The sequence below is a fragment of the uncultured Nitrospira sp. genome, assembly GCA_902500695.1.
Lineage (GTDB): Bacteria > Nitrospirota > Nitrospiria > Nitrospirales > UBA8639 > Nitrospira_E.
Genome location: CABVRQ010000001.1, coordinates 45235 through 102905, shown reverse-complemented (window position 1 = coordinate 102905; position 57671 = coordinate 45235). Strand labels below are relative to the sequence as shown.

General features: G+C 52.5%; 37 protein-coding genes (1 of these 37 running past the window's edge). 19 read left to right on the top strand and 18 right to left on the bottom strand.

Features of this window, described 5'->3' with window-relative positions:
- From AAH187_RS00325 to AAH187_RS00300, 6 genes are all read left to right on the top strand, one after another.
- On the top strand, positions 1-397 hold the 3' portion of the coding sequence (locus AAH187_RS00325; RefSeq protein ID WP_342346436.1) for a hypothetical protein. 53 nt of this gene lie to the left of the window's left edge; only the last 397 of its 450 coding nucleotides appear in the window; its start codon lies off the left edge, out of view; the stop codon is at positions 395-397.
- A gap of 421 nt (positions 398-818) precedes the next feature.
- The gene (locus AAH187_RS00320; RefSeq protein ID WP_342346435.1) at positions 819-1253 is read left to right on the top strand and encodes a CBS domain-containing protein; all 435 of its coding nucleotides are present in this window, start codon (positions 819-821) and stop codon (positions 1251-1253) included.
- A gap of 166 nt (positions 1254-1419) precedes the next feature.
- Positions 1420-1980, top strand: a complete 561-nt coding sequence (locus tag AAH187_RS00315) for a Slp family lipoprotein (RefSeq protein ID WP_342346434.1) — start codon at positions 1420-1422, stop codon at positions 1978-1980.
- 324 nt (positions 1981-2304) lie between these two features.
- Positions 2305-2931, top strand: coding sequence for a pyridoxamine 5'-phosphate oxidase family protein (locus AAH187_RS00310; protein WP_342346433.1), 627 nt, complete (start codon positions 2305-2307; stop codon positions 2929-2931).
- Between the two features lie 112 nt (positions 2932-3043).
- The gene (locus AAH187_RS00305) at positions 3044-3814 is read left to right on the top strand and encodes a plastocyanin/azurin family copper-binding protein (RefSeq protein WP_342346432.1); all 771 of its coding nucleotides are present in this window, start codon (positions 3044-3046) and stop codon (positions 3812-3814) included.
- Between the two features lie 563 nt (positions 3815-4377).
- Positions 4378-7914 (top strand): DEAD/DEAH box helicase, encoded by a 3537-nt coding sequence (locus AAH187_RS00300; protein WP_342346431.1) that lies wholly within the window; start codon positions 4378-4380, stop codon positions 7912-7914.
- Positions 7915-8405: 491 nt separating this feature from the next.
- Here AAH187_RS00300 and AAH187_RS00295 read toward each other — a convergent pair whose 3' ends face one another.
- The 7 genes from AAH187_RS00295 to AAH187_RS00265 all read right to left on the bottom strand — a co-directional run bounded on the left by AAH187_RS00295 (position 8406) and on the right by AAH187_RS00265 (position 20540).
- Positions 8406-11474 carry an efflux RND transporter permease subunit gene (locus AAH187_RS00295; protein WP_342346430.1) on the bottom strand — a complete coding sequence of 1023 codons (3069 nt, stop codon included), beginning with the start codon at positions 11472-11474 and terminating at the stop codon, positions 8406-8408.
- A gap of 11 nt (positions 11475-11485) precedes the next feature.
- Positions 11486-12487 carry a hypothetical protein gene (locus tag AAH187_RS00290; protein WP_342346429.1) on the bottom strand — a complete coding sequence of 334 codons (1002 nt, stop codon included), beginning with the start codon at positions 12485-12487 and terminating at the stop codon, positions 11486-11488.
- 122 nt (positions 12488-12609) lie between these two features.
- Positions 12610-13896: a TolC family protein gene (locus AAH187_RS00285; RefSeq protein WP_342346428.1), complete on the bottom strand. Its 1287-nt coding sequence runs from the start codon at positions 13894-13896 to the stop codon at positions 12610-12612.
- A 148-nt stretch (positions 13897-14044) separates the two neighbouring features.
- Complete coding sequence (locus AAH187_RS00280) at positions 14045-15472, bottom strand: sigma-54 dependent transcriptional regulator (RefSeq protein ID WP_342346427.1); 1428 nt, start codon at positions 15470-15472, stop codon at positions 14045-14047.
- Positions 15466-16989: an ATP-binding protein gene (locus tag AAH187_RS00275; protein WP_342346426.1), complete on the bottom strand. Its 1524-nt coding sequence runs from the start codon at positions 16987-16989 to the stop codon at positions 15466-15468. Before AAH187_RS00275 ends, AAH187_RS00280 begins: the two co-directional genes overlap by 7 nt.
- 241 nt (positions 16990-17230) lie before the next feature.
- Positions 17231-17602 carry a PepSY domain-containing protein gene (locus AAH187_RS00270; protein WP_342346425.1) on the bottom strand — a complete coding sequence of 124 codons (372 nt, stop codon included), beginning with the start codon at positions 17600-17602 and terminating at the stop codon, positions 17231-17233.
- A 445-nt stretch (positions 17603-18047) separates the two neighbouring features.
- Positions 18048-20540 (bottom strand): heavy metal translocating P-type ATPase, encoded by a 2493-nt coding sequence (locus AAH187_RS00265; RefSeq protein WP_342346424.1) that lies wholly within the window; start codon positions 20538-20540, stop codon positions 18048-18050.
- Between the two features lie 498 nt (positions 20541-21038).
- On the opposite strand from AAH187_RS00265, the gene AAH187_RS00260 reads away from it, so the two are divergent.
- Positions 21039-29792, top strand: coding sequence for a glucoamylase family protein (locus tag AAH187_RS00260; RefSeq protein WP_342346423.1), 8754 nt, complete (start codon positions 21039-21041; stop codon positions 29790-29792).
- Positions 29793-30687: 895 nt separating this feature from the next.
- On the opposite strand, the gene AAH187_RS00255 is transcribed toward AAH187_RS00260, so the two are convergent.
- Both AAH187_RS00255 and AAH187_RS00250 read right to left on the bottom strand, forming a co-directional pair.
- Positions 30688-31596, bottom strand: a complete 909-nt coding sequence (locus AAH187_RS00255; protein ID WP_342346422.1) for a copper resistance protein B — start codon at positions 31594-31596, stop codon at positions 30688-30690.
- Positions 31593-33497, bottom strand: coding sequence for a copper resistance system multicopper oxidase (locus AAH187_RS00250; protein ID WP_342346421.1), 1905 nt, complete (start codon positions 33495-33497; stop codon positions 31593-31595). The genes AAH187_RS00255 and AAH187_RS00250 overlap by 4 nt, the downstream gene beginning before the upstream one ends.
- A 259-nt stretch (positions 33498-33756) precedes the next feature.
- Here AAH187_RS00250 and AAH187_RS00245 point away from each other — a divergent pair, with 259 nt between their 5' ends.
- Positions 33757-33882, top strand: a complete 126-nt coding sequence (locus AAH187_RS00245) for a hypothetical protein (protein WP_342346420.1) — start codon at positions 33757-33759, stop codon at positions 33880-33882.
- A 117-nt stretch (positions 33883-33999) separates the two neighbouring features.
- On the opposite strand, the gene AAH187_RS00240 is transcribed toward AAH187_RS00245, so the two are convergent.
- Together AAH187_RS00240 and AAH187_RS00235 are read right to left on the bottom strand one after the other, a co-directional pair.
- Complete coding sequence (locus AAH187_RS00240) at positions 34000-34359, bottom strand: hypothetical protein (protein ID WP_342346419.1); 360 nt, start codon at positions 34357-34359, stop codon at positions 34000-34002.
- A gap of 349 nt (positions 34360-34708) precedes the next feature.
- Positions 34709-35218 carry a hypothetical protein gene (locus AAH187_RS00235; RefSeq protein WP_342346463.1) on the bottom strand — a complete coding sequence of 170 codons (510 nt, stop codon included), beginning with the start codon at positions 35216-35218 and terminating at the stop codon, positions 34709-34711.
- A 236-nt stretch (positions 35219-35454) separates the two neighbouring features.
- Here AAH187_RS00235 and AAH187_RS00230 point away from each other — a divergent pair, with 236 nt between their 5' ends.
- Positions 35455-37077 (top strand): hypothetical protein, encoded by a 1623-nt coding sequence (locus AAH187_RS00230; protein WP_342346418.1) that lies wholly within the window; start codon positions 35455-35457, stop codon positions 37075-37077.
- A gap of 1224 nt (positions 37078-38301) precedes the next feature.
- Here AAH187_RS00230 and AAH187_RS00225 read toward each other — a convergent pair.
- A complete protein-coding gene (locus AAH187_RS00225; protein WP_342346417.1) occupies positions 38302-39306 on the bottom strand; it encodes a serine protease in 1005 nt (334 codons plus the stop codon).
- A 918-nt stretch (positions 39307-40224) separates the two neighbouring features.
- Positions 40225-42246 carry an FAD-dependent oxidoreductase gene (locus AAH187_RS00220; protein WP_342346416.1) on the bottom strand — a complete coding sequence of 674 codons (2022 nt, stop codon included), beginning with the start codon at positions 42244-42246 and terminating at the stop codon, positions 40225-40227.
- 347 nt (positions 42247-42593) lie between these two features.
- Here AAH187_RS00220 and AAH187_RS00215 point away from each other — a divergent pair, with 347 nt between their 5' ends.
- The gene (locus AAH187_RS00215; RefSeq protein WP_342346415.1) at positions 42594-42968 is read left to right on the top strand and encodes a VOC family protein; all 375 of its coding nucleotides are present in this window, start codon (positions 42594-42596) and stop codon (positions 42966-42968) included.
- A 35-nt stretch (positions 42969-43003) separates the two neighbouring features.
- Positions 43004-44392, top strand: a complete 1389-nt coding sequence (gene zwf, locus AAH187_RS00210) for a glucose-6-phosphate dehydrogenase (protein ID WP_342346414.1) — start codon at positions 43004-43006, stop codon at positions 44390-44392.
- 163 nt (positions 44393-44555) lie between these two features.
- Here the strand turns inward: zwf and AAH187_RS00205 are convergent, their stop codons facing one another.
- From AAH187_RS00205 to AAH187_RS00195, 3 genes are all read right to left on the bottom strand, one after another.
- Positions 44556-44753, bottom strand: coding sequence for a hypothetical protein (locus AAH187_RS00205; RefSeq protein WP_342346413.1), 198 nt, complete (start codon positions 44751-44753; stop codon positions 44556-44558).
- Positions 44754-45018: 265 nt separating this feature from the next.
- Positions 45019-46119 carry an AI-2E family transporter gene (locus tag AAH187_RS00200; protein WP_342346412.1) on the bottom strand — a complete coding sequence of 367 codons (1101 nt, stop codon included), beginning with the start codon at positions 46117-46119 and terminating at the stop codon, positions 45019-45021.
- A gap of 1283 nt (positions 46120-47402) precedes the next feature.
- On the bottom strand, positions 47403-48080 hold the full coding sequence (locus AAH187_RS00195) for a potassium channel family protein (protein ID WP_342346411.1): 678 nt from the start codon (positions 48078-48080) through the stop codon (positions 47403-47405).
- Between the two features lie 665 nt (positions 48081-48745).
- On the opposite strand from AAH187_RS00195, the gene AAH187_RS00190 reads away from it, so the two are divergent.
- From AAH187_RS00190 to AAH187_RS00155, 8 genes are all read left to right on the top strand, one after another.
- Positions 48746-49126, top strand: coding sequence for a hypothetical protein (locus tag AAH187_RS00190; RefSeq protein WP_342346410.1), 381 nt, complete (start codon positions 48746-48748; stop codon positions 49124-49126).
- 730 nt (positions 49127-49856) lie between these two features.
- On the top strand, positions 49857-50468 hold the full coding sequence (locus AAH187_RS00185; RefSeq protein ID WP_342346409.1) for a paraquat-inducible protein A: 612 nt from the start codon (positions 49857-49859) through the stop codon (positions 50466-50468).
- Positions 50465-51100, top strand: coding sequence for a paraquat-inducible protein A (locus tag AAH187_RS00180; protein WP_342346408.1), 636 nt, complete (start codon positions 50465-50467; stop codon positions 51098-51100). The genes AAH187_RS00185 and AAH187_RS00180 overlap by 4 nt, the downstream gene beginning before the upstream one ends.
- Entirely contained in the window at positions 51097-52758 is a 1662-nt protein-coding gene (locus tag AAH187_RS00175; protein ID WP_342346407.1) for an MlaD family protein, read from the top strand. The genes AAH187_RS00180 and AAH187_RS00175 overlap by 4 nt, the downstream gene beginning before the upstream one ends.
- Before the next feature lie 10 nt (positions 52759-52768).
- The gene (locus AAH187_RS00170) at positions 52769-53404 is read left to right on the top strand and encodes a PqiC family protein (RefSeq protein WP_342346406.1); all 636 of its coding nucleotides are present in this window, start codon (positions 52769-52771) and stop codon (positions 53402-53404) included.
- A gap of 351 nt (positions 53405-53755) precedes the next feature.
- Positions 53756-56017: a nitrate reductase gene (locus AAH187_RS00165; protein WP_342346405.1), complete on the top strand. Its 2262-nt coding sequence runs from the start codon at positions 53756-53758 to the stop codon at positions 56015-56017.
- 77 nt (positions 56018-56094) lie between these two features.
- Positions 56095-56760 (top strand): NapC/NirT family cytochrome c, encoded by a 666-nt coding sequence (locus AAH187_RS00160; RefSeq protein ID WP_342346404.1) that lies wholly within the window; start codon positions 56095-56097, stop codon positions 56758-56760.
- 178 nt (positions 56761-56938) lie between these two features.
- Positions 56939-57160, top strand: coding sequence for a hypothetical protein (locus tag AAH187_RS00155; protein ID WP_342346403.1), 222 nt, complete (start codon positions 56939-56941; stop codon positions 57158-57160).
- A 162-nt stretch (positions 57161-57322) separates the two neighbouring features.
- Here the strand turns inward: AAH187_RS00155 and AAH187_RS00150 are convergent, their stop codons facing one another.
- Positions 57323-57463 (bottom strand): hypothetical protein, encoded by a 141-nt coding sequence (locus tag AAH187_RS00150; protein WP_342346402.1) that lies wholly within the window; start codon positions 57461-57463, stop codon positions 57323-57325.
- Positions 57460-57671 (bottom strand): hypothetical protein (locus tag AAH187_RS00145; protein WP_342346401.1); only part of this gene is annotated, 212 nt, incomplete at its 5' end. The genes AAH187_RS00150 and AAH187_RS00145, both read right to left, overlap by 4 nt.

Below are 57671 nucleotides of genomic sequence, written 5' to 3'. Positions count from 1 at the left end.
TTTTGGTATCGTTCAAGGCTCTTTACCCAAAGTATTTGCGGAATCTAAACCTGATCTAGAGCTGATTGTAAAAGTGAACGAGAAGGGGTTCTTCGACGCGAAGAATAAGTTGCTTGGACCCAAAAATCCCTTGAAGGTATCGAAGGGCACAACCGTAAAAATAGTCTTCGTGTTTGATGAAGGGATGAAAAGTCTTGCTATGGGTGATTCGCATCAAATAGCCATCACTGCCGATGATGGCTTGACTATTGAGAGTGAGAAGATTTGGGTTTTTAATCAAAAATCCAGTGTGACGTTCGTGGCTGGAGAAAATGGAAGAACCCAATACCGAGGACACTGTATTATCGACTGCATCGGAATGGACCATCTGAACAATCTTGTGATCAAGGTGGTGTAGCGTTAGGTCATTCGTGATGAGGCAGGGATAGGCTATACCCGGGAAAATCGTGAAGTTATGAGGTTGGAGGTAAGTCATAAATGTTGAGGGGGGAGCTTACAGCCAGGCGTTTTTTGGAAATCGCATGGCATTGTATCTTTGAGGAGAGGTCATCCTTGATATCTGGAATCAGATACTCAGTGCTTCCATCACCGATCCTTGGCAAATCCTCATAGCGATTTTTCATTTTTGGTAGAAAACCACGCCTCAGTGTGGATGGCCCCGTCCAACTAAGGAGGGATGTGTAGACTACCCAGCGATGTCCTGACGGGCTAAATACATAGGCCTGTTCGTAGGGTTGAGAAGGAAGCGGAGAAAAACTTAGCAGTCATTTCTGTTACACGGAACTCTCAAGAAAAAAGGAAGGATTCTTATGCGACGAGTGGACTACATTGTGGGGGCAAGGGATTTCAACACGCTCGAGGCGGAGCAATTTATGCAAGATGTGGTGACATACTACCACGTTGAAGATACCGTCGATAAGTTGGCTGGAGCGATGAGTGAAGGCGGATTTGGAAGCGTCCCAATTTTGGCTGCAGATGGAAAGTTAGTGGGTATTGTAAGCGAGTATGACCTCCTGAAGGCCATTGAGGCGGGTAAGGATTTGGTTAAGGTGACGGCAGGGGAGATTATGGTCAAAAACCCTGTCACTGTATCCCCAAAGACTCTGGCTATGGAGATCATCCACTTGTTGCAAGAAAGACATTTCATCCGGACACCGGTTGTCGATGCAGAGGGCAAGCTGGTCGGTGTTGTCTCTCGCAGAGACATCATCCAGGGCTTTTTGAGGGTGACCAAGCCGTTAAGGGGTTTCTGAGTGACCGTATAGGATTCTCAAGCACTTTCTCGGCCGGGTCGATCCCATGAGCGGTAAAAAATTGGTCAGGTGTCTTTGGCCCTCATAATCTGGCCAATCGAGAATGGTGCTTTTGTGTTTAGGTACGAAATCCTTATTCATCTGGTGGCCAGGGTAGAGGGGATTTATGAAACGAAGAGATATTCTAGGGTGTGTGGTGTTAGGTCTAGTGTTGATGGGAGGATGCGCGTCCTCGCCCATGGAAATACCGGAAACTCTTCAGAATCAGATTGATCCTACGCTCACGTTTTCGCAAGTGCTGACCCATCCTGAGTCCTCTCAAGGGAAGATACTCGTGCTTGGAGGGGAGGTCCTGTCGGCCAGGCGTCTTGCGGAAGGCACCCGCCTTGAAGTGTTACAATTACCATTGGATGAGTACCAACGTCCCCTCGTGACCCGTACCGATTCACAAGGCCGGTTTATTGCCACGGAGAAAGCTTTTCTTGATCCCGCCATGTTTCCGCCGAATACTTTAATCACCATTGTGGGAGAGGTGACGGGGAGGGTCGCCGGCAAGCTTGATGAAATGGACTATCAGTTCCCCGCAGTGGTGATCAAAAACCTGTATGTGTGGAAAGACCCGTCGCTGACTCAGGAAAGCAACGCCGGTCCCTGGTACAGTATCTTTGGTGGTGGCAGCACAGGAGGCCGGGTTGGTGGCGGGGTCGGGGTGGGCATCGGTTTTTAGAGTCGATTCGCTCTTTCTGACGCAGCATGGGCTTCCCATTACCACATCGGGCTATGCGTTTGGTGATGAACCTTTATACTGATTACTCGAGTCATTGACTGAATTCCTCAGGCCCCTCCGCGAGCAGCTTTAGCTTTCCCATCAACTAATTGGTGGTGGTCCCCCTTCCTCCATTTTCTGAAATGTGATGGGGGATATGGTTCTTTCCTTAGGCAAGCCCGTGCGTCTAAGATAACGGGTGCACCTCCCTCTAGAGAATTTCAATAATTTACGAAGGCAGGACCGGCACAGGTTTGGTCTTGAGCCATAAACTGAAGGTGTAGGATGAAAAACGAGTCGGAAGAATCGACACCGTGCGTGGGCTCCGAAGGAGAGGGCCGAGCCCAAAATATGTTGGGGACAGGCCGGCGGGCCGCGGCTTTTTATCGGAATCAGATGGAGAGCGAATTAAACGCCAGCATGCAGTCGTTTATTGCCAGACAGGAAATGGTTTTTCTTTCGACCGCCAATGCCAAGGGCGAATGTGATTGTTCCTTTCGGGCGGGGACTGTCGGTTTCGTTCGAGTGCTCAATGCCAGGATGTTGGCCTTTCCCGAATATCGCGGAAACGGGGTCATGGCGAGTGTCGGCAATATACTTGAAAATTCCCAAATCGGCCTGATGTTCATTGATTTTTTGCAAACCACGGTTGGGCTGCATGTCAATGGAAAGGCAAAAGTCCTCACCAATGATGATATCATCGGTCTTCCCAACGTCACGGAGGCGATCCTCGAGGACGTGACTGTGAGCGGAGGACGTCATCCCGAATGCTGGACGTTGGTCGAGGTGGAGGAAGCTTTTATCCATTGCTCAAAACATATCCCACTGCTCAAAAAATTAGACAAACCTCTTCATTGGGGTACCGACGATGAATTCCTCAAAGGCAGTGGGTTTTTCAAGGAGATCCGCTGAGGGCCGGTATTGAATCTTAGACCAGGATCACCTGACGATATTTCCCAGGACGAGTGTTAGAGAACGCTGTGGAGTCCTCACAACATCACCCACGTCTGATTGAAGGGACCTTATGAAATCACTCGCACGAGCCTGGATCATCGCATTAGTGATCATATTGGGCTGTCCACTTCCACTGTTGGCTACGGTCGGCTGGGAAACGGGGGATATGGTGCTGGATTTCGGGCTGAATCTGGAATCTGGAGAACGTACGGTCCTGGTAGATAAAGTTGAAGTCGGAGAACCGTTCTTTGTTGAGCTGACCTGGAAACTTAATGCGCAAAATTGTCTTTTGCATGTACAAACCCCTGGGGAGGATGGCGTACCTTCCACCACTCTCGTTCTGGATGACGGCCTATTCAACGGAGTTGTTTCTCATGCGGTCTTTCACAAAGTAGATGAGGTGGTGGTGACGGCTCAGGAAGGGCAGAGGTGTGAAATTCACCCGTCTCACGATGAGTTTTTGGTGGTCGCGCGGGCTCCACGTGCTTCCGTAGCTTTTGAAAAGGGGTGGGCGAATACACCAATTGGTGCAGTGGTCGTGGTGTTTCGGGCCACCACATTCTTTTCTCCTCATGAAATCACCATCGAACCCGGACAAAAGGTGGTCTGGATCTATGCTGATGGTGCGCAAGAACCTCACAGTGTGACGAGTGGCGGGTGCCGGGTGAACGATTGCACCGGTGGCGGACAACATTTCCAGAGTGGTCTGAACATCAATAAGCCCGGGCATCGGTTTGAACACGTATTCAAACGTTCGGGCACATTTCCCTATCACTGTGATCTTCATTTAGGGTCAATGCAAGGCACGGTGATCGTCAAAGGGACTCTCCCGAGCCCTTAGCCAAACCCCTGTTCTTCTATGCCTGCACGAGTGAGAGCCTGAGGATCATCGGGGTCGATGGAAAACCTATTTATGACAGACCGATTATGGCACAGATGAATCTTGCCATGGTCGCGTCAGAAAACTTGGGGCATCTGCGTTGAATCCTCTCCATTTTGCAATACGGTATGGCTTGGCTTCAATATTTTGAGGCTCCTGGCCAAGAGGCGTTGCCCTCTTCAGAACGAAGGATTGATCTCTTTTTCACAAAACGTTTTTTGCGGGATTGAGACCGTCCGGCGATTTTTCGTATCTGTTCGGTCCAGACGGGCATACATCAGAGGATGAGTGGTGTATAATTAACGTTTTGGCCGAGACCCATCTGGAATGGGAAAACTCGTTAGATTCGTTACAACTACCGGGGATGTTTGGTCGACCCGTGCCTGTGTTTTATAGAACATCCATATGTCTTATCAGCGCTGCTGCCGAGTGATGCCTTGTCCATCACGACCGGGAATGTCCGGGTGTCTGAAGTCGAGCCTGTTTACTGTTCGGCCAGGGTCCCACAGAACGGGAGGGGGACGATGTCTGTAGAACCCTTTGGTGTCCTGGAACACCTGAAAATTCTCTCTCCTAATCATGTCTACTTTCTGGCTTCCAAGGCCTTTGTCCTGCGTGGGTATGAGTATTATTCCCAGGGAAGGCTCGAGTCGTATAGCTGGGATCGAACGCAGACGACTTTGGCCGCGATGGTGCGTGGAGCCAGTCCGTATCTCGTTCGATTTGGTGTTCAGAACGGGCAACTCACCTTTTCCTGCAACTGTCCGGTGTGGACGCCGGAGTCGCATTGCAAACATGTTATTTGTGCATTACTGACAACAGTCAATCTCCTGCTGCCCGATACGTTTCGTATGCCCTCATCTAATTCCACACAACGAGTCCAACTGATGCGACAACTCATGGCAGGGGCCGGGAGTCCTTTGACCCCGGGGCCGTCCAATCCTGGCATTCCTCCACGCTTCGAGATTACTCTTCGTAACCGTCATGGGGTGTCATCAATTAGCATTACCAACCATGGAAATATTTGCCAATCTTTTGCGGGGATGCCAACCGAGTTAGCCGTGCTTCTTCGTGCCACCCAGGATCCTGCATGGTCCGTCCAGGAAGGGCTGCGGGACTTCCTTAAACATCACGGTCAGAACCATGCCTTGTTCTTCGAGCATGCGGATGGGAGATACCCTGTGGAATGGGCGCCGGATTCGTTGTATACCACGAAGACCGAATTGGACATTCTCGGGTCGCACGTCTCGATTGCCGCCTGTTGTTTGCGTTTCGGAGAGGTGCAACCGGACACCCACGCCTGTCTGGGCTTTGCCGCTGATTTGGGTGCTAAAAAACTTGGACCACTCGAACATGAAGGTGGGTGGGCCGTGTATGATTTGTTGTATGAAAACAGCCAACGGGAACGGGTTATTGAGCCTGATGATCTTCTCAGCCGACCGTTGGCCCTGCCTTCGACGCCCCACCAGCGAGATGGCTGGCTTTCATCGGAACGCCCCACAGGAACGGACCGACCAACTTTTTCCATTCCGGTAGAACAGTTTATGGCCTTACAATTCGATATTCCCTTGCATGAACAAGATCGAATTTTTCGGTCGATGTTGCTCAAATGTGCCGGTCAAGAAGTCTCACGCACTGATCACCGTCATTCCGGAACGACGCCAACTTATCAGTATCGGCTCACATTCATTCCAGAGACTATTCCGATGGATGCCTCGGTGTTGGATTTGAGGACAGGGATCCTACGCGCAGAATGTTGGCTTGAGGAAAGCAAGGGGAAGCCCAGTGTCCCTATTTTCAGGATGTTTCCATTTTTGGAGCGTGCCAAAACCGTCTCGAGCGGGTTGAAGGCGAAGAAACGCCGTGCACTCCTCTATGACACCTTTTTCCAATTGATCGGACACCATAAGCCATCGGATGCCAGAAAACTTGTGAAGGCTTGCATTGCGCAGGATGAATTCCGTCCATTCAAACTTAAGGCGGAGGCCGAACAGATCCTTCAGCGATTTTCCTCGCCAGCACTAGAGTCCAGTGTCCGTTTGGTAGTGCACGACGGACATTGGTGCGTCGTGGTGAACGATTGGGCGAAAGAAGCTTTGCTGTATGCCATTCCTTATATGCTGTGGGGGCCATCGCTTTTTGATGGAATGGTGGAACATGATGAAATGAGCCTTCCGCTGGCAAACCTTTATCCCTTGTTTCCCGACCTTCATGCCAAACTGCAGGAAGCAGGAATCGGCCTGTTTTATCAAGACCAGCCCATTTCCACGTCGGAGTGGAATTGCTCGATCGATGCGCGACGCGCTTCGGGTATTGATTGGTTTGAACTACGACCGGAGTTGCTGTGTGACGGGGTGCGGATCGAAGCCAAGGATATCCAAAAAATTCTTGAGCGTGGTGGTATGATGGAGGCGGATGGGATCATCCGGATTGTGGACCAGAACACTCAAGCCATTTTGCGCGCGTTTGCCTTCCTCTCCAATAAACCCAGCCTGGAACACAAGGAACAAAAGTCCGTCGTTCGTGTGCCAAAATTGCAAATTCTGGATTGGGTGGCGTTAAGAAAGCAGGGAGTGACGGTCATCCTTCCTCCGGCGGATGAAGCGTTGATCAACCGGTTACTGCACTTTGAGCAGATTGAGCCCATTCCCCTTCCTCAAGCCTTAGAGGCCACGGTTCGCCCGTATCAACAAGAAGGGTATCGATGGCTGGGGTTTCTCTATCAACATCGCCTGGGTGCGTGCCTGGCGGATGACATGGGATTGGGAAAAACCCTGCAAGCTATTTGTTTATTCGCGGGAATCAAAGAAGGCATTATCCAACCACCGGAACCGATTCAAGGCCCGCATCTCGTGGTCCTTCCTCCCAGCCTTTTATTCAATTGGGAACATGAAATTTCCAGGTTTTACCCCACACTGACTGTTCAATCGTATACCGGAAAGGAACGCACGTCCTCATTTGCCGGAGCTGATGTCGTCCTCACGACCTACGGCCTCATCAGACGGGATATTGCGATCCTCGACCAGATCCGATTCAATGTCATTCTGTTCGATGAAGCCCAGGCGGTCAAAAATATTGTAGCCAGGACCACCGGTGCCGCGAGACGTCTCAAAGGGTATTTTAAATGCGTGATGACAGGAACCCCCCTGGAAAATCATGTGGGGGAATATTACGCCCTGATGGATTTGTGTGTGCCGGGCCTCCTGGGAGACTATGAAGAGGTCAGGGGAAAAATGAAAACGCCATCGCCGGCGTTGTTAGAGACCATTATGCAACGGAGCAGACCTTTTGTATTGCGCCGAACCAAAAGTCAAATCCTGAAAGAACTGCCACCAAAAATTGAGACGGATCTGTATCTGGAATTGACCGATCGCCAAAAGACCTTGTATCAACAGACGGTCACCAAAATTCGTTCAACCATTGCTGCCGCCTATAGAAGTCAAACGCCCGCGCAGGCCCGTATTATTGCGCTGACGGCGATTCTCAAGCTTCGGCAAATCTGCCTGTCGCCGCAATTGCTCAGTCCCGCTGATACCAATCTTTCCCCGAAGCTTGAATGTCTTCTTGATCGGCTGAAGGAACTCCTTGATGAGGGGCACAGTGCGCTCGTCTTCTCCCAATTTACGTCGTTTCTGGATATCGTCGAACAGGCCTTCGATGCGCATGGGATTTCCCATGTCCGATTGGATGGCTCCACACCGACGCCCACGCGAAAAAAACTGGTTCAGGAATTTCAGGAGGGATCGAACCCATCTATCTTTTTATTGAGTCTCAAAGCTGGCGGGCAAGGGCTGAATCTGACCAAAGCGTCCTATGTGTTTCACTTAGATCCCTGGTGGAATCCGGCCGTGGAAAATCAAGCGTCTGACCGTGCTCATCGCATCGGGCAAACCCAGAAAGTCTCTATCATGCGGTTACTCATGCGACATACCATCGAAGAGAAAATGATGGAACTGAAGCAGAAGAAATTAGATCTCTATCACGCCGTCCTGGAAGGGACGACCCCTCATGGCGGCGGGGCGTCTCTCTCACAAAAAGATTTTGATTTTCTTTTGGAATGAACCGTCATTGACCACGGGCATAAATATGTTTGACCTCATTTGTCACCACGCTGCTCGTAGCTTTGTCTGTCAAGGTTCATTATGAAGTCGGCTGCCGTATTTACATTCATCAACCTTTGATCCACGCGATCCCGATTGTTAGTTTTGATGACCCGGATCGCGCCCTGCATCTTCCTCCAAATGGAAGCCCTTCACCTGAGGAATTCTCAGCCGGGGCGAGGAACACGAGTCACTCCCATGATAGAGAGCCGTCTCTGTGGCTTGTGTTTTCCTGCCGAACCATCAGTTTTTGAAAAATGGAACTCGTAGTGTTTCGTCCTCTGGCCAGATCGATTCCGATGCCCATTGCCATCCCGACATGAGCCTGCGCTTGATTAATGCCAAGATTCTGTAGAACCGCAGGTGGGGTTTGTCTTTTTTTAACCTCAAGTCTAGTCGACATGGATGAATAGGACTTGATGCGGACTCCTTCTTTTTTGACGGGTTTGAATTTATTGTGTGGGTTGGACTTGCCCGAACGCCTTGTACAGGGATGGCAATAGAAAAAGATTCAGAACAGTCGAGGTTGTTAAACCACCAAGGATGACGATGGCCATGGGATATTCAATTTCATGACCAGGTTGGTTTCCTCCAATGACAAGAGGGATGAGGGCCAACCCCGCCGTACAGGCTGTCATAAGAATGGGAACCAACCGTTCTTCAGATCCCCGCATCACCAACTCGGATCCGAATTGCTCTCCTTCCCTTGTTTCAAGGTGCCGATAGTGGCTGATCAGCATGATGCCGTTCCTGGCCGCAATACCTAAGACGGTCACAAAGCCGACAAGCGACCCGAGTGAAAGGATGCCACCGCTCATGAAGACCGCCACCACGCCACCGATCAAGGCGAAAGGCAGGGTCATGGCCACCATGCTGACAAGTCTCACGTTTCCAAAATCCACATGCAGTAAGACAAGGATGCCGATGAATGAGAGAGCTGCCAGGGCATACAACCGGCTCTGTGATTCCTGTCGCGCCGCGTATTCTCCGAGAATTTCCGGATGATAACCCCGATCAAACGGGATGTGAGTGACCCGCGATTCAATGTCACGGGCGACGCTGCCAAGGTCTTGTCCGGCGACATTCGCGGTGACATCAATGCGGCGCGAAGAGGCTTCGCGCTTGATTTCATTCGGAGTGGGTACGATGGTCATTTCCGCAATATCGCCCAAGGGAACGAGGGTCCCTCCAGGAGTTTCAAGAGGGAGCTGCCTCAATGCCTGCACATCCGTTCGGAGAAAGGCTTCACCCCAAACCGCCACGGTATAAATCTCTTGATCCTGATAGACTTCTCCTGCTTTGAAACCTTGAAGAAGGGTGGACACCGCTGATCGGATCTGGCCGGGCCCCATTCCCAAATTTGCGGCGACGTCAGGTCGCAGACGAATTTGAACATGAGGCACCAAAACCTGCGATTCCACTTTCAGGTCAATAAGGCCATTGATGTCACTGAGCGATGCGTAGACCTCTTGAGCCTTTTCACGCAAAATGTCCAAATCCGGCCCGTAGATTCTTACGACGATGGCCGCGCTGGTACCCGTCAGCACTTCTTTAATCCGTTCTCGCAAATAGGTCAGGACATCACGATAGAGTCCTGGATAGCCGCCTACCACTTCCTGGATTTTTCTGACGGTGGCTGCATACTCGATGTGTGGATCGAGACTAATCCACAGTTCGCCAAAGTTAGAGCCGACGACCTCATCCGCGACTTCGGCCCGGCCAATGTGAGAACCAAAATTCCGAACTCCCGGGATAGCGCGTAATTCCTGGCTCACTCGAAGCGTGCTGCGTTGCATGGCCTCGAGAGACGTCCCGGGTTTTCCGACCCAGTGCATGAGAAAGTCGCGTTCCATAAAGTTCGGTAAAAATTCTTCCCCAAGGAACGGTAATGCCATGAAGGTTATGGACAGGGCGCCGATGAGCATCGTGACGGACCAACGAGGCCGATTAACGAGATGAGGCAGGAGGGCACGGTATCCTGTTTTCAGAATCCTGGCCAATGGTGCTTCCTGACGCCTCAGCGGCGCTTGGGGCAGCAACGTCAGGCTGAGTGCCGGAGTGACAGTGAGCGCAACCAATAAGGAAGCCATGATGGCCAGGATGTAGGACAACGCGAGGGGACGAAAGAACGCCCCAGATAACCCCGGTAAAAAGAATACCGGTAAGAAGACCAGACACACAATTAAACTGGCAAAGACCACCGCGCTCCGTACTTCCAGGGAAGCCCGGAGTACAATTTGGAAAGCCGGGGAAGGATTGGGTGATTTTCGATTGAGGCGGAGCCGACGCATAATATTTTCAACATCAATGATGGCATCATCGACAATCTCTCCAAGCGCAATGACCAAACCGGCCAGCACCATGGTATTGATCGTGCCTCCTCGAAAATGCAGGACTACTGCCGCAGCCATAAGTGAGAGGGGAATGGTCACGAGGCTGATAACTGCGGTTCGCCATTCAAACAAGAAGGCCACCAGGACCATGATGACCAGCACACTGCCGAGCAGCATCGCCTGTTGAAGATTTTCCAGTGACATTTCGATAAAGGTCGCCGGGCGAAAAATCGTCGAATCGATTTCCACTTCTGCCAGCCCCGGCCGCATGGAATCCAGAACCGCTTCCACTTTTTGTGTCACATCCAGGGTATTGCCCCAGGGCTGTTTTTCCACAATCAGGAGCAGTCCTGGAGCGCCGTTGATAATGGCATCACCGATAGGGGGTGGATGGCTCTCCACCACACGAGTGACATCCCCTAACCGGATAGGGACATTGTTTTTGAAACTCACGAGCGTTTGCGCCAGATCGTTTGGAGTGGTTATGGGAGAAATCTGGCGAATCGGCAACTGCTGGTTCGGCGTTTCAATAAACCCTCCGCCTGCCACGAGCGAGGCGTCACGTGCGGCTTGCATCACCGCATTCAGGGTGATTCCATTGGCCTGTAAGCGGCGTGGATCGACAAGCACTTGATATTGACGATCCCGCTGTCCCCAAATGGCCACATTGGCCACTCCCGGTATGGCTCTCAGTCGTGGACGGATTTTCCAAAGGGCCAGATCAGTGAGTTCCATGCGAGACAGGGTTTGTGATGAGATCCCAATTTTGAGCGCACGGCTGGTGGACGAAAGCGGTGACAGGATGACCGGGGGGCGAACCACGGCTGGAAGGGTGGGGGACACCAGGGCCAACCGCTCTTGAACCAGAGAGCGAACCCGTATGAGATCCGTGTCTTCCTGGAATATCAGCACGACTGAGGAAAGTCCCAGAACGGTTTTCGAGCGAATCGTCTCCATCCATGGTAATCCATTGAGCGCCTGTTCAATGGGAAGAGTGATCAAGTGTTCCACTTCCTCCGTGGAAAGGCCGGGGGCTTCAACCTGTACCTCTACGCGGGGAGAGGCGAATTCGGGAAACACATCCAACGGTGTCGACTGCAAGGTCCAGAATCCATACACCAGGAGAAAGCCGGCCAACGCCATGATCAGCACACGAAATCGCAATGATGTGGTGATGAGCCAAGCCATGGTGAAGCGCGTTATTGACTGAATCCGACTTCTGTCCCAAAAAGCTCTGCCGCCCCCTGGTCGACAATTGCCGAACCAGGAGTCGGGCCGGACGCTAACACGGCTTCCGATCCATGAATAAAACTGACCTGCACACGTTTCCGAACGAACGTGTGTGGAGCGCTCTGTTCGTACACCCACGTACCGCCATATATATCCAGGATGACCGCTGACCATGGCACGACCAGGCTTTCTCCTGTTTGCTGTAAAGGCACCAAGATTTGAACCTTTTGACCAAGTTGCCACTCCTTATTTGAATTGGCGACTTCGTAGAAGAGATCGACGGTTGCGGCGATTGGATTGGAGGAGGGAGGGGCTGGGACAGGGTTGGCCACAAACCCCGTCTGCCCGTTGAGATTGCCAAGAGGTTCCATGCGAGCAGATTGTTGGCGGTTTATCTCGTTGAGAACACCGACATACACCGGGACACGTATCCAGAATCGATCAGGAACCGCAATCGCGAGAAGTGGGGGGCCCAGTAACTGACGTCGAGCATGCGCTTCCGCTAGAGTCCCCTGCGCCAATCGATATTGAACCTTGGCCTCATCGACAGCACGTTGGCTCCCCGCATGGTCACGAAGGAGACGTTGCGTGCGGGCCAGGAGCACTTGAGCGGCTTGAACCTGGACCTTGGCGGCCTGAACCTGCCCGTCGGCATTCACTTGGGCTTCTGCAACGCGAATCTGATCCGCAGGAGTCATTAACGGCAGGATCGTGAAGACCGACTGTTTGTCGTTGGATGAGGACCGTTCCTCGCCGGCAGCCAACCGATTCAGCGGCAAAATAAGTTCGCCTCCATACAGGCGGGTTTGGTTAACGGCCCGACGTTCAATGGCCACGGTCGTGATCCCGAGCCGCGCTTCGGCCTCCGGCGTCAATCGAATCGTATTGAAGTCTGTTTCCTGGGCGAGATGGTCCACCTGAGCCTGGCTGAAAGGTTCACCAGACTCCACCGGCTTTGGAATGGTCAACACAGTCAGCAGGCTTATGAATACAATGCAGGCACACCTGGAAAGGTATGATCGATGGCATCTGAAAATCCCGAATGGTGTATTCGATTGTACGGGGGCCATAGGTGCTGTCGATGCCGTGTAGCTCACGATGGCGCCAGCCCGGTTTCCGGAGAATGATGAGGTTGGGAAAGAAGTGAATGACCAATGGCGCGCTCGAGTTCAGCAATAGCTTGGCGTTGGCCAGCGATCAGTTCGACTTCACGGATCCGGGCTTGAATCCAGCTTTGCTGAGCGGTCAATGGCAACAGGGCTGTGGCGTCCCCGGCCTCAAGGGCCTTTTGTGCCTGAAGGGTCGCCATCCGATGCGCCGGCAGCATTCGTTGCTGCCAGTTGCGGACACTGGATACGGTTTGAACCCATCGGGTGTGTGCCTGTCGGACTTCGAGGGCGATTTGATCCCGTATGGTCACATACCGGCGAGCGGCAATTTCCACTCCGGCTTCCGCCAGAGCAATTCCGCCCTGGTTTTGATTGAAAATTGGAAGGGTGAATTGAAGTCCTGGACGGGAATTAAAGGGTTCGGTGGTGGTTTGTTGGGCTCGATAAATTCCGGTCAGCACAAAAATTTCTTTACGTGCCAAACCGACCCGTTGACCGGCTGCTTCTAACTCCAACTCCGTTGCGCGCAGATCGGGACGGGTGGCGAGGGCATCAGTCAACAATTCCTCGGCACTCCGTTGTGTTGTGGGTAAGCTTGAGGAGTGTTGCAAGACGATGGAAGCGTCTTCAAAACCTAACCCGATCAGAGCCCGGAATTGTTCACGAACCAGAGTGACCTCATGCGTTAATTGATGGATCTGCTCCTCGGCCTGCAGGGCATTGATTCTGGACGTGCCGGCATCAAGTTCGCTGATTTCACCGGCTTGCCATCTGGATTCCGTGATTTGGGCGATGTGACGAAGGATTTCGGCATGTTTCACGGTCAGGCCCAGTCGCTGTTCAGCAAGCAGTGAATTGGCAAAGGCGACTTTGACATCGCGCACGAGGGTTAATCCATTTTGAATCAGTCCCTCCACGGCTTGCTCCAATTTACGTTGTGCGGCTGCCACTTTTTGGGGCCGGAGCCAGAGGGCTTCCAATGGAAAACGTATGGCAAATTCCAAGGGGGCCCCTGGGGGGCTTGGACCTGTTGGAAATAGTCCCCAGAACTGGGGGTTTTGCAACATATTGGCTTGAATGAGTTCAGCTTCCGATACACCTAATCCCGAAAAGGCTTCCTGAAATGCGGCGTTGTTCCACAAGGCGACCGTAATGGCTTCTTCCAGCGTGACACCATCCTGCAGGGAGACGTCAGGAGGAATCACCGTCTTCTCAGGTTCATCTTTCAGCCCGGATCCAAAACCGGTTCGCTCTTCGAGGCGGTCGCTCACGTGTGAATGATTCTTGGGAGTATTCGCACATCCAGGGATGAACAGAATCACTCCCATAAACAATATGAGCAGATGTGCTGACCTGGACTTTATTATGAGAAAGAATGGATCGAGCAACGCGACCTTTTCCCTTGAAAATCGATGGAATCTAAGGATGCTTTGGTTCATCAGGGAGTGAGGTCCCTTCTTCAGCAACGATCCCTAATTCTTTTAATTTGACATACAGGTGTTGACGGTGAATGCCCAAAAGACGAGCGGTCTCGGCTTTGTTTCCCTGTGTTCTGGCGAGCGTACGGGAGATCAGTACTCGCTGGACATGTCGAACGGCCTCTTCCAAGGGGAGCGTTAACAATTCCTGCCACACCGGATCGCTTTCGGTGTTCGTCGCGATAGGCATCATGCCCGGCAGATCGTCCTTGGTGATGAGAGAACTGTGGGCCAGCAGGACCGCCCGGTGGATGAGATGCTCCAGTTCCCTGATATTCCCTGGAAAATCGTAGAGTAACAGCAGACGCATGGCCTCATCCGTCACCCTCACGGGGCCATCGGATTTTTCGGTCCGATAGCGTTGCAAAAAGAATTCGACCAGCTCGGGAATATCGCTTCGCCGGGATCGAAGCGGAGGGAGGTGGATCTGGACAACATGTAATCGGTAAAACAAGTCCTCCCGAAACAATCCATTGGCCGTGAGTTGCTGCAGATTGCGATTGGTGGCCGCCAGAAGCCGGAAGTTCACTGGAACTGTTTGCAAACCACCCAACCGTTCTATGGTTCGCTCTTGTAAGACCCGAAGCAGTTTTGCCTGCAACTTCAACGATAGCTCCCCGATTTCATCTAGAAATACCGTTCCACCTTCAGCCAGTTCCAGTCGTCCGGGTTTAGTCTGAGTGGCTCCCGTAAAAGCCCCTCGTTCATGACCGAAGAGTTCACTTTCCAGAAGGTCTTCCGGGATGGCCGCGCAATTGATAGTCAGTAATGGAGACGCGGCCCGATGACTGTGGCGATGGATGGCATGGGCCACCAGCTCCTTACCGGTTCCGGATTCTCCGGTAATCAACACCGTGGCATCAGCAGAGGCGACTTTCCCAATTGTCTTAAAGACATCCATAATCAGCGGGTGACAACCGATGAGCCCGGTTCTTTCGCTTATCGTGGAAATCTTCTGGGCACGTAACTGTTCGACTTCCCGACTAAGACGGGACAGTTGGACCGCCCGATTCGTGGCCCGCAGTACCTCATTCGCGTCAAATGGTTTGGTAATGTAGTCATGGGCTCCGGCCTGCATAGCCGTAATCGTTTGTTCGCTGTCACCGAAGGCAGTAATAATCAGCACGGGAATGTGTTGCTTCCGGGGTTGTTGACGGAGGGCTTTGAGCGTAGAGAGCCCATCAAGGTTGGGCATTTTGAGATCCAACAATATCACATCCAAAAGATCAATCTGAGAGATGAGAGTGAGCGCCGCCTGTCCATCCGAAGCCTGATGAACCTCATAGCCTTCCGCACTCAACAGCTCGCTTAAACTTTCACGCAGGTGTGTTTCATCGTCTACAATGAGCACAACCGGGGTTTTCACCATGGCAGATGAAGCTCGAACCGGGCTCCCCCCTCTGATGATTGAATATAGTGAAGAGACCCGCCCATGGCTCTGGCCATTTCAGCCGACAGAAAAAGCCCAAGGCCGGTCCCCTGTGCCTTCGTGGTGTAAAACGGTTCGAACAGTTTGGAGATGATATCCGGCGGAACGCCAGGGCCTGTATCTGAGACCGCAATGGTCATCTGTGAAATATTCCGATCCGGAAGCTCTATCGTGATTGACCCACCACCTGGAGCTAAGGCATCAATGGCATTGGACAGGAGGTTATCCAGAATTTGTCCCAGCCGATCCTGATCAATGGAGATCGAGCCCATGGGCATGGGATTCTGGAGAAGTCCTATCGTGACATGTTGGGTGGCAGTGAGCGCCTGCCAGGAATCCACCCGGGCAGACAGAAACCGAAAGAGATCGGTTGGGACCTTGGCATTTTCAGCCGGTTTACCCAGAGAAAGCAGACGGACCACCAGGCGGTCTAGACGCGTCGTTTCCTCTTCTATCACATCAAACGCCTTGCGCAACGATTCTGTGAGGGAGACGTTTCGACGTGTCAGTTGGAGTTTGAGCCGTATCGAAGCGAGAGGATTGCGAATCTCATGAGCCACCCCGGCGACCAGCCGGCCTAATATTGCCAACCGTTCCGTTTCGTGGAGTTGCCCCTGCAATGTGCTTTGGTACCCGTGTTGTTCCTGTATGATGTGAGCCAGTCGGTTAATCTTGGTCCCGATGCGATCCAACTCCTGGATGTTGATTTCAGGTAACGGGACGTCTAGCTGAGCTTCCATCCTTCGGAGGCCAGACTCTAACTCGGAAACCCCCTGATCGAGTCGCCGTGTGATCATCCAAGCGCTGACAGCCACCACGCTGACCATCCCCAACAATCCCAACCAGCCGATTCCGTAGAGTTGACGGTCCACATTGTGAATTCCGCGAAGCCGATGGAGAAGCCAAATTGCTCCAACAGGCTGTCCGGCACCCAGAAGTGGATCTGCGCGAAACAATAGAATATCCGGCCCATCAACCACTTGTTCTGCCTGAACACGTCCTTCTTGAATAGAGCGATTGATGAGTTGTTGGATCGCCGGTCGTTCTGTTGTCGGAATCTCGTTTTTCGTTTCCGATCCGTGATAGGTGGGGTAGGCGTATCCTAAGAATGTTTGATCTTGGAGACGATAAAATCCACCCTCGACGCCTTCCGCCTTCATTAAAGCGGATTGCAGGATCGAACGCAGCAGTTCTTCCCCACCCCAGAGTTCACTCTCTTCCGATTCAATATTCGGAATAGTGCCCCTCATATACTCATAGCGTGCCATCAACTGGTCCTGCAGGTGATCCATTTCACGGATCGCCTCATCGACCACGGCTGATTCCCTGTGTCCGAGCACTTGAACGCCCAGCATAATGGCAAGGGCTAAGGTGATGATGGCCAAAATCCCCAGGGTTTGAATGTGCCGCTTGATCGACCATGGTCTTTGAGGAGTGTTCCAACGGGGAGCAATCATGCATACCCTATTACTCACGAATGGTATCAGGTGATCGTGTTTGCCGGTGAAAGAAGACCGGTTGTTAAAACCGGCATTTTTCTACATGCCTAGCCCATGCGGGCGTTCATCCGAGATAGTTAAAAAAAAATCGTCGGGTCACAGTCTTCCCTGTCCACGATTCTGAACTATTTGACTATCGTTTTCCAACATGATTTCGAACCTGGATCATTTCTTCGCCCTGTGAACCTTGGAACATCATTTAATCGTGCGAGGCTTTTTCTTTTTCATGATGGCGACTCTTTTCTTGCTTTGGCTTTTCCTCAATCTGGACAAATTGTCCCGTTTGGACATCAACGAATACTTCTTTCAATTCCCCTGTGGCCGTCACGACTTTCACTTCCCATACGATCTTGCCTTCCTCTTTTTCCAGTTCGGCTTCGATGACCGTTCCCGGCATTTTTTCCTTCACAACCTTGATGGCTTCTTCAATCGATACTTTGGTCGTGGTGGCTAACTCCACCATTTCCTTTTCTTTGTCTCCTTTTTCCTTTTTGGCTTCGCTGTCATTGGGCAGGCTGACAAGCAGAAGACCTAAGAACATCGTTAGGGCCAGGACTGGAACGTTATGCATAGACTTCTCCTCTCAGGTAAATGGATGAAATGGTCAAAACCATAAGCCGTTTATAAGTAGGTTGAGCGAAATCATATCACCCTATCCTGTTCATGAGCCCTGGCCAATGCAACATTGGTTCCAGAGCATTTCATCAATGGGCTATGCGGATAAGGATCGAAATGCCTCGGAAATGATTATTTCCCTTGTGAAGACACATTGAGCTATGACCGATTATCGGACAGAAGACTGTGTGGAAACCAGACGGTGGTTGATTATCTTCACCGCACGATTGTGAACAAATGGATGTTCAACCATATTCGTCCAGTAAGGCCGAACTGTGCGAGGTCCCGGAGACAGGCTAAGCACTGGGCATTGTTTCAAAGTGTGCTGCCGGCTCGACTGTGGACGTTTGGCAAAGTCACGACTCAATCTTCGGCAGGATCCGGCCAGGTTCAGGATCGTGTTAGAGTTTGACTGATCGTAATCGGAGGGCATTGGTAATGACCGAGACCGAGCTAAAGGTCATCGCGGTAGCGGCTATCATCGGACTCAAGAGTATGCCGAATGCCGGATAGAGAATGCCGGCGGCAATCGGCACTCCGATGGCATTGTAGAAAAAGGCAAAGAAGAGATTTTGCCGGATGTTGCGCATGGTGGCCTGGCTGAGCCGACGGGCTCGGGCAATGCCTCGAAGATCACCTTTGACCAGGGTGACTCCGGCACTTTCCATGGCCACATCTGTGCCGGTCCCCATGGCAATGCCGACATGGGCTTGAGCGAGAGCGGGTGCGTCATTGATGCCGTCTCCTGCCATGGCCACGACTTTTCCTTTTGCCTGGAGTTGTTGAATGATTCGGCTTTTCTCCTCGGGCAACACTTCCGCTTTCACCTCATCGATGCCCAGCTTCTGTGCGACCGCCTGCGCTGTTTGCTGATGGTCGCCGGACACCATGACCACTTGAATCCCTTCTTCATGCAACAGGCGAATGGCTTCCGACGTTGATGGTTTAATCGGGTCGGCGACTCCGATGAGGCCGGCGATCCGATTAGCAATGGCCACAAACATAACGGTTTGGCCGTCACGGCGCAGGTCCTCGGCTTTCTCCGCTAACGGTCCGAAGGCCTCGTGACTCACGTGGGACTCTTCTTTCAAAAACTTCCGTGTTCCGAGTGCCATCTTGTTTCCCTGAACGGTTCCGGTCACGCCTTTTCCGGTTTTGGACTGAAAATCCTGAGTCTTCCATAACTCCAGCCCTTTGTCTTTTGCCCCGTTCACAATGGCCGAGGCCAGCGGATGTTCGCTGTTTCGTTCCAGGCTGGCAACCAATTGCAACAGGTCATCTTCCCTCATATCGGAAAGAGACACGACCGACATCAGTTTGGGTTTGCCTTCCGTGAGGGTTCCCGTTTTATCGACGACGAGGGTATCCACTTTCTCTAATTGTTCCAGGGCTTCTGCATGTTTCATCAGGACGCCGGCTGTGGCTCCTCGTCCGGTTCCCACCATAATGGACATGGGGGTGGCGAGACCCAACGCGCAGGGGCAGGCAATAATGAGGACGGCGACCGCATTGACCAGGGCGTGAGCCATACGAGGCTCCGGACCGAAAAAAGCCCAGATCAAGAAGGTCAGTACCGCAATTCCTACGACAATCGGGACAAAATAGCCGGCTACCTGGTCGGCCATCCGTTGAATGGGCGCCCGGCTGCGTTGGGCTTCGCTCACCATGCGAACAATCTGCGCCAGCACGGTATCCCGGCCGACTCGTTCAACTTGCATCACCAACGTTCCCGTGCCATTGACAGTTCCCCCGGTGACCTGAGCCTCTGCCTCTTTTTCCACCGGGATCGATTCTCCGGTAATCATGGATTCATCTACAGCACTTTGCCCTTCAAGGATGACTCCGTCGATCGGAATTTTCTCTCCGGGGCGGATACGAAGCTTGTCTCCCGGCTGCACTGCTTCCACGAGGACATCTTCCTCCTCACCATTCTCGCGAATGCGCCTGGTAGTTTTTGGGGCCAGGCCAAGCAGGGCTTTAATGGCGCTGCCTGTCTGGCTGCGTGCCCGTAATTCCAGGATTTGGCCCAAGAGTACGAGGACGGTGATGACGGCAGCCGCTTCAAAATACACGGCGACTTCTCCACCTTCTCCCCGGAAGGAATCAGGGAAGAGGTGAGGAGCCACTGTGGCCACGGCGCTATAGACATAGGCCGTACCGGTTCCCAATGCAATTAATGTAAACATGTTCAAACTGCGGTTGACGAGCGAAGCCCATCCGCGCTGGAAGAAGGGCCATCCACACCATACAACCACCGGCGTCGCCAATATCCATTGCACCCATGCATTGACCGACGGCGAGAGAATTTGCTGGACGGGTTGGCCGGGAATCATTTCGGACATGGCAAGGAGAAATACCGGGAAGGCCAACACGAGACCAATCCAGAATCGGCGCATCATGTCTTGGAGTTCGGGATTTTCTTCTTCTTCAAGTGTGATTTCCCTCGGTTCGAGGGCCATGCCACATTTCGGACAAGACCCTGGTTGGTCCTGTACCACTTCCGGATGCATGGGACAGACATATTCCGTTTTAGTCGCCGGGGCGACGGCGATGTCCGGCTCAAGCGCCATGCCGCATTTCGGACAAGCCGCCGGTTTGGCAGATTCCACACCAGGACACATCGGGCAAATATATTTGGCGCCCGGCTTCGCATTGTCCGTATCCATCGATTGCTGGTGTTTTCCGGTGAGATAGCCATCCGGATCATGGCTGAATTTGTCCTGGCAACGGGGATTGCAGAAGTAATACATGGTGCCCGCATGCTCGAATTTTCCTGCTGCGGTAAGCGGATCCACCATCATGCCGCAGACAGGGTCTTTCACCTGCTCTACCTTCGCCATGCTTAATTCCCGTCGCCGGGGCTTATCTTTGGGAGTAGGAGAGTCGTGTTCCATTGTTATGGTCCTTGTCATCAAGAGAAGAAAGTAAGTAGGTCATCCGGCCCGAGGTGGAAATTCTCAGTGGCATACGATAGGGCCTTTCGGCTCGGTCGGCGCTCAAAGATGAACTTGTTGATTCAGTATAGTGAAATACCTTTGTCATGGGGAAGCCAACCCGAAGTTCGAGTCATAGAAATTGTCAACAGTTTTTCCACCCGCTCTAATGCTATCGCGTTCCCTATATCCGTACATGAATATAGTGTTAACATGGCTTAAGCTGACAGGAGCGTGAGTTTAAAGCTTGAACAATCCGCAGTTGAACGGTCTGAGACGTGTGCGGGGCTCAATCAAATTCGAGCAAGCTCTAAACCTTTGTTCTTGAGTGCCAGCAAAAAGCTGTGCTCCCGCACTGTCCGTTTTTACCCTGTTAATCTCAATCCCAGCCAAGACAATGTAAACATTGGCCATCGACAGGTCACTGGCTGACGTGTTGAAAACACGTAGCATGACATTTTGGCACACACAGGTCATAAGGCCGGTACTGCGCGAACAACCCAAAGTTCGAGCGAGGAGAATGTCATCGTCATTAAAAATTTCGGAAAAAAATTCGGATTTTTATTACCCGCACTGAATGCGTTGCGTGACGCCGGGGATACAGAGTTGCTGCGCTCGGAGCTGTTCAGCATCGAGCAATTGAAACGTCATGCGGTCACGCTAGCCGGTCAGCATAAAATCGATCCGCACCCCGGGCCGGACAGATTATTACCGCGGCTGGCGGACAATGAGCGCGTGTTGCTGGCGGCGTATGATCTTGTGACAGCCGCCGTGACGCCCGGACAACGGATCGTTCCGGCAGAGGCATGGTTGCTTGATAATTTTTACCTTATCGAGCAGCAGATCGTTCTGGCACGTCGGCATCTGCCGCGAGGGTACAGCCGGCAGTTACCGCGACTGGCTGATGGCCCGTCAGCCGGTTTTCCCAGAATCTATGACCTGGCGTTGGAGTTGATCTCTCATATGGACGGTCGTGTCGACAGCGACAATGCCATCCATATCGTCGCCGCCTACCAGACCGTTGAACCGTTAAAACTGGGCGAATTGTGGGCATTCCCGATTATGCTGCAGTTGGCGCTCCTGGAAAACCTTCGTCGCGTGGGGTTGCGTATTGCCCGTCGGCGCGAGGAGCGCGACGCGGCTATCAGTTGGGCAGACCGCATGCATGCGATGGCTGAAGAAGAACCGAAACAGCTGGTTCAGTTGCTCGCCGAGTTCGCCAATGCCGATGTGCCGTTGACCGCACCGTTTGTGGAGGAATTTTACGCAAGACTCCAGGCTCAGGGGCCGGCTATGGCGTTCATTCAAACCTGGGTCGAACATAAATTACTCGAACAAGGGGTGACGGCGACGCAGTTGTCGGAGGCGGCAGGCCGAACGGCCGCGACCAATCAGATCTCCATCGCCAACAGTATCGGGAGTCTGCGTTTCATCGGAGCAATGGACTGGAAGAATTACGTCGAGTCGCTCAGTGTCGTCGAACAGATATTGTGTGAAGACCCGACGGGAATGTACACCAACCAGGATTTCGCGACCCGCGACCGGTATCGGCATGTCATCGAAGATGTGGCGAGAGGCAGTTCGTGCAGTGAATGGGCGGTGGCACGCCAAGCCATTGAGCTTGCGCAGACTGCTGCAGAGCGAATGGGTTCCAACGACCGTGCGTCTCATGTCGGATACTACCTGATCGATCACGGACGCGACGTACTGGAACGTGGGGTGAACTGCCGTGTGTCGTGGAAATTGCGGTTCAGCCGGGCGAGTCGGCCTTTTCGCCTGACCCTGTATCTCGGACCCATCCTGTTGCTCACTGCCCTGGCGACATCGGTCGTGCTGTTCGCTTTCGAGGGGTTCGGGCCGGATGATTGGCGGTTCTGGTTTTTGGGGATAACCGGGATGATGGGTGTCTCGGCGCTGGCCGTCTCGTTGGTGAATCTGGTGGTCACGCTGACCTTGGCGCCTCGGGCGTTACCACGCTTGGATTTCTCAGGGCGTATTCCATCCGTTCACCGCACGATGGTTGTTGTTCCCACCTTGCTGAGCAGGTCCCAAGAGATTGATGATCTTCTCGAAGCTCTGGAGATCCGATATCTGGGGAATCGCGATCCCAATCTTTTCTTTGCCTTGCTGACGGATTTTCGTGACGCGCCTGAGCGTATGCTGCCGGATGATGACGCCTTGCTCGCCCGGGCTTCCGCAGGTGTCCAGGCGCTCAATGAGACCTACCGCGAGGACCGCCCGTGCATCTTCTATCTGTTTCACCGGCCTCGGATGTGGAATCCATACGAAAAAGTGTGGATGGGGTATGAGCGCAAACGCGGCAAGCTGGAGCAGTTCAACGCCGTGCTGCGGGGAGAGGGGCAAACGGCCTTCTCGAATATTGTCGGTGATTCATCCCTTCTCAGTTCAATCAAATATGTCATCACGTTGGATACCGATACGCAACTACCCCGTGACACGGCACGCACCTTGATCGGCAACATGGCTCATCCTCTCAATCGGCCGGTATACGATCCCGACCAGGGACGTATCATCGAAGGCTACGCCATTCTTCAACCACGCACGTCAATCAGCCTGATCAGTGCCGGTCAATCACGGTTTACGAAACTGTTCGCAGGTGAATCAGGCGTCGATCCTTATACGCGCGAGGTCTCGGATGTGTATCAGGATATTTTCGGTGAGGGGTCGTTCATCGGTAAAGGCATTTACGATGTGGATGCGTTTCGCCAGGCCGTCGATGGACGCTTTCCGGAGAACCTCATTCTCAGTCATGACTTGCTGGAAAGCGGGTATGCACGTTCAGCACTGGTCACCGATGTCGATATCATTGAAGAGCATCCGGCCAGTTACGCCATAGAGTCTAGCCGGCGACATCGGTGGATACGCGGTGACTGGCAACTTGCCGGCTGGCTGCTCCCGCATGTGCCTGGACCGCCATGGCCCAATGGATCGAAGGCGCAACGGCCACCGAACCCGCTGACAGCCTTGTCGGTGTGGAAAATATTTGACAATCTTCGACGCAGCCTTGTGTCCCCCTCACTGCTGGCCTTGCTGGTCGGTGGTTGGCTGTTTGGTCCGGGATCGGCATGGGTCTGGACTCTGTTGGTCGGGGGGGTGGTATTTTTGCCCATCGTGCTCGGAGCCATGATCGATTTCATCCGGAAACCTGAAGAGCGGGATTGGCTGGTGCACCTCATCCTCAAAAGCAAATCCACAGGCCATCCGTTCATGCTCGCGGTGCTCACCGTGGTTTTGTTGCCCTACGAGACGCTGATTAGCCTGAATGCGATTCTGCGCTCGGGGGTGCGGATGCTGTTCACGAGACGGGGATTGTTACTCTGGCATATGCGATCCTATGTCCGTCGCAATGCACGACGGACATTGCGTGATTTTTTTATGGAGATGTGGATCGGGCCTGCTCTGGCGGTGGTCCTGATCTTTGCCTTAGGGGTCAGCCGGCCGGATGAGTGGCTTTTCTGTGCGCCCGTGTTGTTGCTTTGGCTGGGGTCGCCAGTCATCGGCTGGTGGATCAGTCTGCCCCTTGTGGTTCCCGTCCCGGACTTGACCGTTGAGCAACGGGCCTTCCTTCGGGCCTCGGCCCGGCGAACGTGGCGTTTCTTCGCGAAGTTCGTCAGTCCGGAGGACAACTGGCTGCCACCCGATAATTTCCAGGAATATCCGGCTTCGGGCATCGCCTCCCGCACCTCGCCGACAAACATCGGCATGTCGCTACTGGCGAACTTGTCTGCCTACGATTTCGGGTACCTTTCCGCCGGAGAATTTCTGCGGCGTACGGATCACACCTTGGCGACGATGGAAAAGCTGGAACGCTACCGCGGCCATTTATATAACTGGTACGACACACGCACGCTGAAACCGCTTCGTCCGCTCTATGTCTCGTCGGTGGACAGCGGAAACCTGGCCGGCAGTTTGCTCACTTTGCAAGCGGGTTTGGCCGAGTTGAAAGATCAGCCGGTGCTGTCCTCGTGCCCGTTTCGTGGCCTGCAGGACACCTTACAGGTCCTTGCCGAACACGTGCCCTCGAGACCAGCCCCGGACCTTTCGAAGAAGATCAAGGCTCTTCAGGACAATCTTCATACACTCACATTGAACGGGGAGCCACAGACATTGGCGGCTGCCGATCGGCTGCTGGAAGAGATTCACCGCACTGCCGGGGACCTGGTGGCCTGGCTCCCGGCGGATAGCGATATCGATGGCGAACTGTATCAGTGGGCGCAGGCATTCGATCAGCAATCCTGCGCACTGCGAGATGACCTGAGATGGTTGGTGCCCGAGCCGCGGCACTTCACTACCATCCCGACACTGGCGGAACTGGCCAGAAAGCCGGGCGTGGGGACGGAAGGGCTGTCTTCAGCCGGGGTGGGCGTATCCGCGCATACGAGTGCGGTGGAACGGATGAGAATCATCGACGATCTGGTTGATCGTTGCCGCGAATTGGCGGTGATGGACTTTGAGTTTCTTTATGATACGTCCTGCGGTCTGCTGACCATTGGATACGATGTGGGGGAACGGCGCCGTGATCCGTCCTGTTACGATTTGCTGGCATCAGAAGCACGCCTGGCAAGTTTTCTGCTTATCGCCCAGGGACAAGTCCCGCAAAAGCATTGGTTCTCACTCGGGCGTCAGCTGACCAGTTATGGCGGCGCCGTGAGTTTAATTTCGTGGAGCGGCTCGATGTTCGAGTATCTCATGCCGCAACTGATTATGCCGAGTTACCAGAACACCTTGTTGGAGGAGACCTGCAGGGCTGCGGTGTCGCGCCAGATCGAATACGGCCGACAACGAGCGGTGCCCTGGGGCATATCCGAATCCTGCTATAACGCCACCGATATGCACCACGTCTATCAATACCGGGCGTTTGGCGTTCCCGGGCTGGGCTTTAAGCGGGGACTGGGAGACGATCTGGTCATCGCGCCGTACGCCAGCGCGCTGGCGCTCATAGTGATGCCGAGAGAAGCCTGTCGCAACTTACAGACCATGGCGACCAATGGATTCTGTGGCGTCTACGGATTCTACGAGGCGGTGGATTACACGCCCTCACGCGTGCCTCGAGGGAAGAATCACGCCATCGTGCGCACATTCATGGCGCATCATCAAGGCATGAGCCTGTTGGCTTTTGCGCATGTCTTGCTCAATCAACCGATGCAGCGCCGTTTCATGTCTGCTCCACAGATACGGGCGACGGAATTGTTGCTGCAGGAGCGTGTGCCGAAGAAGGGAGCGACGTTGCATCCGCATGCGGCTGAAGTGAGCGCCGCCGCGCGGCCTGCTGCTGCGGAAGGTGGGGCAATCATGCGCGTGTTTCTCGACCCGAACACGCCGATACCTGAAGTGCATCTGTTGTCCAATGGCAGGTACCACCTCATGGCGACTCATGCCGGTGGCGGGTACAGTCGCTGGCGTGACCTGGCCGTGACCCGTTGGCGCGAGGACGTCACGTCCGATTGTTGGGGCACATTCATCTACTTGCGTGACCGCGACTCGGGACGGTACTGGTCAACGGCGCATCAACCGACTTTGCGCAAGGCCGATCACTATGAAGCAATTTTTGTGCAGGGGCGCGCCGAATATCGGCGGCGTGACCAGGGGATTGAGGCGCACACGGAGATCAGCGTGTCACCTGAAGACGATGTTGAAATCCGACGCGTCACGCTCACTAATCTGTCGACTCGTATCCGTCATATCGAGGTGACGAGTTATGCGGAGGTCGTCCTGGCGCCATTGAATGCCGACCTGGCCCATCGATCATTCAGCAACCTGTTCGTGCAAACTGAAATCCTGCCGGACCGTCAGGCGATCCTCTGCCGGCGGCGTGCCCGCACTCCTGGGGAGGCGATGCCGTGGATGTTTCACCTGTTGGCCGCGCCCGGGGCTGTGGCCGACGAGCCGTCATACGAGACCGACCGCGCTAAATTTGTCGGGCGGGGGCGAACGGCGGCCAACCCGGTTGCCCTGGAAAGTCGCGAAAGTCCGTCGATGTTGTCGAACACAGATGGGTCGGTGCTGGATCCTATCGTGGCCATCCGCCGTACCATCACGTTGTTACCTGACGAATCCGCGACCGTCCAGATCATCTCCGGTGTCGCAGAAACCCGTGAGGTCGCATTGGCGTTGCTTGAGAAGTATTGTGACCGGCACTTCGTTGAGCGTGCCTTTGAAATGGCATGGTTCCAGAGTCAGGAGGTTTTGCGTCACCTCAACGCCACCGAATCGGAGGCTCAGGTCTATGGACGCCTGGCCACCTCCGTCATTTTCGCCAATGGCTTGCACCGTGCTGCACCGAGCGTCATTGCCCGCAACCAGCTTGGTCAGTCAGGGCTTTGGCGTTTTGTCGTCTCGGGCGATTTGCCGATCGTCCTGCTCCGTATCGGTGACCGGAACCGCATTGACCTGGTCAAACAGGTCCTGCAAGCTCATGGGTATTGGAGGATGAAGGGTTTGATTGCGGATTTGGTGATCGTGAATGAGGATTTCTCTGGCTATCGGGCGGTGCTGCAAGATCAGATCATGGGGTTAATCAATGCGGGTCCCGAAGCGCAAATTATTGACAGACCGGGTGGGGTCTTTGTGCGACGTGCCGAAGAATTGTCCGAGGAGGATCGGGTCTTGTTCCAGACAGTCGCCCGCGTCGTGCTGACCGATAGCGCCGAAACATTACTCGAACAGGTGGAGCGCCTCGTCCCGGTCGTGCGTCTGCCGGACCGTTTGGAGTCATTGCGGCAACCGGCAGTCATAGCGGCCCAACCATTGGCGGCCCGTGAACAAATTTTTTGTAACGGTCTGGGTGGGTTCACGCCCGATGGGCGCGAATATGTCGTCACTCTTGAACCTGGTGAATATACGCCGGCGCCCTGGGCAAATGTCATCGCCAGCCCACACATTGGCACGGTCGTCAGCGAGAGCGGGAGCGCGTATACCTGGGTGGAAAACGCGCACGAGTTCAGGCTGACCACATGGCACAATGACCCGCTGAGCGACAGGAGCGGCGAGGCGCTCTACATTCGCGATGAGGAAACCGGTGCGTTCTGGTCGCCGACGCCATTGCCCGCATCCGGTCGGTCCGGCTATGTGTGTCGGCACGGGTTCGGGTACAGCGTGTTCGAGCATCACGAAGCCGGCATCGCCTCGGAACTGTTCACCTATGTCGCCATGGACGCACCGGTGAAGTTTGTGGTGATCAAGCTGCGCAACCATTCGAAGGGGCCGCGTCGATTGTCGCTGACCGGGTATTGGGAGTTGGTACTCGGAGAGTGGCGCCACACCAATATGATGCACATTGTGACCGAGACGGATCCACACAGCGGGGCCCTGTTTGCCCGCAATCCGTATGGCCGCGAATGTGCCAATCGAATGGTCTTTGTTCAGGTCAGCGAGCGAGAGCGCACGGTGACGGGAAACCGTACAGAGTTCATTGGCCGCAATGGCTCCCTGGCCAGCCCGGCCGCAATGCGCCTCAAGCGTTTATCCGGTAAAACCGGCGCGGGTCTTGATCCCTGCGCGGCCATACAGACCTCGATCGAACTGGCCGAGGGGCAGGAGCGGGAGATCGTGTTCATCTTTGGCGCAGCCCGCAACACCGATGAGGCGCAATATTTTATCGAACGATTCGGCGGACCGGCTGGTGCACGTTGGGCCTTGGAAGCGGTGTGGGACCACTGGAACCGGACTCTGGGAGCGGTGCATGTGGAGACGCCGGATCGAGCGTTGGACGTGTTGGCCAACGGTTGGTTGGTCTACCAGACTTTGTCCTGCCGCCTCTGGGGACGAAGCGGGTATTATCAGTCCGGTGGGGCCTACGGTTTCCGTGATCAATTGCAAGACACCATGGCGCTCATTCATGCCACGCCCTGGCTTGCCCGGGAGCAGTTGCTTCGTTGTGCCGAGCGTCAATTCCGCAAGGGTGACGTACAACATTGGTGGCATCCGCCCAATGGACAAGGCGTACGGACGCATTTCTCCGATGATTATCTGTGGCTTCCGTATGCCGCCTGCCGGTATGTTCTGGCCACCGGCGATACGGGAATCCTCGACGAGTCGGTCCATTTCCTTGAGGGCCGTGAGTTGAATCCGGAAGAGGAGGCATACTACGACCAGCCGCAACGTTCGACTGAAGTGGCCAGCCTCTATGAACATTGCGTGCGGTCAATCAAACATGGATTACGTTTCGGTGAACATCAATTACCCCTCATGGGCTGTGGAGATTGGAACGACGGGATGAATCTCGTCGGTCGTGATGGCAAGGGTGAGAGTGTGTGGCTGGCATGGTTCCTGTACGAAAACCTTCAGCTGTTTGCAGCCCTGGCTCGTCGTCGAGGTGACGAGGCGTTTGCCGAAATGTGCACCGGGCAGGCTTCGCTGCTGCGCGACAACATTGAGGCCAGTGCCTGGGATGGCGAATGGTATCGGCGGGCGTATTTCGATAATGGCACCCCCCTGGGCTCGTCCGAGAATGCCGAATGCCAGATTGATTCGATCAGCCAGAGTTGGGCGGTCATTTCGGGTGGCGGCGATCCCAATCGAGCCCGTCAGGCGATGGAGGCGGTGGACACACGCCTGGTGCGACGCGAGGCTCAACTCATTCAACTCCTTGCTCCGCCATTCGATACCTCAGATCTGGAACCGGGTTATATCAAAGGCTATGTGCCCGGCGTCCGCGAAAATGGTGGCCAATACACCCATGCCGCCATTTGGACGACAACGGCGTTTGCCATGTTGGGTGACAGGGAGCGGGCGTGGGAATTGTTCAACATGCTCAATCCCATCAATCACGGGAGTCAACCGGATGATATTGAACGCTATAAGGTCGAGCCCTACGTCATGTGCGCGGATATTTACGGTGCGCCGCCACACACCAGCCGGGGGGGCTGGACGTGGTACACCGGAGCGGCAGGCTGGATGTACCGACTGGCTGTGGAAACGCTTCTTGGCCTGCATCTGGAAGTGGATCATCTGTGCATGCGACCGTGTATACCAGGCTATTGGGAGTCGTACAAAGTTCACTATCGCTTTCGCGAGACCGTCTATCACATCACCTTTAAGCGCGTTGGTGAAAAGCCGAACCAGGTGAGCCGTTTAACGATGGACGGTGTCGAGATCGATGGAGTGGGCCTAGATGCGAAAGGGCGACCGCAAGGCAGTATCCACCTGGTGGACGACCGCCGGGATCACTACGTTGAGGTGGATTTGAGCTAAAGGGGAGGTATCTCCGCCCTTCTACTCTTATTGAAAGCCCTCCAGGACAAAGGACAAAAATGGCTATTGCGCCAGGCTTGTGGGGCGGTCTATTTCGTAGCTTGGCGGCCTCTATGGATTTGGGCAAGTGTTTCAGCTGGGTAAATATCCAGGGTGTCCAATAAAAAAATAATTACCTCTTAGTCAAAATCATGCCCCTAGATTAAAGGTGTGGGGCAAAGGTTGGGAGACTTTTCAAGCTATGGTGTCGGGCAAGGGAAAGCACCTTGTCCGAGTCGTATTGACAACACGATTAGCGGCTAGCCCCGGCAGGCTGTTGCCGAGTTCCTGCGCTTTTACCCATCTTGCGGCATTCCTCCGCGCATTGACGGCAGGCTTCCGCACATCTTCGGCAATGTTCATTGTCATGTTTTTCGCATTCCGCAGCGCAGGCGTCACAAATGGTGGCACAGATACCGCAGAGCTCGGCACTAAATTCCGAATCTCTGCTCATGAATGCCGTACAGGACCAGCAGACATCCGCGCAATCGATACAGAGGCGGGCGCAATCAGGCATATCGCCCAAGCATTGATTTGCGCAACACTCGCATTCCCGGGCACAGCGCACACAAGCATCTACACAGGACTGATGTTGATGAGCCATCGTGAAATCCTCCATCTGTGAGGGCTGCACACACAATTCAGCGCAGCACTAAGAATGAATAAGACCAAGCAACTCTTTCAGTACCTTAAATGGGGAACTATCCTGAAGAAACTGTCCAAAACCCTTGAGTGTAAATAGGGACAGGGAATTTTTGAAATGTAAATATGTTGGGAGGGGAAATGTTGGATGAGGCCTGGTCTAGACCAGAGATAAAATGGTTCTCAGTAAGGACGCTTCGTGAAGTCCTCCCTCCTAGAACCAGGCGCGTACACCAACCACGAAGCGAATCTGACTGGGATTTCCGCCTTCATCCCGCACAAGCGTGGCCGTGTCTCCAAAACTTTTGTCCAGGGAGATTCCCAGGTAAGGGGCAAACTGACGTCGAATTTCATAGCGCAGGCGAAACCCCAGTTCGAGATTATTAAGTCCCGAACCGGTCGTGAATTTCCTGACGCGTTGAATCGCCGCATTCGTTTCAAAGCGTGCTTGGAGAATCAGTCGTTGACTCAACGAAAGATCTTTGGTGGTCATCAAGCGTGCGGATACGTCACCGTCCTGACTGATGAAGAGGGCAGGTTGTATTTCGTATTTATACGGAACCAGGCCTTGTAGCCCGATCACGGCCAGGCCGCGCGTGACGTTTCGGCCCCGAAAGGATTGTGTTTCGAGACGCCCTCCCATTTGAAAGTCGTAATACTGCTGGATAAATCGTCCGTAGAGGAGTTGTGAGTCGATGTCGTAGTCTGCTTTGAATGCGGTATTCCGTTGCCCTTCGCTTTTAAACCACATACGGTTGTAGTCTCCGCCGTACCAGCCTTCCACATCCCACCGGTAATCGTCCTTACTCCCGGTGCCACCCACTTGTGGGCGATATTCCAGAATATCGGCCAGAAAAAAACCGTGGCTTTGCTCATCCATGACAGGACTGGGCCAGTCCGCTTCTTTGGATACAGGGGATCCCGTGTCCGACATTTCTCTGAATTTCCCGGATTGGGTGCCAGCCTGTCCTTCCGGCTGTATCGTATGGGGGTGGTGAGTGTGTTCATGAGCGGTGGTTGATTCGCCGGGGATAGATTGGGCAAAGATGACCGACGAATTGAAATCCCAAATGAGGAGACTGATGACCGTGAGTGAGAGGAGGCATCGAAACGATGTCCTCATGAACGTACCGTAGGTTCCTCGCCGGAAACCTCAACCACGCGGAACATTCCCGCTTCCATATGCATGAGCAGATGGCAGTGAAACGCCCAACGTCCTGGGGCGTCAGCGGTGATTGCGACGGAAACCCGCTCGGCCGGTTTAACGATGACGGTATGTTTGCGCGGCAGGAAGGCTCCAGCCCCGTTCTCCAAGTGCATCCACATCCCGTGCAAGTGTAGGGGATGCTCCATCATCGTATCGTTGACGAAGGTGAGGCGTAGCCGTTCGCCATTACGAAAGAAAATGGGCTCTTTGGCTTCTGAATATTTTTTGCCATCGAAGGACCACATGTATCGGGTCATATGGCCTGTGAGGTGAAGTTCAATCTCACGCCCAGGCTCCCGTTGGTCGGGGTAGGGTGTAAGACTTTTTAAGTCGGTGTAGACCAGCACCCGTGTGCCGGTATTCTCCAGCCCGATGCCAGGCTCATCCAGCTGTTGACGCGAATACTCGGCGACCGATTGGTTGCCGGAACCATGATGGCCTGGAGCATGTTGGACGGGCGTGCTGCCGGGAATTTCTGATTGGCGAGGTTTATCCATGGTGATGTCTGATATGTCGTTCATGTCATGGATATTTTGTGTTTCCTGTTTTCCGGGTACGTCCATTCCCTGGTTGTTCGACGGTGCCTCTCTATGATGCTCGGGATTCTTCATGTGGGCCATGTCCATGTTTTCCATGGACATGCCCATGTCCTTCATGCTTCGGAGAGGCCGCGGACGACGGTCGGGGAGGGGGGCGGTCATGCCTGCCCGTGGAGCGAATGTGCCGCGTGCGTACCCGCTTCGATCCATCGTCTCGGCAAAAAGCGTGTAGGCCCGATCCTCGCCAGGTTGGATGATGACATCGTAGGTTTCTGCCGGTCCGATACGAAACTCGTCCACCTCCACCGGCTGCACGTTTTGTCCGTCCGCTTGAACGACCGTCATGGTGAGGCCCGGTATTCGCAAGTCAAAAAAGGTCATGGCCGACGCGTTGATAACACGCAATCGCATACGCTCGCCTGGCCGAAAGAGCCCAGTCCAATTTTGCTCCGGTGCCAAGCCGTTCATCAAATAGATATAGGTGTACCCGGTGACGTCCGCGAAGTCCGTGGGATCCATCCGCATTCGGTCCCACATCAGGTAGTTCTGCAGCGCGGCACCCAGGCCCATTCGTGACACATCGGAAAAGAATTCGGGAGCGGCGCGCTTCTGGAAATTATAATAGTCGCTTTGCTTTTTCAGATTGGCGAAGACCGTTTCCGGTGATTCGAAGGTCCAATCCGAAAGCAACACGACAAAGTCTTGATCATAGTTGAATGGTTCCGGCTCAATCGGATCGATGATGAGCGGTCCGTAGACACCGGACTGTTCCTGCAAGCCGGAATGGCTGTGGTACCAATAGGTTCCGCTTTGCCGGATGGGATAGCGGTAGGTGAAGGTCGAACCCGGCTTGATGCCGGCAAAGCTGACGCCGGGCACACCGTCCATGTCCGGCGGAAGCAGCAATCCATGCCAGTGAATGGACGTATCTTCCATCAATCGGTTCGTGACATTGAGTGTCACGTTTTCACCTTCCTTCAAACGAATTAAAGGACCGGGTAACGTGCCGTTAATGGTCTTTGCCATTCCTGTTAACTTGCCGATTTGAAACGGAGACTCGGCAATGCGTAAATCAATGGTCTGTCCATTCAACACTGAACGGGAGTTCGCCCTGTTTGTGGGCGCGTCTGCAGAGGCATAATGTGGAAGGAGGCGGGCCAAAGCTTCAGTGAGTCCTAGCGCGCTAATGCCTTTCAGCAATGTCCGCCGTGTTATCCTCAAGTCGTGGTTATCTTTCTTGGCGCGCATGTATTCGCTCAATTTATCCGGCGCATCCACCGGTCCTTCCTATCTATGATCATTGTTGGTGGCCATTATGACCATCAGATCCCGATGTCGGAGTATCCGGTTCAGCCGTGCCGTATTTTTTGAACGGGAAAGCGTACACAATAACCGGATGACCGGGAGCCAAATCGTCCGCTTCCATAAAATGGGAGTGTGAAAGGGAAACAGGCCCATTTCGATTGTAAACAAGTTAAACATTATTCTGTAATTGCCTTGGCCACCAGATGAAATACAGGCTGGGGATGAACACCGTATGAGCAGCGTGGCGGTCACCATTCAACCGATCATGGGAGATGACCTTCGGGGCATTCGATCGTCCACGCAAAATTTCGCTTCCTATGACGGATTCGATGATATTTTGCGTGTCTTCAACGGTTAACCCATATTGGAAAGTGGCCACGCGGTGTTTCACGAGCCAACTTGAACATGTCAGACGAATAATTCGTCTTGTGTGAATTCAGGAAATGTGCTGATGAATGAACAAATGGGGAGGGAATCAAATACGAAAAACCGAGATAAGGACAAGGATGTTCTTCGAAGGTGCCAAAAGTCCTCTTGCAGGGATGGGGGCGAATTTTCCGGTTAGTCTCGAATCCAGAAAAAGAGAAGAACTGCTTTCCACAAGCATGACATTGGAAAGACCTGCTGAGGAAAGATCGGCTCCGGATTGAATCAGGAAAGATTGGAAACCGTCACAAAATTGGGATACGGGTCCTTTGCCCGGCATGGTGCAGTCGCTGACTTGATGCGTCGGCAAGTCGGCATAGATCGGCACCACGCACGCATAGGCATTGAAGCTGAATGCGAGGAACAGGCCGATGAGAAAGAGAGCAAAGCGTTTTGGTGAAGATCTCATGAAAGACATCCTACTCTTAAAATTTTTCTCCGTAAATAGCGTTTGCATCAAGCAGCGGTTGCCTCTGCTGCTCGGCCTTCCATGAACCCATGGGGTCGAATGATCATAAACGTCCGTTTTGATGTTCTTCTTTTAGGAAGAATAAGATACATGACAAAGCGTTTTTTGTGACCAGATGATCAGGAATTGAGGATTAAGAAAACGTAAGACACTTTTGCTTGTACAAGGAGCAGAGCAACTGATACGGATTGAGTGGGTCAATGTCTGGTAACGCCAAGGTCGGCAGGGCTTTGCAACCCAGATGGCTAGGTCAAAACCTGTTGTGGGACCTCTTCCCTGGGCCGGGGCTCTAAATGATTAGAGGCACTCTCTCTAAGTGTGCTGGAGTACGAGCAACCAGAGGTTTCTCAAAAACAAAGTCCGTGAGGCTATAGAAGCTATCGGGCATTAGCCAATGAAGGTGGATAATGAAATTGGCAGCAGAGACAAACTGCTGAATGAGGGAGAGGGCACCGGTTTGAGTTTTGGCATGTATCAAACCGGTTTGCTTGATGATAAAGGTCGAACGGGCGCGGTGGATGACCTGGAACAGGGGGGGAAGCCGGTGCGACTTTGGTGCGTGCGATGCCGGAGCGAGATGGGAAACAAGCCCACCCATGGGCAAACCGGCTCCTGGGGCCTGACCTGCTCGACCAGGTGGGCCGCCGTCTCCGCCATACGGCGAGCGCCACAAACTGGGCAAAAACCAACGGCGATTACAGGAAAACGCCACCAGCTTCTGCAGAAACGCGATAATCACAGAGGTGCCAAGCTCGACGCGCTCGGTGGTCGTGACCGCTGCGGCCAATGGCAGAAACATCTCGTGCTGATTCTCTCAGCCCGCACCGTGTCATAGCCTGTGCCTTCGGCGGCGTGGGGCCGTGCGTTGGCCATCTGAAGATTGTCGCTGACGATGGATGGCAATACTCGCATGATCCTATCATGCTGTTTACTCCAGCAAATATATAGGTGACCTGCAATGGTTTCTCCCGATAGAATGCCGCTCGCGCCCATAAGCCACGTAACGATCATTTCATAGATTTTATGATTTCATTCTTGGTCAACATTCAACGTTGGTTTGACCGCACCGTCCTCGAGCTCGGACGTGAACTGCGAATTTCCTATTTGCCACCGCTCATGGTCTACGTGGCGGCTGGCATTTCCGGGCTTACCGGTATCGTCGGGACATTCTTCGTTAAAGACTTCCTGGGGCTATCGGCGGAATTCCTGGCGGCACTGGGATTCTGGGCTGGCATTCCCTGGGCGTTGAAGATGCCGCTCGGCCATCTTGTCGATCTCATCTGGCGGCATAAGGCGGCGCTCGTGTACGTCGGCGCCACACTGATTGCGGGCAGTCTCCTCATTATGATCGGGTTGCTTGCGCATACCGATGCCATGCGTACGATCATGCCGGTGGAGGCCTGGTTCGTACTGAGCGCGTTGCTCGCGCCGGTGGGTTATGTGGTTCAGGACGTGGTGGCGGACGCGATGACCGTAGAGGCCGTTCCTCGTATTGACGAGGACGGACAGCCGGTAGAGGCGGAACGGCGCCGGCTGATGCATACCACCATGCAAACCCTGGGGCGGGTGGCGATCATCGGCGGAAGCGTTGCCGTAGCGCTGCTCAACGTGGCCTTGTTCAGCGGCGTGGAAGCCATGTCCGGTGACATGAAATCCGAAGTGTATGTCCAGATCTACAAGCTCGCGCTGCTGATTCCAGTGGTTTCAGTGCTTGGCGTCCTGCTCGGCGGGTATCTGAAACGACGCGACAGGAGGCGGCTCGAGAGCCAGGGGTATGCTGCGAAGGAAGCGAGAAATCTGGTCGAGGGGCATACAGCCCCAACGCGACCGAACTGGTGGATTCTCGGGGGCAGCCTTATCTTCGCGATATTCACCCTCTCTGCCGGGCTTAGCGGCATACCCTACAATCAGGAAATCATTTTCGTGGGTTCACTCGCCATCATCTTGTTTTTGATGTCGCGGCTGGTGAGCGCGCTGGACGCCGAAGCCAGCCGCACACTGGTGGGGACCGCGATCATCATTTTCGTGTACCGGGCCATCCCAACGCCCGGTGCGGGCTCGACCTGGTGGATGATCGACGAACTGGGTTTCGACCAACAGTTCCTCTCGGTGCTGTCCCTGATTACGAGCACCATCACGCTGTTCGGCATGTTCATTTTCAGGCGTTTCATGGCGGAGAGATCCATCGCCTATGTTGTGGTGGTTCTCACCGCAGTGAGCACCTGCCTGAGCCTGCCGATCATCGGCATGTTCTATGGTCTTCACGAGTGGACCGCAGCCCACACCGGCGGTTTGGTGGACGCGCGATTTATCGCTCTGGTCGATACCGCCCTCGAGTCGCCGCTCGGTCAGGTCGCCATGATCCCGATGCTCGCCTGGATCGCAAACTCCGCACCAGAGAACTTGAAGGCCACCTTCTTCGCAGTCATGGCGTCGTTCACCAATCTTGCCCTTTCGGCGAGTCAATTAGGAACAAAGTACTTGAACCAGATCTTCACGGTCACGCGCGATGTGGAGGATCCCGCGACCGGCAATTTGTCTGTGCCGGCGGATTACAGTGAGCTTGGCATGCTGCTCATGGTTGTTACCGCAGTCGGGCTTGCATTTCCATTACTGGCCATCGCGCTGGTACGACTTTCGCGGCTGCGCAGTGCCTGACACATGCACGTATTTCGATGAAATTTACAAGGCATTTTTGACTGGGGCGGGACGTTCCAAAGCATTCGTTGAGGAATCAATCCCCCGACTTTGCTGTCCGACATGCGGGAGTGCATTCTGCGAGTAGGGTCTGACAGGCGCATTGTTCCCGGATCGGGCTAGCATGGTGCTCTATTTTGGGATGTGAGTAGGGAAGCTGGGCAAGGGGGGCGTGTCGGCTCAAAATTGAGCCGGAATCCTGAGCGAGATGAGGCTGTTTGCAAGAACGCGTCGAGGGGGGAATGTCCGTTTTGATGCTCTCTTTCCAGGAACAATACGATACATGTCAAAGTGTTTTTTGAGACTGGACGATCGGGGATTCAGGACCCGGAAAACCTAAGATTTTTCTGCTTGGTCATGGAGCAGAGCACCTAAACCTTTCTTAATGACTCCTTCGCCAACTTCCAGCCATAGTCGTGGGCACTTCACAGATAACGCTTGTGGACGGATGCCCAGAAAAACCTCTTTCAAACTGCCGCACCGTGAACCGTTGTTCTCTTTGAATATTCCTTCGTGAGAATTGGTGATTCTCCAAATGGAGATTTCATTTCCTTCCCCCCTCTCGTCCATGTCTCCCAATCATCAGAAGAATGAAATTTTAAGCCGAGGTTTTCTTTCCCTTAACGAACCTGATTCATGAGCCGATAAGATAAAGGGGAGTAGAGAAATGCTGCCAGAGGGATTTCTTCGGGTAAAGATCAAGGGCTAGGGGAAGCGGGGGAAATGATTAAAGTTCTGTGGCAGGTCATAAGCTTACTGGGATTAGCTGTCTTCGTCCCTGTGTGCTTTCTTTTATTTTTGTGAAAGCGGAAAAAGGCCCTCAGAGCCGTCCCATCACGGTCGCATAGACCCCTGTTCATCGTATAACCAATCAGCAGAAGACCAGCGAGAGCGATTTTCGTAAAGTGATCCAGGATCTGAAAAGTGGATCTTCCGACTACAGCAACCGGGAGTCCATGGTGTGTGGTGCACTTCAGGAAGAGAAGACTTCCGCGGAAAATTTTCTGAAAAAATTGGGACCCCTGGAAAAAATTGAATTTAAAGAGAATAAGGGAACCGTTTTTTCTTCATTTTTATTTCTTTCGTGGAGGCGACCTATTGTATAATTGTATAAACCTCCACCCAGGTCCCTATGCGAGGAAGGGGTATATCTTTGTAAGACCAAGGTGGGCGGATATTTAAGTCTTAAGTTCCATGCCCAATAAACTCATCGGTCCCATACTTGTTTGATCCATATATAATTTCGTAGTCGGCCCCAAGGGTTTCCAAGATCTTTTTGGCTTGCAGGCTCTGTTTATAAAAACCTTGCAAGTCCCAAGGTTCACGTCTTAGGACAGCCCAACCACGAATCCATCCCGGATTATAGGGATCGAGAGCGGGAACCCATTTTTCAAATAGCTCTAATGGTTGAAACCAAAATGAATATCCCACCCCGTCATCCTCATTGTTGGGGCTTATACCGGAACTCACAAGGCCAATGACATGGCCGTCCTCGTTGAAAATAGGTCCGCCACTCATCCCCCCAGGCCAATTGCATGAAACCTCAAATGTTGGCCACGGTTTGTTAATACCCCGCCCATTTTCAAGTAGTTTCCTTATTTCACCCACAGCTCCATACATTTTCTCAGTAAATATCAGCACACCTTCTTCCCTAACATTTTGGACATCCATGACATTCGGATAGCCAATGGCCATGACTCTATCGCCAATTTTAGGCCGTGAACCACTAATCTTTAATGGCAAAAAATCTGTAAAATCCTTGACCCGTTGATTGGCAGGATTAAAGCGAAACTTAACACAATCGAAAATGTTTCTATTATCAGTGCGTCCGTGTAATCGGCCAATAGGATCGCTAACTTCCCCTCTATAGTTATCAACATGATCAATAAAGACAAAGCAATCTTTAGGAATTGGCGGCCGGCCGTAAACTAGCCCAGGACTCACCATTCCAAAGACTGTTCCTAAATGACGATTAATAATTTGTCTTGTTTCGGGACACTCCAGCACGTGATAGGCTGTTAGATACATCCCAAAAGGATCCACACGGAAAGAGGTTCCTAGCCCAGAAATCAAATGTGTTTCCCGATCTATTGTAAATAAAGGCACTATACTTCTCCGAAGACCGAAGGGATCCTGTATCCGAAAATATCTTTCATTTTCTTGGCTAGATGGCAATGCTGGAAAAGACATTAAAGTCCTCCAATCTCATGAAAAAATGATTCGGAAAGCTGATTCTGCCCTGCCCATTGCCATGGAATAAATCCAATAATTTGTGGACAGCTCTCTTTCTGGTGGAGAATTTCCAGAGCCATTTTTCCCCAGGTAATTTTAAAGAGTTCGATCCTTGCTCATTAAAAAATCCCAAGGTTCCTTGTAGGTCGTCGATATTGAAGAGAGCCTCGCTATACTGTGACGCTCGGTTCAATCTCTTATTTTTCAACCGTTGATTTGGTTCGTTTGTGGAGTCGTCACAGAAATTTTTAGCATAAATGGGTATGGGGTTAACATGCCATGGGCTGATGGGAATACCAGTCGAGGGCTTTTTGCAAGTGAACGGGTTGAAGCATGTGTGGTGCTCAATCATTCTCGACCGAAATCCAAGCTTCGGCCTTGAGCCAGTACGTGCTGTGCGGCGATACGGTCTATTTTATTTTGCTGACCTTTATTCTTCTCAAGAAACGTATCAGGGAAATTGGTATGTCATAGATAACTGACCCTTAGAGAATGGATGTCCTGTGAGGCTTTGGCAACGGCAGCTAATGTGCCCGGTGCTGCGCTAATGTCTCTAATTCGAGCAAGAAGAATAACATCGTGATCAACCAATTGGTATTTTGATCATGCACGCGGATTGTGTCGTGTAAAGGTGGGGGAATTTAATTGTTGTGTACGGAGCCATTGATTATGCGAACAATGTTTCAGACTCTGGTCTGAAATTTAAATAACCATAATATTCAAGTGAAAAAACGGTTCATGGTGAATGCCTACACAGTTTCATAACCATCCTCGTCACCCCTTGTGGGAAAAGGAAGTGAACGAACCCGGGTATAGGCGAAAGCCGTCACTTTTCGTTCTGGAGTGGAGGATTGTCGGAGGGAGCGAGTTTACTACCTAATCCTGATGTTCGAAGTGAATTCTCGCCTCGGCGATATCCATGTGGCTGAGTATTCCGACCGGCCGGGATTCCTGATCTAACACCGGTGCCTGTTTCACATTTTTCAAGTACAACAGGTGTAAGGCTTCGCGCACCGCTTGCCCTTCAGGGAGAGCGGTGACCTCACGTTTGGCGATCGTTCTGACGGACTCATGAAAATCCTGACCATGGGTCATCGCGCGATAAACATCCGTTTTCGTCACAATACTTGTTAACTTCCCTTCCGCATCGACCAAGGGCAACAACGAATGCGGGCAGTTCCCAAAGGCCAGAATCACATCATTGATCGTGGCAGCTTCGGAAAGACACGGCGCGGGTGTCTTCATAACGGTCTCGACTGGCGACGAGAGCAAATCTGTCGTCCACCGTTTCTCGCCTAAGACTTCTTCCTGTGGAGGTCGTTGGGCGGTGTCACGAAGGATCTGCTCCAGACTTTGGAAACTCCTGACGAAAGCTTTGAATTCCTTTGAATTAAACATCATGAGGGTGGCGGCCGTTTTAGCCGTAATCGTCACCTGTCGCACTACACCCAATAAAAATGATCCCTCGCCGAAGTGGTCCCCAGGAAGCAGTTCGTCACGCCAAAGCACTTTGCCGTCGTCATTGTATCGGGTGGCTTCCAGTGTGCCTTCCTCCACAAGATAGAAAGCGGAGCCTCGTTCCCCCTGACAAAAGATGGCATCTCCCGGTTCCACATGGATGCGCGCGATTTTTTGTGTTTTTTTCAAATCCAGATAATTGAGATCCGGCGGAAAAAAAAGCTCAAATGTCCAGTCAATCATGACCCGCAGCTTGCGGTCGAGGCCGGGCAATTTCAATAAGTGAATCGTCCGCGTTAACCACCAGGCAAAAAATCCGCTAAAGCGGAAACCCAGGATCGAGCAGACACCCTTATGATGTCCGATCGTGGCCATTTGCCCCAGGGCTTTGTAACGGAACGCATGAAGGGTGACGCCGGAAAACGATAAAGCGATATTTTCTGCGGCATGCTCCCCCAGTTTTATGGCGAATTGGGCGGTTGGTGGACATTGGTTCCCATATCCATCGGGATTCGCGGCCCCATCCCCCATGCCCCAAACATTCGTGTATCCCTTGAGTTGGAGAAATTCGTCGGTTACCAGCCATCCCCTGGCATATTCCGCTTTCAGATCGGTGAGCACCGGATTTGGTGCGTTGCCGATCGTGCAGATGGGGTTCTGGGAATCGAGACGAGTGCCGTCACTCAGTCGGATATACGCGGCGCTCACCGACGAGGCCCGTTGGTTCAGTAATATGGTCAAGCCGCGGGACTCCAGCGATTGTTGAGCAAATTTCCCAAGATCTTCGCCAAGTTCCGGAAGCAAGTGCGGCCCGGAATGCACCAGGGTAACTCGCAGGTCAGAGGGGTCGAATGCTGGATAAAATCGTCGGGCTGCGTACAGAAGATCGAAAATTTCACCAGCCGTTTCGACGCCGCTATATCCGCCTCCCACGACGACAAAATGGAGGAGAGATCGCCGGATGTCCGGATTGGATTCGAGGTCCGCCTCTTCAAGGCGTTTAATGATATGTTCCCGGATTCCCAGGGCATCAGCCAGTGTCTTTAAAAATAATCCATGCTCCATCATGCCCGGTACCGCATGGAGATTGGTGCTGCTTCCCAGGGCAAGAACAAGGTGCTCAGCCTCAATGGGTTCAAGTCCTAAGCCTTCATCCCCATGAAATTCGACCCGTCGTTGGTGAAGATTGATCTTGGTGACTTCGGCGCGCTGGACCATACAGCGGCGTAACGCTAACCGGATGGGGTTCATCACGTGGCGAGGTTCGATCCCCGCGCCAATCACCTCGGAAAGAAATGGCTGATACACAAAATAGTTTTCTGCGCTGACCAGCAGCATGCGTTTGGCCGTGTTGGTCCCCCAAAGCTTTTCAAGTCGCCGGGCGCAGGCCAGGCCGGCAAATCCTCCACCAAGAATTACGACGTCCCATTTCGTTTGCATATGCCTTATCGTCTTTTCTTTCTCTGATCGGTTGTGGCGATCAAGTCAGTCCTGTGCAGGAACAATTCTTATTGCTGATTTTTTGCGTTCGCCCAGGATTCTGATAAATTTAACATGGTTATACTTTAAAACGCTCTTCAGGAGAACTGGGATTTTCCCTTGATTGGGAGATTTTCATGCTGTGGTCTGAGGCCATTCCGGCCCCGCTTGCCTGCATCTTCTGAAACAGGTAGGTTTCCTTTGTGGGGGGAAGATACATAACAGCCTCATCCGTGACGGCTCGCCGGCTGGTTCTATTGCCGCCGTGGCTGGCGAACCATCATAAAAACCACGCAACGAGGTGATCCATGACCATTGAGCTCAATCACACCATCGTCCCGGCACACGACAAAGTTGCATCGGCAAAATTCTATGCGAAAATTTTCGGGCTCGTGTTCGATGAAAGAAAGGTAGGATATTTCGCACCGCTACGGATCAATGAGACGCTCACGTTTGATTTCGATGATGATGACACGGAAAAATTCGACATTCATCACTATGCATTCAAGGTCAGTGAAGAGGAGTTCGAGAAGATCTTTGGCCGCATTCAGGCCGAAGGTATTCCCTATGGGAGCGGACCGTCTGCGCGGGACGATATGACTATCAATCACCGGGGCGGTGGACGGGGCGTGTACTTTTGCGATTCGAATGGACACATTCTTGAACTCCTCACGGTGGAGTAGGGTAGGATTAATTGGCTTGATGATTCAGGGAGGGAATGATGAGGAATTCTTGTTCAGATGCGCTTGTGCTTTTCGGAGCCACAGGCGACCTCGCGCATAAGAAAATTTTTCCGGCTCTTCAAGCCATGATTCAACATGGCAAGATCGAAGTGCCGATTATTGGAGTGGCCAGAGGCGGAAAGGATGTGGATCATCTCCGGGAGCGGGCACGGGACAGTCTGGAAAAATTCGGTGGTGGTGTGGATGAGGCCGCCTTTGCCAAGCTTTCCGAATTGCTCAATTATGTTGAAGGGGATTATCAGGACCAAGGCACGTTCACGCGGCTGCGTCGGACTCTTGATAAGGCGCAACGACCTTTATTCTATTTGGCCATCCCGCCGAGTCTGTTTCCGACCGTGGTGGAAAATTTGGGAAACTCAGGCTGTGCCCAGAGCGCACGAGTCGTCGTCGAAAAACCCTTCGGCCGTGATCTGGCGTCCGCTCAAGCCCTGAATTCCACTCTCCGTAACGTCTTTGACGAAACGGCCATCTTCCGTATCGATCACTATCTCGGCAAAGAGTCCATTCAAAATCTCCTGTTCTTTCGATTTGCCAATGCATTTCTTGAGCCCATCTGGAACCGCAACTATGTTGAAAGCGTGCAAATCACGATGGCGGAACAGTTCGGGGTGGAGGGACGGGGAAAGTTTTACGAGGAAACCGGAGCGATCCGTGACGTTGTCCAGAATCATTTATTGCAAGTGGTCGCCAACCTGGCCATGGAGCCGCCAGTCTGCGCGGATGGAGAAGCTCTCCGCGATGAACGGGTGAAAGCGTTCAAGGGTATTCGCGCACTCACGGGGAAATCTCTGGTGCGCGGACAGTTCCGGGGCTATCGTGAGGAGGACGGGGTGAAGCCAGGTTCCAAGATCGAAACGTTTGCCTCCATGCAACTGCACATAGATTCGTGGCGCTGGGAAGGGGTTCCTTTTTTCATTCGGGCGGGGAAATGCCTGCCGGTGACGGCCACGGAAGTGTTGGTCAAACTGAAGCATCCGCCTCATCAGCTTTTTGACGACACGCGATCAGATGCGTCGAACCATGTTCGTTTCCGGCTGGGACCGGACCGTGTGGCAATCGCGGTGGGTGCCCGAGCGAAGAGGCCCGGCGAGCGGATGACAGGAGAAGACATCGAGCTGTACGTGTGCCGACAGGAAGGGGATGAGCAGGGAGCATATGAACGCCTCATTGGCGATGCGATGGAAGGAGATGCCTCATTGTTTGCCCGGGAGGATGGCGTCGAGGAAGCCTGGCGCATCGTGGATCCGATTTTGACAATGCCCGCTCCTGTCTTTGAGTATGCTGCGGGGACGTGGGGCCCGAATGAGGCTCAGGCCATTGTGGCGGGTATTGGTGGATGGCATAATCCGACCGAGCGTGAATGAAACGACATTCTCCAATTCACACACGTCCCCCCTCTACACGCTCAATGGTTCTTACTCACCCGGATTTCTTTTCTCTGGTAAAGCGGGAGGAATGAAACGGTTGCGTGTTGCACTCTGGCGCAATGTGAATTTCTCTGAACGACTCAATAATGATAAAGTTTCTTCACATGGCGAAGTTCAAAAAAACAGGGGAATAGCGCACGACCGATAATCCGCTGCATGTTGGTGAAACATCATACGCAAAGGTCGCGATGATCACATGGACTTGTGCACCCACAGCCTTGTACAAGGTCTCGCAGTAATGTTCTCGATCCTCCGCTCCGCCTCCGTCAGAAAATGAAACCGTCCCCGATCGTACCATACATCATACGTTTTTGATGAACGGAAATCGCTGATATCGACTTCCCTCCACGTCACGAGAGTTGCACAATCGCCTTCCCTGGATGTGGCTGCCACCGTTCCTTCACAAAATGTCTATCGCACACAGGGAACACCTGGCTTTGATTCCTTCCTCAGCCTGTTTGACGACCTGACCGATCTCCATAATAGAATACCCTCCTATCCAAACATTTCATTTTCGCTAAGTTGACCATACGCCGGGATGGGTGTGGTACCTCACATTTCTATTATGTGTCCGCTTTTTTGTCCTCGCTCGTTGGCTGGTCTAAATCAAGCCATGCCAGAAACAATTTATACCCCAAAGTCAAAACCACGGCTCCAATAAATAAACCAATGATGCCTGACAGTAGCATTCCCCCGATGGCCCCCATGAAAATCACGACCATCGGGACATCCAGGCCGCGCCCTAAAAATATCGGTTTGAGGATATTATCAAGCAAGCTTACGAAAATTGACCATGTCAGAAACAGGGCAGATGTGAGAGTATCATGTGTTGAAAAAACGTAGATGACCATCGGTATCATGATCGGTCCGATACCGATTTGTACGATGCCCAGTATGAGACACAAAAATGCCCAGAATCCTGCTGCAGGGATTCCCGCGATGAAGAATCCGAATCCTGCAAATAGCGATTGAATCAGGGCTACCCCCAATACGCCCCGCGCCACGCTTCGCACGGTTGCTTCTGCAAGGGTTGCCAGGTCGGCTCCCCGGTCTCCAGCGAGGCGCCTGCCAATACTGTGAGCGAGCTGATGTCCGGGCCTCGAATTCGCCAAAAGCACTCCAGCTATCAAAACTGCCGCAAAAAATTGCAAGATTGCCAGACCCGTCCCTGTGAGCATAGACAGGAGCCAGCTTGCTAATACCCTGATCTGGGGTTCGAGTTGGGCTAGGGCTCCTTCAATATTTCCGGAAGCGAGGTTCCAGATATTGGCTAACGGTTTTCCAATCAGCGGCCATGTCTCAAGGTCGGGCGGCGGTGGTGGAACTTTGAACGTTCCATCCCGCAAATGATTCACAACCATTTCTCCATTTTCAACAAGAAGTCCTCCTAAGAGAACCGCAGGCCACACCAGGATCACCAGCATTCCGACAGTCACCAATATTGCTGATATACGAGGAGAATCCCGTAGCAGAGTCCGTAGGGACCCATACACCGGATAGATGGCCACGGCGATGATGAGACCCCAGATAATGGGGATAACAAAGGGGCGCAGAATGAGAAAACACCATCCAACCCAAAGGACGACCAGTCCAATCCGAATTGCAGCCTCCACCGCATTTTTTGTGAATTCCTCATTTCGGGTTGGAGTTGAGTTATTCGCCATGTTTGTCTAATCCTTCTCCTGGTATTTTAAGTAGTAGGGGTTCGTAATTCCCAAAGGGAATGCAAGTTATTCATACAACAGAAACTAGCCGGTGAATTCATTCAGGGGTTCGCTCAATCTGAAAAAAATTATGACAACCTACTTTACCCTTCCTTTGTGAGGGCGGGATAGGGGATCAGCATGGTTATAGGAATTTTTCTGGGGGATCCAAGGTTATCAGGGATCTGAGGAACAATTAGGATCTATTCGCAAAAAGCGTTGATCAATGCGAGTGATGTATGGAGGCTCTGCTACACTTTAACGCTTCCCTGAAAGTCACTTGATGAGTGCATCCGATACAAAAAACCATGGATGGCACAGCCGATGCGTCCAGGCGATTCAGACATGCATTGAAATGTTGACTCGATCTGTCTGACTTTGTATTTGTACCATTCCATACCGGGAATGCAAAATTCGTAAGTCAGGGCTCATTTCCCATCCGACTCTCCATAGAGTCCAATCGGATTCAGGATCCTAACGTCGAAGGTTAGTTTCTCCTGGCCCCTTGAGGTGAACTCAAGCCGTCCGTTATCTCTGAGGAATCTATCGCATAGTCGTCCCTGTTGCAGTTTCCATCCGGCATGACTCGACCCGCCTGGATGGCAAGGAATGCCACTTCGTAATCTGCCCGGAATCCTCGTGTCGGTGGAAGCCCGTTTTTCCGGCAAGTATCATTAGTAAAGGCAGGGACAGCTCTGGATGAGGCATGGCCTCGCCATAGGCGAACATACTCTAGCTCAATGCAGGCGAATCGCTCTGGAGCCAATGCTCTTTTTCCTGAAGGCACGGTCTAAATCGCCATACACAGATTTGCTATACACGACCAGCTTCATTGTTGTAGCGGAATGAGGCGTTATTCTGATCTCGGACCGTCTGTCATGCAAACGGACGGTGCGACCGTCAACGGAATATGTAACATTCAGCGGATCTATCGAAAACTTCTTTGCCAGAAATCCAGTGGGTTCTTGGGTAGGGGTAGGGAAGGCGGAGTTATTGAAAACGGGAAAAAATGTACCATATCCACCCGGTCTGACAAATCCGGTCACTCCTAGGGCAAACCCCATATGAATCAAGAGTCTCAACGAAACGGGAAGTTCGCGACATCCTTCTTTGTAAGGGCTTGTCGGGCCGGAGTGAGGATCCGGGGCGGGAGACTATAGCCTTGCCAGAGGTGGAAGACCCGACCTGACAAAGTTCTCAGAGCAGGATACGACGAAGAAACAGTCCAAAATCGTAAACTAACCCTATGGATTTTTGTGGGTGTGGCTTTTATCAGAAAGATACATGCCGACAAGCCATGCCACCAACACGGCGACATAAAATTGTCCGACAATCGCCTCGAGATAAGAGAGGGTACGTGCGATCGGCTTAATGGGCGTGAGGTCGCCATAGCCTACTGTGGTAATGGTGACATAGCTATAATACAGCAATTCTGAAAATTGGACTCCTATAGCGGTGGATGTCAGGCCTTGGAAAGAGTTCGGGTTGGCCAGATTGATGAACAGATAGAACATTGCCCAGTTTATTCCGATCAGGAGATAAATGCAGATGGCGCCAAGGATTTTATTCACATTGATTGTGCCAGAAAGAAGTAAATGTCGGTAAGCAACCCAGGTACTGGCCAGAGAAAACACAAATAGAATGGACATGTTGACCAAATGAAGCTCAGGAATGCCTAGGAAATAGTCGATTGTGGCAGTCGCGACCCCGCTTACTGCAAGGAATCCTCCTCCTATCATCAACCATTTTTTTTCACTGACATGGCTCCAAATCCCCATTAGGAGCATGAGGCAAAGAACTGGCTCCAGAAACAGACGTCGGGTCTCACCCATGACCCCTTCTTCTTGAGCAAAGGCGACCAGGAGCATGAGGACCAAGAGACCTCCTAACAGATATCCAAAGTTCATCCTTTTGATATGCATTGGTGTCTTCTCCAAATAACAAAATGGGGAGGCTTCATATTCATGAACAAGCCTCGTTTTCCCGGCGCTTCAATGGCTCGTATGGTAAGAATTGCTCACCGTCTGTTCTGAATTTTGACTTGTGGGTCCGACGGCAGAGGAGCCTTTCCTCTGTGGAAGCCATGGCCACAAGATAGACGTGATTGGTTCTAAGGCAATATGCCGGAATTTCGACATGGTGGCGATTTCCGGAGTCCTCCTCCCTTACAAAGAGATTTGTGTATCAGCATCTGTGGAAAAGACCTTCTCGCGCCGACTCCTGCGTTGGGTAAAAGGATGAGGCCGGTGCAAAATGACCCTTCTTCCGGTGCCAGCTATTCCGCAGAGTCTATCATAGAAAAAATGGACAAGGTCCCCATTTTTTGGATGCAAACCTCAAGGGGTGTGTTGTCCATACGACTTCCCTGAAGACAAGGGTGGGGAGATTCAATAGCACCTCCTGGGACGTCCCTGTTGTGATGGGCCTCTCTACCTGGTCCTCTGTTACATGAAAAAAACAACTTTTTTTGAGAGTAGGCGGAAATTTTGAGTAGGGTTGCTTCTCAGCCCGAAACAGGTAATATAGCGGCTCTTCCTTATAAGCTGGAAGGGATTGATGAGATTTTTGTATTTGTGGGAGGTTTTTCATGACGATTTCTGGAACAGGTGTTTTCAAGAATAAGAGATGGGATTGGATACCACGAACATGCACATTTTTTCTCACCATTATCCTCCTTTCGGCATGTACGCAAAATCGTGCCTATCTCTATGAGACGGGCGAGAGGCCGATACCACCAGGCATCGAAAAGCAAATTCTCCCTCATAAAACTACTCAGGACGATGTGTTGACTCTACTTGGAGAACCGATTGCCCGCCTCAAAACCAAGACGGGTGGGGGGCATATTCATATCTGGACCTATTCCTATATGGATCTCCAGAGCCCCTCACAGGACAAGGGGGAGTCACTGACTATCACCTTTGATGACAAATCCTTTGTGGTTCTCAGTGTCACCAGAGGCCCGCTCTAACTCAGGATGAGGAAGCCAAGGAAAAACTCATTTGGGTCTGTGTTGATAGGCAAATGGGCTTCTGAGGGACTTCTCCGTGATGTACCTTCGCAATTGTCCTGAGCCATGAGTCTACTTTAGAAAAAGCTTGAATGAAAAATTTCAAACGGATTGCCTGGCAATGCCTCAAGCCCCCACTTTTCTCTTCGCCATCACAGGGCGCAGATCTTCAGGTTCATGACACAGCAGATCAAAGGCCTCTCTAAAAGGTCTTTTCCCATCCTCATGATTGGAAGGTGAATCTGATAAGCTGCCGGGTTTCTGCCCCACCGGTTAAACATCCGTGGCCATCCTTGAAGCGGATGAGAAATCCTGTCTTTTGATAATGGCGGGTACTTACCTTTCAACACTCCTGGCTGCATCCTCGACGCTTGGTTGGGCAAGGGGATGTGAAGACGTATGGGTTCTAGAGTGATTCCTTCCATATCCTGCACCAGGTTTTTGGTGAAAAGGTTTGGCGTGTTTTAGGTGGATAATGGTTAATCTTTCAATGCATGATATGGGGGGAGTAACCAAAGCACTCAATCATCCATTACGGGTCCAATCCCTGCCTGTTGTCCCATGCTTGTTGGCTAATTGCTGGTGAAAAGTTTTATCGAATATGTTAAAAGCATCATCGACAGGGTGAATCCTTCCATCCAGGACAATCCGTGGAGAAGATGTGTTTCCCGCTAGATCGAATGAGAATGACATGACCGCCGTACATACGTTAATCGCCTGCCATGAATGCGATCTCCTTCATCGTATGCACCTGCTGCATTATGGTGAGCGGGCCAAGTGTTCGAGATGTGGAGCCTCGTTGTATGCGAAAAAACGGGATGGTTTTGAACATACCATCATACTGGCGTTGGCCAGTCTCATTTTCTTTACCCTTGCGAATGTTTTTCCGTTTATGACCTTTGAGCTCAATGGCCGTGTTCAGGAAAGCCTGCTATCCACAGGGGTGCAGGAGTTCTTCGACCGGGAAATGTGGGCGTTAGGGGTGTTGGTCTTGTGTGCGAGTATCCTCTTCCCGGCTCTGAAAATTCTTGGCATGTTGTACGTTCTTGGGCCGTTGGAATTCAACAAGCGACCGTGGCACGCCGCTCTGGTTTTTCGGATGGTGGAGCACTGCCGGACCTGGGCCATGATGGACGTCTATTTGCTGGGAGTGATTGTCGCTGTGGTGAAGTTGTCGGATTTGGCGAATCTGGTTCCCGGTGTCGCGATTTATTCATTCGTCGCCTTAATCCTAACCTTGGCTGCCGCCGACTCTGCACTGGACACCCATGCGGTCTGGGAAAAAATGGAGAAGGTTCCATGAGGAGTCCTTACCCCACCGCAGCCCGGTCGGGGTTCATGAGTTGTCATGCCTGCCATTTACTCAGCCCAATACCTCCGCTGTTGAGTGAGGGGGAGCCCATCTGCCCTCGCTGCGAGGCCCATCTTCATCTGCGAAAACCCAATAGTATTTCGCGCACGTGGGCACTGTTGATTGCGGCCTACATTCTGTATATCCCGGCCAACCTGCTTCCCGTGATGACGGTGATTTCGTTTGGAAAAGGCGAGGCGGATACGATTCTGAGCGGGGTCAAGGAACTTATTCATGCTGGAATGTTGCCGATTGCCTTGCTGGTGTTCTTTGCCAGCATCACCGTGCCTGTGTTAAAGCTCTTGGCGCTGACGTATCTGTTGCTGTCTGTTCAATACAAATCTCAATGGCGCCCAAGAGAACGGACCAAGTTATACCGGATGACCGAGGTGGTCGGCCGATGGTCCATGATTGATATTTTTATGATTTCGATTTTAATTGCCCTGGTAAAACTTGATGCCGTGGCGACCATTGAACCCGGGCCGGGGGCGATCTCATTTGCGGCCGTTGTCATCCTGACCATGTTTGCTGCCATGAGCTTCGATCCCCGATTGATTTGGGACAGCATAGAGGAGAACACATGAAGGACAGGGAATCCGATCCTGGCGATGTTGAGGAATTGGCGGAAGTCACCGTACAAAAAAAACGCGGGATTTCCATCGTGTGGATTATTCCCGTGGTTGCGGCACTCATCGGCGGGTGGCTGACCTACAAAACCATCTCCGAAAAGGGTCCCACGGTGACCATCACCTTTGAAGATGGAGCGGGATTGGAGGCCGGCAAAACGAAGATTAAATATAAATCCATTGGAATTGGCACGGTCAAGAGTGTTCAGATCGGCCAAGACCTCTCTCACGTCATCGTGACAGCCGAGTTCGGCAAGCAGGCTGAGCCTCATCTTACCGAAAATACCCTATTCTGGGTGGTCCGTCCCATGATTGGATTAGGCGGTATTTCTGGGCTTGAGACTTTAGTGTCCGGAAGCTACATCTCTATTGATCCCAGACCCGGGCCTTCGGCTCGAACATTCACCGGACTGGAGAAACCTCCCGGAGTGACACAGGAGGAGGAGGGGGCTCAATTCCAATTGCATGCGGAAAACCTGGGATCCAGTGCTCCCGGGGCTCCGATCTTTTATCACGATATCCAGGTTGGCCGTGTCCTCGACTATGCGTTGGACCAGGATGGCAAAGGGGTGTCCATCGATGTGTTTATTCAAGCTCCGCATCATCTACGGGTTCGGGATACCAGCCGCTTCTGGCAGTTAAGCGGGTTTGAATTATCGGTTGGGGCAGAAGGCCTGGATGTCAAAATGGAGTCGCTCTCCTCTCTCATCACCGGAGGAATCGCGTTCGATACCCCGACAACCGCAGGCGGGTCAAGTGAACCGAGTCAATCGGGTACCGTCTTTAAACTCTTTAAAAGTTTTTCAAGTATTCAAGACGCGAAGTATGTCATGACCCGTCCGTTTCTGGTCAATTTCGATGGATCAGTGAGGGGCCTGAGTGTCGGGGCGCCGGTGGAATTCCGGGGAATTAAAATCGGGATCGTTTCCGATATCGCGGTCAATCTCAACCCCAAGACGCTGGAGATTAAAATACCCGTGCTCATTGAGATCCAGCCGGAACGCATCACCGCCACACAGGTCATACAATCACAGGTCGTCGAGGATAAATACGCCATCATGAAGCATATGGTGAAACGTGGCTTGAGAGCCCGACTGGAGACCGGGAGCCTCCTGACCGGACAATTGTTTGTCGGGCTGGACTTCCACCAGGATCTTCCCCAACAGGAACTGATCATGACCGAAAAATATCCGGAAATTCCAGCCATCCCGGCAGCGATGGATGAGTTGCGACGGACGGTCACCGATGTGATGGCCGAGATTCGACGCTTGCCACTTGATAAAATTGCCAAGGAAATCCTGGAAGCGGTCGAAGGAGGGAATCGTCTGGTCAATTCCTCTGAGACGCAAAAAGCCATCCATAACCTCAATACTGCAATAGGAAATGTGGAAAAGCTCACTGTGGGCCTTGATCGCCAGGCTGATGCCCTGGCAATCAGTTTGGACAAGACTCTGGTGAGCGTCCGGAAATCCCTAGAAGTCGCTGATCCAAATTCACCAGCGGGCGTGAATATGAATAGTGCGTTGAAGGAGCTGGCTGCTGCCGCCCGTTCCATTCGGGTTTTGGCCGATTATCTTGAACAACATCCCGAGGCATTAGTCAAAGGGAAACAGTGAGGTGGTGGACATGAACAGGATCATAAAGGGGATTGTTTTATTTGGCGCTTGTGTCGGGGTTCTCAATGCCCTCGGGTGCGGGACAAGCCAACCTTCCCATTTCTATTTGTTGCGAGCCGTGTCGCCTCCCTCGGTCTCGGGCCTATCGGACACGAAACCTTCAAGCCTGTCATTTGGACTAGGGCCTGTCACCCTTCCAAAATATTTGGACCGGCCGCAGATTGTGACCAAAACCAGTGCCCATGAAGTCGAGCTGGCAGAATTTCATAAATGGGCTGAACCGTTGAGTGAAAATGTGTCTCACGTCCTGACCGAAAATCTTTCAGCCCTTCTTTCGACGGATCGAATTCTGCAGTATCCGTGGAGGAGTTCAATCACCCTGGATTATCAGATTGCCGTGGATGTCTTGCAGTTCGATGCCACCATGGGCGGGGAGGCTGTTCTGGTCGCCCGGTGGAGTCTGTTGGGTGGCGATGGACACACTGCGCTCATCACAAAAAAGACGCAGGTGACCCATCGTCCGACCAGCCAGAATTATGAAGCGTTGGTCGAGGCCATGAGTCGGAATCTTGAGGATCTCAGTCGCGAGATCGCAGAGGCGATCACAACTCCTCCACCAAAAATCCAGACCGGTTCTTCATCCTGATCTTCTGTTGGGGAGTCCGAATTTCCTATACGGGTTCGGCACATTTGGAGGCTGAGGGTCGCATAATCCCGCCAAACTGTCGTCCTACTTCTGTAAGAGGGTCCTCCCCAGCAATTCATCGAACCGAGCCACCGTGACCTTCACTGCGCTGACGACTTTCCTTACCAAGTCGAGTTCTTTTTTACCTGAAAAACAGACCGCCGCCCGGGAATTCTTGCTTGAAAGACGGTTCTTGTGGGACACTTCCCGCCTCGCTAGGTCGTTGGTTGGGAAGAAGTACACAATGGCATCGCCAACCGGCAGAGGAAAAGTGGTCCTCATACTTATATTTGGTATTGAGAGTAAAACAATATGAATGACAATGGATTCACCAGACGTAATTTATTGCGTGTCCTTGGGATTTCGGCGGGGATGGCTTCCTTAGCCCATCTCACGGGATGTGGAAATCTTTGGGAACGGCAGCCCGTTATCCCGGTGGACACTTGGAATAAGGGAGTCTGCCGATTTTGTGGGACCGGGTGTGGGATGATGATTGGCGTCAAAGAGGGAAAGGTTGTAGATGTGAAGGGCGATGAATATGCCCACAACCGGGGTCGCCTGTGTATTAAGGGGCTGATGAACCGTGAAATTCTGTATGGAGAGGGTCGAGCCCTCTACCCCATGATTCGGAAAAATGGAAAACTTGAGCGTGCGACATGGGAAGAGGCCATGGACTTGGTGGCAAAGAAATTTCGCCAGGCCATCGACGAGTTTGGGCCGGATAGCGTGGCCTATTACGGGAGCGGCCAACTCTATACCCAGGAAAGTTATACCGCCAATAAATTATTCAAAGCGGGGATTGGCACCAATAATGTGGATGGTAACCCGCGGTTATGTATGGCATCTGCGGTCACGGGGTATACGACGACGTTTGGGAAGGATGAGCCGCCAGGATGTTATGAGGATATCGATTATGCGGACACGTTTTTTATTACCGGGTCCAATACTCTGGAATGCCATCCGATTCTTTGGGAACGGGTTCTGGACCGCAAGAGAAGTCATCCCGAAACACAAATTATCGTCGTGGACCCCAGGCGGACCTTTACCGCCATGCATGCGGATTTGCATCTTCCCATTTATCCGGGGACCGATGTGGCCCTTTACAACTCGATGATGAACGAGTTCATTCAAAATGACTTTGTTGATAGAGAGATGGTGGATCAGTATCTGTCCTTCCAGGAAGGAGAGAAAAAACTAACCTTTAGTGACTTGAAAAACCATGTGGCCGGTTACCCAGTGGAACGCGCGGCCAAAATCTGTGGTATCGCTCCAAGAGATATCAAGGAAGCCGCATTCATGTTTGGTTCCTCTAAGGCCACGATGTCCCTATGGACGATGGGATTGAATCAACAGGTGCAAGCGACAGCTTCCAATCGAGGCGTGATGGCCATGCATCTCTTGACCGGTCAATTTGGGCGACCAGGGGCCACTCCGTTCTCCGTGACGGGCCAGCCTAATGCCTGTGGGGGTGTCAGGGATACCGGCTCCCTTTCTCATGCCCTTCCAAACGGGAGAGTTATTGCCAATCCGAAGCATCGCGAGGAGATGGAGGATTTGTGGAAGGTGCCACGTGGTCGGATTAACCCCAAAGCCGGGTATCATACCGTGGCGCTTTTTGATGCGATCAAAGAAGAAAAAATAAAATGTTGTTTGGTGATGTGCACCAACCCTGGACAAACGCTTCCAAATAACGAACCCTATTGTCGGGGTATGGAAAAGACATTTATGGTCGTGGCTGATTCTTTTCATCCAACTGAAACCACTCAATTTGCTTCCGTCGTCCTCCCTGCAGCCATGTGGGTGGAAAAAGAAGGTGTGACGGGAAACGCGGAACGCCGGTATCATTTATACCCGAAACTCGTGGAGCCACCGGGAGAGGCCCGGAGTGATTTGGATATTTTAGTGGACTTTGCCAAACGCATGGGACATGAAGAGCTGATTTCCGCCCGCACGCCAAGGGATGTTTGGGATGAGTGGAGGAAAATTTCGGCCCACTCATCGTATAACTTTGAAGGCATTACCTATGAGCGGCTAGAAAAAGAACGCGGACTTCTTTGGCCTTGCCCAACCGAAGACCATCCAGGAACCAAAAGACGGTATTTACCTGGGAAGGACCCCATGGCGAAAGGCACGGGGCGTTTTGATTTTTATGGAAAGAGCGACGGAAGGGCGACCATTTGGTTGGATCATCAGGAAGAGCCCGTGGATGCTTATACCGAGGAATTTCCTCTGATATTCAACACAGGTCGAATATTGGAACATTGGCATACAATGACCATTACCGGTCCGGTGGCCGAATTACAGAATATTCACCCGGATTATTTAGAAATTCATCCTCATGATGCACGTGGACTACATATTGATGAAGGAGATCCGGTCATCGTGCGAAGCCGACGCGGAGAAGTTGAGCTTCGGGCCAAGTTAAGCTTTGTGGTGAGACCAGGTATGGTCTTTGCGACTATGCATTCGGCCAAGCATCTGGTGAATCGGGTGACTCATGATGTCTATGACCCTTTTTCAAAGCAACCGGCGTTCAAACGCTGTGCCGTTTCGGTTCGCAGGAAAACAGTTTAAAGATAGGATACAGAGAGATGAGTCTGGAGAGCATACGGCATCTTTACCGGGTCTGGATCAGGTCAGGGTGGACTGTGATGACTGCCTTCGGATCCACCTTGTCCTATGCCGCTGAGGACAATACCGACATCGTACCAGGAATTGGGTTCTTGCGGGGAATCGGAATTGCCTCTGCGTTGGGAGGCATGGTGGTCCTTGTTCTGGTTCATTTCGTTTACCGGAAGAAACTTTCCCGAGGCACCTATCATTGGCTTCTCCTGCTTGGTCTGTTTGTTCTACCCCTGACTGCCACTCTGAGCACAACGGCCACCGTGATGGAAGGAACCAAAAGGGTCGAAGCATGTGCGTCCTGTCATGTGATGGACCCCTTTGTCAATGATTTGAGGAATCCGGAGAGCCCCACCCTGGCGGCAAGGCACTATAAAAATAACTGGATTGCGAAAGACCAATGTTATGGGTGCCACATTACCTATGGGGCGACAGGGACCATCGAAGGCAAACGGGATGGATTTCGTCATTGGTTATATTATGTGACGGGGACGTATAGCGATCCCATTGAGTTCGTGGGCAGTTACTCAAATTCCAACTGTTTGTATTGCCATGGCGGCACGGAAAAATGGAAACGGGTCAAAAGTCACCAAGCGTTAACAGTTGATTTTCAAGCCGACAGTATTGCTTGCATTCAATGTCATGGGCCACCCCATCCTTTGCCACAAGAACGAATCCTGCGTGTGAAGAAATGAGTACATGCAGGTTCCGGTTTAGAGTTTCGAGTTCCAAGAGTCATCTGGGAAATGAAGAGGGAGGCTGAGGTTGGGAATTCGTGTTAATACGTCCTTACACCAAAGACTTAGATACCAAATTTTGAACCCGATGCCCTAAACCACTCTGACACTTAAATCTCGGAGAAAGGAGCTATTGATGCCGGACAATTTACCTTCTGTCGGTGTCACCCGATTAACCAATCTGGCTGTGAATTTTGCTTTGGTGGGGCTGGCATGTGTGTTCTTGTTTTTGTGGAATGGTTTCGGCGCCTGGAGCATGGGGCTGGGAATGTTTGTGGGCATGCCTCTTTTGGTCATGGCCATCCTCTTGTATTTTGTCGCCGTGGCACGAGATTTGAGAAGGCGTGGCGCACTTTGAGATTAGCCTGAATTTCTGATCTGAGACTGCAAAGCAGTATCTGGTTGAGAATCCCGTTAGGCTGTTCAGGATTGGCACAAGAGCAGTCGCCTACGCATAATCATTGCCATCCTTTCAAAGATAATGAGGTGTGAGTACTCCCCAACACCTGTATTAATTGGATCACTTCCCTGTGGTTCTGTCCTCCTGCAATCCGCCCTGTTCATCAAAACGCTGTCGGAATTTCATGGCCCAATACTCGAAAATCTCCAACACCGGTTCCAGGGAATTCTTTTCTTTTGTTAACAGCACGCGGTCATTCACACGGTCTTCCACATAGGCCGCCAGCCGCTCCAGGCTGGTTTCGTCCAGTCATTTGTCTTCGATGGCCGCCTCCCTTTCCATGGCATTCCTTCCTGGGGAGTGTTGAAAAATGCTGCCAGCAGCGTTCTCGCCGCCTGGCCGTGCTCACGTACTCCTCCGTACGCTCCGCCCGTCCAGTCGGCTGCGGCCTTGCTGGAGGACGATATTC

Bases quoted from the DNA above. Each gene is read 5' to 3' on its own strand.
- AAH187_RS00315 (WP_342346434.1), top strand. From the start codon at position 1,420: ATGAAACGAAGAGATATTCTAGGGTGTGTGGTGTTAGGTCTAGTGTTG.
- AAH187_RS00310 (WP_342346433.1), top strand. From the start codon at position 2,305: ATGAAAAACGAGTCGGAAGAATCGACACCGTGCGTGGGCTCCGAAGGA.
- AAH187_RS00305 (WP_342346432.1), top strand. From the start codon at position 3,044: ATGAAATCACTCGCACGAGCCTGGATCATCGCATTAGTGATCATATTG.
- AAH187_RS00300 (WP_342346431.1), top strand. From the start codon at position 4,378: ATGTCTGTAGAACCCTTTGGTGTCCTGGAACACCTGAAAATTCTCTCT.
- AAH187_RS00295 (WP_342346430.1), bottom strand. From the start codon at position 11,474: ATGGCTTGGCTCATCACCACATCATTGCGATTTCGTGTGCTGATCATG.
- AAH187_RS00280 (WP_342346427.1), bottom strand. From the start codon at position 15,472: ATGGTGAAAACCCCGGTTGTGCTCATTGTAGACGATGAAACACACCTG.
- AAH187_RS00275 (WP_342346426.1), bottom strand. From the start codon at position 16,989: ATGATTGCTCCCCGTTGGAACACTCCTCAAAGACCATGGTCGATCAAG.
- AAH187_RS00270 (WP_342346425.1), bottom strand. From the start codon at position 17,602: ATGCATAACGTTCCAGTCCTGGCCCTAACGATGTTCTTAGGTCTTCTG.
- AAH187_RS00265 (WP_342346424.1), bottom strand. From the start codon at position 20,540: ATGGAACACGACTCTCCTACTCCCAAAGATAAGCCCCGGCGACGGGAA.
- AAH187_RS00255 (WP_342346422.1), bottom strand. From the start codon at position 31,596: ATGAGGACATCGTTTCGATGCCTCCTCTCACTCACGGTCATCAGTCTC.
- AAH187_RS00245 (WP_342346420.1), top strand. From the start codon at position 33,757: ATGAGCAGCGTGGCGGTCACCATTCAACCGATCATGGGAGATGACCTT.
- AAH187_RS00240 (WP_342346419.1), bottom strand. From the start codon at position 34,359: ATGAGATCTTCACCAAAACGCTTTGCTCTCTTTCTCATCGGCCTGTTC.
- AAH187_RS00235 (WP_342346463.1), bottom strand. From the start codon at position 35,218: ATGTTTCTGCCATTGGCCGCAGCGGTCACGACCACCGAGCGCGTCGAG.
- AAH187_RS00225 (WP_342346417.1), bottom strand. From the start codon at position 39,306: ATGTCTTTTCCAGCATTGCCATCTAGCCAAGAAAATGAAAGATATTTT.
- AAH187_RS00220 (WP_342346416.1), bottom strand. From the start codon at position 42,246: ATGCAAACGAAATGGGACGTCGTAATTCTTGGTGGAGGATTTGCCGGC.
- AAH187_RS00215 (WP_342346415.1), top strand. From the start codon at position 42,594: ATGACCATTGAGCTCAATCACACCATCGTCCCGGCACACGACAAAGTT.
- zwf (WP_342346414.1), top strand. From the start codon at position 43,004: ATGATGAGGAATTCTTGTTCAGATGCGCTTGTGCTTTTCGGAGCCACA.
- AAH187_RS00205 (WP_342346413.1), bottom strand. From the start codon at position 44,753: ATGGTACGATCGGGGACGGTTTCATTTTCTGACGGAGGCGGAGCGGAG.
- AAH187_RS00200 (WP_342346412.1), bottom strand. From the start codon at position 46,119: ATGGCGAATAACTCAACTCCAACCCGAAATGAGGAATTCACAAAAAAT.
- AAH187_RS00195 (WP_342346411.1), bottom strand. From the start codon at position 48,080: ATGCATATCAAAAGGATGAACTTTGGATATCTGTTAGGAGGTCTCTTG.
- AAH187_RS00190 (WP_342346410.1), top strand. From the start codon at position 48,746: ATGACGATTTCTGGAACAGGTGTTTTCAAGAATAAGAGATGGGATTGG.
- AAH187_RS00185 (WP_342346409.1), top strand. From the start codon at position 49,857: ATGACCGCCGTACATACGTTAATCGCCTGCCATGAATGCGATCTCCTT.
- AAH187_RS00180 (WP_342346408.1), top strand. From the start codon at position 50,465: ATGAGGAGTCCTTACCCCACCGCAGCCCGGTCGGGGTTCATGAGTTGT.
- AAH187_RS00175 (WP_342346407.1), top strand. From the start codon at position 51,097: ATGAAGGACAGGGAATCCGATCCTGGCGATGTTGAGGAATTGGCGGAA.
- AAH187_RS00170 (WP_342346406.1), top strand. From the start codon at position 52,769: ATGAACAGGATCATAAAGGGGATTGTTTTATTTGGCGCTTGTGTCGGG.
- AAH187_RS00165 (WP_342346405.1), top strand. From the start codon at position 53,756: ATGAATGACAATGGATTCACCAGACGTAATTTATTGCGTGTCCTTGGG.
- AAH187_RS00160 (WP_342346404.1), top strand. From the start codon at position 56,095: ATGACTGCCTTCGGATCCACCTTGTCCTATGCCGCTGAGGACAATACC.
- AAH187_RS00155 (WP_342346403.1), top strand. From the start codon at position 56,939: ATGCCGGACAATTTACCTTCTGTCGGTGTCACCCGATTAACCAATCTG.